Genomic DNA, 49,098 nt, shown 5'->3' with positions numbered 1-49,098 from the left:
CCACCTTGTGCAGCTCGGCAATGCCGGCCTCGGCGGTGCGCATGCGGCGCTGGCCTTCGAAGTGGAACGGCTTGGTGATCACGCCGACGGTGAGGATGCCCATGTCGCGCGCGGTCTTGGCGATGACCGGAGCAGCACCGGTGCCGGTGCCGCCGCCCATGCCGGCGGTGACGAACACCATGTTGGCGCCAGTCAGATGATCACGGATTTCGTCGATGACTTCCTGCGCGGCGGCAGCGCCGACGTCGGGCTGCGAACCGGCGCCGAGGCCCTGGGTGACCTGCGTGCCCATCTGCACGATGCGCTGGGCCTTCGACATGGTCAGCGCCTGCGCATCGGTGTTGGCGACGACGAAATCGACACCCTGCAGACCGGCGGTGATCATGTTGTTGACGGCGTTGCCGCCCGCGCCACCGACACCGAACACGGTGATCCGGGGCTTCAGCTCGCTGATATCAGGAACGTTGAGATTGATGGTCATGAGGTTGCCTCTCGATTACGCGCGCGTTGTCTGGTCATGCCGGAGGCCGGAGGCCTTGGGCGTCGAAGATAGAAATTGCATTGGCCGGAAAAATTTCATCAGAAGCCCTCTCGCAGCCATCGTCCGACCTTTCCGAAATAACCGTCACTGGTCCCTGTCTTGAGCTGCCGCGTATGCCGCGGTTCGACATGTTCAAGATGTGCGAATTGCGGATAGACCAAGAGGCCCGACGGCACCGCAAACGAAGCGCTCTTGGCTTCATTGGGCAGCCGGCCGAAGCCAAGTGGTCGTGCAATGCGAACGGACCGTCCGAGAATCTGGCTACCGAGTTCGGCAAGGCCCGTGAGCTGCGACGCGCCGCCTGACAGCACCACGCGTGCGCGCGGTTCTGCAGCAAAGGGCGAATCCGCCAACCGGTCCCTGACCATTTCAAAAATCTCCTCGGCACGCTGACGCACGATGTTCGCTATCGTGGCGCGGGATACGACCTGCGGAAAATCGCGGTCGTTATCACCAGCCGTCGGCACGTTCATCAGTTCGCGCGCATCGGAGCCACCCGTCAGCACCGTGCCATATAACGTCTTGATTCGCTCGGCATCCGCGATGCAAGCACCGAGTCCGCGCGCCAGATCCATGGTGATGTGTTGCCCGCCGACCGCAAAGCCCGACGCGTGCACGAAGCGTCCGCCGGAATAGGTCGCGATCGTTGTCGTACCTGCGCCCATCTCGACCACGGCAGCCCCCAGATCGGTCTCGTCATCGGTCAGCACCGAGAGTCCCGCGACATAGGGCGCAGCTGCCATCGCCTCGACATTGAGGTGGCAGCGCTCGACAACGAGCATCAGGTTGCGCGCGACCGTCGCATCGGCGGTGACGACATTCATGTCGACGCCGAACTGCGAGGCGACCATGCCCTTGGGATCGCGAATGCCCTTCACGCCATCGAGCGAATAGCCCACCGGCAATGCATGGAGCACCGTGCGGCCCGACGGCGTCGCGTGGCGCATGCCGGTCGAGGTGACACGTGCGATATCGGAGGCCGTGACGGCGCCGCCCTTGATATCGGCTGACGCTTCAATCAGTTGGCCCTGCAGGCGACCGGCCGACACCGACAGCAGCACGGATTCGACGCGAACCTTGGCCATACGCTCGGCCAGCGCCACCGCCTGACGAACGGCCTGCTCGGCCTCGCCCATATCGACGATCGCGCCCGACTTCACGCCGCGCGACTGGAGCTGGCTGTAGCCGATCAGCTCGACCGCATGGCTGCGGCCGCGCAGGGCCTCGCTCGGCGCACATGGCCGCAGACGCGCGATCATGCAGGCGATCTTGCTGGTGCCGACGTCCAGGGACGCCACCAGCGCGGTGCGGTTGGCCGCCATCTGACGCGTCTTCGGCGCCTGGTTGCGATCGAGACCGCTCATGCTGCGCCAGCTTTCTTCTTGGACTTGTCTTGTGCCTTGAACAGATCTTCCCGCGCTTTCGCGGCGTCTTCCGACAACCGCACGGTCAGGCGATCCGGCAGGCGCATGTCGATGGCGACGATGTCGCGCGAAAACAGGCGATCTTCCTTGTCGAGCTTGCTGAGCATGGCCAGCGCGTTGCCGACGTCGTTTTCCGGCAGCCGGATATCGAGACCATCCTTCAGGCGCAGATTCCAGCGGCGCTCGCCGACGAAGATCGCGGCCTTGGTGACCGAGCGGACCTGTGGATAGCGATCGAGCAGTGCCAGGAAATCCCTGGCGCCGCCGTCCGCGCCCTTGCCCACCACCAGCGGCAGCGACACGAAGCGGCGCGACACGTAATTTTCCAGAACGGCGCCGTCATCGGAGATCACCGAGAGACGACCGTCCTCCTGCCACAGCGCGAAAGCCGCGCGCTCGGTGACATCGATCTGCAGGCGATCGGGATACAGCTTCAGCACATTGGCGTCGGCAATCCACGGATTGGCCTTGAGCTTGTCGCGGACAGCCGCGGCATCGAGGAAAAACAGCGACGATCGACCATTGATGCCGCCGATGGCCAGGATCTCATCCTGGGTCAGCTGCTTGCGGCCATTGAGAATGACGGAGGCGATGCGGAAGCCGGCGGCATTGGCCGCGGCGTTGCGCGCATCGTTGAAAGCTTCGACCATTTCGTCGACGTGATTGCCCTTGACTACGCCGAGCGCGACGCTGCCCGTCAGCATCAGCACGGTGGCCGCAATGCCGACGCGGCGCGGCACATGGCGCTCGAGCATCGCGATGAAGCGGTTGGAGCTCTGTTCGCGGACGGCAGGCTTGGCAGCACGAAAACGGGCCCAGAAGCGGGCGAGCGGGCTCAGCTGCTCGCGCAGCAGAATGCCTGCCCCAAGGGCAGCCATTTTAAGATCAGCTTGGGGCCCCAGCGATCGCACCGACCGAGAGAGGCGTCCTCCACCATCCATACCAAGAGCTCGTCACAGGTTATGCCCGCATTGGCGCGGAACTCTGGCGCGAGTGACGTCTCGGTCATGCCGGAATGGATTCAAGCCTTTGAAACAGGCCGGTTTTCCATCGATACGCGTCGTCACGGAATCCCCGCAAAGCTCACGCCTCGGCAGCCAAGCGCAACACGCGCCGCCAGCGTTAACCTTCGGGCTTCCTGGTAAACAAAGTGTAAAGGGGATGGGCGCAGAGCGCGATTTGATGCGGCTGTGGAAGACTTTAGCCGAGGTGTGGCCGACGCGCCCGAGGGAACTGCGGCGGCTTCGTGGCGGGCATCGCCGGGTTGCGGAAATTAACGCGCACCTAAGATGGGTAGAGCGCAGGCGCGCCGCGCCGAAGAGGACCCCATCAATGCTTGTGACGGGATGATGGGTTTTGCTTCGCTCGACCCTGCCTGCGGCTTACGTCACCCGCCCACGCGCCTGATCGCCAGCTCGATCTGGCCGTTCAGGAAATCGACGAAACTGATCCCCTGGGCGTTGAGCGCCTTCGGATAGAGCGAGGCCTTGGTCAGGCCCGGAAGCGTGTTGGTCTCCAGATAGACTGGGCCTTTGGCCGACACGATGAAGTCTGACCGCGAATAGCCACGACATGACATCGCGCGATGCGCCTTGACTGCAAAATCCCCGATCTGCGCGCTGATCTCCGGCGTGAAACGCCCCGGGCAGATCTCCTGCGTCGATTTGGCGAGATACTTCGCCTCGTAATCGAAGCCGCCGTCGGCCGGAATGATCTCGATCGGCGGCAATGCGATCAGCGAGCCATCGGCCTGCTCCAGCACGGCGCAGGTTGCCTCCACACCGGCAACGAACGGCTCGATGACATAATCTTCGGTCTTCGCCGCATTGCGCACGGCAACGAGATCCTGCTTGGCATTGACGAACATCAGCCCATAGCTCGATCCATCCCGCGCGGGCTTGGCGATCAGCTTGCCGTATTCGGCGAGCGCGCTTTCCATCTCGTCCAACGCGACACCCGCCGCAATCGGCACGCCGGCGAGTGCCGCAAAACGCTTCGCCGCCACCTTGTCGAAGGACAGATTGGATGACGCCGAGCCGGACCCGGTAAACGGAATGCCGCGCATCTCGCACATCACCTGCAGCTCGCCATTCTCCGCAGCTCCCCCATGCATGCCGAGCACCAGCAGGCGGCTCTCCGCCCTCGCCTTGTCGAGCGCCTGCGTCAGCACGCCAATGCTGCTGCCACCGGGCCTGAACGGATCCTCGAACGGCCGCGCATGCGCGAGCAGCATCTGCCCGCTGGTTTCATAGACGCGGTCGTCGGCATCCCAGAACCAGAGATCCGCATCGGGCAGTGCAGAGTGCAGCGCCTGCGCGGAGGCCACCGACACCAGACGTTCCTTGTTCAGGCCACCGAACATGATGGTGATCCGCTGAGGTTTCGCCTGCTCTGTCATCGTGTCGTCTCCGAACCAATCCGCGAATCGCGCCCTGCCGACAAGGCAATAGCATCACGTCATACGAGTCATATAATGCCCTGTCAGGGGCCGTTGCGCGAGCCCGCTCCGCAGTCCAATGGAATTGATGTCCGATGATCAGAGCCTGGCTCGAACTGAACACTTTCGGCACCTTCGCGACGCTGGCGCTGCTGTATTATGGCGGGGCGGTGGTGCTCGTGGGCCTGACCTCGACACCATGGCTGGCGAGGCGACTGGGACCGTTCGACGGGATCGTCGCGCCGTTCTTCTCGTCGGTGGCGATCCTGTTCGGCCTGTTGACCGGCTTTCTCGCCAACGATGTCGGCGACCGCAACCGCCAGGCGGTGCGTGCCGTGCAGACGGAAGCCGGCGAGCTGCGTAACATCCATGCGCTCAGTATCGCGTCGGCATCGGACATGACGTCGATCCGCGTCGCGTTGAAGGCCTTCGTGACCTCCGAGGTGCAGGAGGAATGGCCGGCGATGCTGAACGGCGAGCGATCTCCGCATACCCGGGCCGCCTTTGACGACCTGCTGCGCGAGATCAGCGATCCCAAGATCACGCGCGAAGCCAGTGCGCCGGTGCATGTCGCCCTGCTCTCCGCCGCCGTGCGCGCCGGCACCGCGCGCAACGACCGGCTGAGCCTGTCCAACGATCACACCAACGATCTCAAATGGACCTCGGTGCTGCTGCTCGGACTGATCACACAGCTCGCGCTGTGCCTCGTGCATTTCGGGAAACCGCGCGCGATGCTGCTGGCGCTGTCGGTGTTCGGCAGCGGCGCGATCGTCGCGCTCGGCCTGATCGCGCTGCAGGAACATCCGTTCGAAGGCACATTCCGGGTCTCGCCGGAGCCGCTGGAACGCATTCTCACGCTGAGCGAGGTCGGGCCGAACTCGGCATTGCCCGCACCGCCGAAATAAGATCGCGCGTTACGGCGCGACACCGATCCGCTTGATCTCCCAATGCAGGTCGATGCCCGATTGCGCCAACACGCGCGCGCGCACGGTGTCGCCGAGCGTTTCGATGTCGCTCGCCGTGGCATCGCCGGTGTTGATCAGGAAATTGCAGTGCATCTCCGACACCTGCGCGCCGCCGACGCGTAGACCGCGGCAGCCGGCCGCATCGACCAGCTTCCACGCGCTGTGCCCGGGCGGGTTCTTGAAGGTCGAGCCGCCGGTCTTTTCGCGGATCGGCTGCGCGGTCTCGCGATGCGCCTGTACGTCCTCCATCCGCGCACGAATGGCTGCGGGCTCCGTGATGGCGCCGCGGAATTTCGCCGAGGTGAAGATGATCGACGGATCGACTCCGGAATTGCGATAGACGAACGCCATACCGGCATTGTCGAACACGTGTTTCGTGCCATCACGTCCGATGCCCGTGGCTTCGATCAGCACGTCCTTGGTCTCACCGCCATTGGCGCCGGCATTCATCCGCAGCGCGCCGCCGATTGAACCGGGAATGCCGAAGTAGAATTCAAGCCCACCGATATTCGCCGCCGCCGCAGCTTCCGCCACACGCTTGTCGAGCGCAGCCGTGCCCGCGCTGACGACATCACCTTCGGCGGACGCAGCACCGAAGCCGCGCGGGCTCAGGCGAATGACGACGCCTGCAATGCCACCATCGCGCACGATGAGATTGGAGCCGACGCCGACCACGGTGACCGGGATGTCGCCCGGCAGCTTCGACAGGAAGTAAGCGAGATCGTCTTCATCCGCCGGGGTGAACAGCACCTGCGCCGGACCGCCGACACGAAACCATGTCAGCGGCGCGAGGGATTCATTCGCGAGCAGGCGCCCGCGCAGATCGGGCATCGCCGATTTAAGATCGGGAGTGATGTCGGGGAAGCTGCTCACGCTCAGCCCAGCGCCTTCAATTCGCCGGGCAATGCATAAGCCCATTGCGTGATGTTGCCGGCGCCGAGGCAGACGACCGTATCACCTGATTTCGCAACACCCGCGACGAGACCCGCAAGCGCCGCGGATTCCTGCAGCGGAATCACCTCGCGATGGCCATGCGCGCGCAGGCCGAGCACGAAATTATCGCGGTCGATGCCTTCGATCGGTGCTTCGCCGGCGGGATAGACGTCGGCGACGATCACCGTGTCGGCGTCGTTGAAACAGGTGCAGAATTCCTCGAACAGCGACTGCAGGCGCGTGTAGCGATGCGGCTGCACCACGGCAATGACCTTGCCTGCGGTGCTTTCACGCGCGGCGCGCAGCACTGCGGAAATCTCCACCGGATGGTGGCCGTAGTCGTCGATGATGGTGACGCCGTTCCACTCGCCGGTCTTGGTGAAACGACGCTTGACGCCGCCGAAGCCGGCGATGGCCTTGCGGATCGCCTCGTCCGACATGCCGAGCTCATGTGCGACTGCAATCGCCGCTATCGCATTGAGCGCGTTATGGCGACCGGGCATCGGCAGCAGCAGATTGTCGATCTCATGCGCAGTGCCGGCCTTGCGATCGCGGAACGCAACCTTGAAGGACGAGCCGCCATTGGCAGGCTTCAGATCGACGAGGCGCGCATCGGCCTGCGGGTTCTGCCCGTAAGTAATGATGCGGCGGTCCTCGATCTTGCCGACGATGGTCTGTACGACGGGATGATCGATGCACATCACGGCGAAGCCGTAGAACGGCACGTTCTCGACGAAGTTGCGGAACGCGTCCTGCACGGCGTCGAAGGTCTTGAAGTGATCGAGATGTTCGGGATCGACATTGGTGACGATGGCGACATCGGCGGGCAGCTTCAGGAACGTGCCATCGCTCTCGTCGGCTTCCACCACCATCCATTCGCCGGCGCCGAGGCGCGCATTGGTGCCGTAGGCATTGATGATGCCGCCATTGATCACCGTAGGATCGAGCTCGCCGGCATCGAGCAATGCCGCGACCATCGAGGTCGTGGTGGTCTTGCCATGGGTGCCGGCGATGGCGACGCACGACTTCAGTCGCATCAGCTCGGCGAGCATCTCGGCGCGACGGACAACGGGAATGCGCTGCGCGCGCGCGGCCATCAGTTCCGGATTGTCGCGTTTGATCGCAGTGGAGACCACGAGCACATCGGCGCCCGACACGTTATCGGCCTTGTGGCCGACATGGATGGTGATGCCCTTTTCGCGCAGACGATTGACGTTGGCACTCTCGGACGCGTCGGAGCCCTGCACGGTGTAACCGAGATTGCACAGCACTTCAGCGATGCCACTCATGCCGATGCCGCCGATACCGACAAAGTGAATGGGTCCGATTTCGCGCGGCAGTCTCATGATGCGTCTCTATCTTTCGTCAGCCCAGCCTCGTGCCGGGCGTCCAAGTCGTGTTCTAGCAGATGACTCCTTCAAACAGACGCAGATGGCCGGGACAAGCCCGGCCATGACGGAAAAGACAGATATTTGGCTTGCGGATCAGGCGAATCCGCCATTTTTGCTGATGGTGCGCCTACTCCGCCGCCGCGGGAACCGGGAGCCGTGCCCGGTCACGGCTGATTGCGTAAAGCGCCACGCCAAGCGCTGCCAGCGGAGCCAATGCCGCGACCCACGGCACCGAAGCCAGGCTGCCATGATCGATGACGGCGCCGCCAAGCCAGGCGCCGATCGCATTACCGAGATTGAAGGCTGCGATGTTGAAGCTCGACGCCAGACTCTGGCCCGCGCCCTGGGCCTTCTCAAGCACCCACATCTGCAGCGGCGGCACTGTCGCGAAGGCAACGGCGCCGAGCAATGCAACGAAGATCACCACTGCGATCTGGCTATGCGTAGCGAAGGTCATCAGCGCCAGCACCACCGCGAGCGCCGCCAGACTGCCGAGCACCGTCGGGATCAGCCAGCGATCGGCAAAGCGACCGCCGACCAGATTGCCGACGACAAGACCACCGCCGAACACCAGCAGGATCGGCGACACTGCGGCATCTGAAAAGCCAGCGAGCCGCGTCAGGATAGGCGCGATGTAAGTGAACACCGCGAACACGCCGACCCAGCTCAGCACCGTCGTCAGCAGGCCCATCAGCACCTGCGGTCGTGCGAGCACTGCGAGGTCCTGCTTCAAATTAGAGGGCGCAGGCTTGTCATGATCCTTCGGCACGAAGAATGCGATGATCGCAAAAGCGAGCATGCCGACCAGCGTTACCGCGAAGAAGGTCGAGCGCCAGCCGAAGCCCTGCCCCAGCCAGGTGCCAAACGGCACGCCGAGAATGTTCGCCACCGTGAGGCCGGTGAACATCACCGCGATCGCCGAGGCCTTCTTGTTGGCAGGCACCAGCGTTGTCGCCACCACCGAACCGACACCGAAGAATGTGCCATGGGCAAAGGCGGTCAGCACGCGGGCCGCCATCAGGCTCCAGTAATCCGGTGCCACAGCACAAGCGAGATTGCCCACCGTGAAGATGCCCATCAGCACCAGCAGCACGGTCTTGCGCGGCCAGCGCCCGGTGGCGACGGTCATGATCGGCGCACCGACCACGACGCCCAGCGCATAGCCGGAGATCAGCAGCCCGGCGGCCGAGATGGAGACGCCGAGATCGCCGCCGACCTCGATCAGCAGACCCATGATGACGAATTCCGTGACGCCAATTCCGAAGGCGCCGGCGGTAAGCGCGTAAAGTGCGAGAGGCATGATCGTGTCCCGTGGGTGAAGCGGGCCAGATGCCCGACAGCGGGAGATGTGGACCTCGGGGGATTGATGAGATAGACATGCCATAGGAACAATATTTGTGAATTCAGTTCACCCAACGAAGTGAAGCGCGATGTCGCGGCTCGACGTCAATCGCTCCGGCGAAATGGAAGTGTTCACCCGGGTGGTCGAACTCGGCGGTTTCTCGACCGCCGCCCGCGCCTTCCGGATGACCCCCTCTGCCGTGAGCAAGCTGGTGGCGCGGCTGGAAGCGCGGCTCGGCGTGCGGCTCATCAACCGCTCGACCCGCAAGCTGCAACTGACGCCCGAAGGCAGCGCCTTCTATGAGCGCGCGCTGCGCATTCTCGACGAGATCAGCGCGGCCGAACGCGAAGCCGCGATTGGCGCAACACCGAGCGGGTTGCTGCGCGTCAATACCAGCGTGCCCTTCGGCCTGCGTCTCCTGCTGCCGCTGCTGCCTGATTTCGCGAAGCGCTATCCCGATATCAAGGTCGAGGTCGTTCTGACCGACCTCGTCGTGGATCTCCTTGAAGAGCGTGCCGATGTCGCCATTCGCGTCGGCTTGATGCGCGAGTCGCGCCTGCTGGCACGCAAGCTCGGCGAGAGCCGGATGGTCGTGGTGGCCGCGCCCGGCTATCTCGCAGAACGCGGGACGCCGAAGACACCGGATGATCTTGCTGGCCATAACCTGCTGCGTTTCGGCTTCGCCAAGTGGGAGAACGGCTGGCCGTTCAAGATCGACGGCGAGACGATCGCCGTGATGCCGTCAGGCAATGCGCTCGTCAGCGACGGCGAAGCAATGCAGCGCCTCACCGTGGCCGGCATGGGCCTCGCACGGCTCGCACGCTTTCACGTCGAGGCCGATATCAAGGCCGGCCGGCTGGTGCCGGTGCTCGAAGCGTTCAATCCCGGCGACATCGAGCCGATCCACGCCGTGTTCGTCGGCCATGGCGGACAATTGCCGGCACGGGTGCGCGCGTTTCTGGATTATCTGGTGGAGACGGTGAGGCTGTAGTTTGAACTAACGCCGTCATTCCGGGGCATGTCGGCACGCAAAGCGCGCCAGCGTGAACCCCGAATGACGAGTATGTGGCGAATGCTAGATCTTCGCCACCTTGGCGACGAGATCCGCCAGCCGCTCTGCCGCATCGAGCTTGCCGACCTTGCGCGCCCCTGCGGCCATGGCCGTCAATCGCGATGGCTCGCCGGCCAGCTCGGATATTTCCGCCGCCAGGCGATCCGGCGTGAAATCAGCCTGTGCGATGCGGAGCGCGCCACCGGCGTCTGCCAGCACGCCGGCATTGGCGAACTGGTCCTGATCGAGTGCGCCGGGCAATGGCACCAGGATAGACGGCCGACCGATGGCGCCGAGTTCGGCGACGGTGCCCGCACCGGAGCGCGAGATCACAAGCTGACTTGAGGCGAGACGCGCGGGAAGATCGCTGAAGAACGGCGCCAGTTCGGCCTTGATCTTGAGCCTGTCATAGACGGCACGCACGCGGCTCATGTCCTCATCGCGGACCTGCTGCGTGAGCACGAGGCGATTCCACAGCGCCGGTTCGAGACGTTCGATGGCCGGTGGCACGATATCGGCCATGACGCGCGCACCCTGGCTGCCGCCGACCACGAGCAGGCGCAGCGGCCCGGTGAGATCGGGCGCCACGTAAGGCACGGCAGCCGCCGCAAGAATCGCCGGGCGCATCGGCGTGCCTGTCGTCGTCGTCTTCTTCGACAATTCGGGATCGCGATCGAGCACCCCGGGCAGCGACGTGGCAATCGCGCTGACCTTGCCGGACAGCATGCGATTGGCGCGGCCCATCACGGCGTTTGAATCGTGGATCAGGCTGGGGATGCCGAACAGGCGCGCGGCAAACAGCGGCGGCACGGTCGGGTAACCGCCGAAGCCGATCACGGCGGCCGGCTTCAGCGTGCGCATGAGATTGAGTGCTATCGCCGTGCCCGTGGCCAGCATGATGGCCGTGCGCGCCAGCGAGATGGGATTGCGCGATCGCAGCGTCTCGCTGGGCACGACATCGATCATCTCGCGTGAAAACAGCCCGCTATATTTCAGTGCCCGCGCGTCGGTAACGAGGCGCACGCGCAGGCCGCGCTTCATCAGCGCGACGCCGAGTGCCTCCGCCGGAAACAGGTGTCCGCCGGTGCCGCCCGCCGCGAGCAATATGAGGGGCGCGGTGCTCATCACGCGTAAGTGCGCGCGACGTGGGCGTCGATCGCCTCCACTTCGGTGCGCGGGCGCATCCGGGTCAAAGCGAGCAGCATGCCGACGCTGTAGGCCAGCGAGATCATCGACGAGCCGCCATAGGAGATGAATGGCAGCGTCATGCCTTTCGCGGGGATCAGATGCAGGTTCACCGCCATGTTGATCGCCGCCTGCACGCCGAACAGGATGGCGAGACCCGACGCGGCGAAACGCGAGAACAGATCTTCGGTGGCGTAGGCGCGCGACATGGCGCGGATCACGATGAAGGCGAACAGGGCGAGCACCGCAAGGCACAGGAGAATGCCGAATTCCTCGGCGCCGACGGCGAAGACGAAGTCGGTGTGGCTGTCCGGCAGGCTGCGCTTGGCAATGCCCTCGCCCGGCCCGAGGCCGAACCAGCCGCCATTCGAGAAGGCTTCCATGGCGGTATCGACCTGGAACGTGTCGCCCGAAGCGGGATCCATGAAGCGTTTGATACGGCCGGCGACGTGCGGCACGAGGAAGTAAGCCATCAATAGCCCGCCTGCGGCGGTGGCGCCGAGGCCGAACACCCAGACCATGCGCATGCCGGCGATGAAGAACAGCGAGCCCCAGGCCATCAGGATCAGCATGGTCTGACCGAAGTCAGGCTGCATCACCAGCAGCGACACCAGCATCATCAGCAACACGATCGCCATCGAGGTCGCCGGCATCTCCGGCTTGCGGGCGGATTCCGAAAACAGCCAGGCGGCGATCACCACGAAGGCCGGCTTGGCGGATTCCGAGGCCTGGATGTTGATGCCGAGAATGGTGATCCAGCGTTTGGCGCCCTTCACCTCCGGCCCGATCAGCAAGGTGGCCAGGATCAGCACGATGGAGATCGCGAACACGACAAGGGCCGAACGGCGTATCTGCCGCGGCGTCATGAAGGACACGCCGATCAGCACGATGACGGACGGCACCAGGAACAGGATGTGGCGGTTGAAGAAGTGGAACGGATCGAGCCCGATGCGGGTCGCGACCGGCGGGGAAGCCGCCAGCGACAGGATCACCCCGGCCAGCATCAGCGCGATGATCGCTGCCAGCAGCAGGCGGTCCACGGTCCACCACCATTCGCTGAGCGGTGTGCGTTGTTCGCGAGAGATCATAAGCGCGTCCTGCGGGTCGATGAACTCCTATCGATGGGCCATCGTGGTTGCCAGACGGTTAATGGATTGTGAAAATTTGGAGGGAATGGGGCTGGCTTACCTCTCCCCCGCAATGCGGGGAGTGGTAAAGAAACTAAACCGCCTTCACCCCATCCAGCGCCAGCACCAGTTCCCGGAACCGATCCCCGCGAATCTCGAAATTCCGGAACTGGTCGAACGAGGCGCAGGCTGGCGACAGCAGCACGACGGGCTCAGCGAGCCCGGCTTCGGCCGCATCGCGCGCGGCATTGGCCACCGCGACATCCAGCGTCACGCTGATCTCGTAGGGCACCTTGCCGTCCAGTGTCTGCGCAAAATTATTGGCCGCTTCGCCGATCAGATATGCGTTACGGATGCGCGGGAAGAATTCGGTGAGCGACGTGATGCCGCCCTCCTTCTGCTTGCCGCCGGCGATCCAGAAGATGTCGTTGAAGGACGACAGCGCTTTCGCCGCAGCGTCCGCATTGGTGCCCTTGGAGTCGTTGACGAACAGCGTCGCGCCCTGGCGCCCGACCTGCTCCATGCGATGGGCGAGACCGGGGAACGAGCGCAGGCCCTTCTGCAGCACATCCGGGCTGACGCCGAGCGCCAGCGCCGCAGCCGAGGCGCAGGCGGCGTTCTGCGCATTGTGCAGGCCACGCAGCGAGCCGATACCGGCGATATCGACGATCTCGCTCTGCGCGCCGCCGGCATTGCGCACGATAGTACTGCCCTTGATCGTGAGGCCATCGGCCAGCGGATGTTCGACGGAGACGCGCACCACGCGCTTGCCGGATTGCTCGACGCGATCGGCCGCCTTGCTGCACCAGTCGTCATCGACGCCGATGATCGCCGTACCGCCGGCCTGCACGCCGGCAACGAGACGTTCCTTCACCGCGGCGTAATGCGCCAGCGTGCCGTGACGATCGATATGATCCGGCGTGACGTTCAGCAGGATGCCGACGGACGGATCGAGCGAGGGCGTCAGATCAATCTGATAGGACGACATCTCGATCACATGGACGCGGCCCGCGCGGGGCGGCTCCAGCGACAGGATCGCGGTGCCGATATTGCCGCCCATCTGCGTATCGAAACCGGCCTCGCGCATCAGATGCGCGACGAGCGCCGTCGTCGTCGATTTGCCGTTGGTGCCGGTGATGGCGACGAAGGGCGCGTCGGGCGCGCGCAGCTTGCGCTCGCGGCAGAACAGTTCGATGTCGCCGATCACTTCAACGCCCGCGGCCTGCGCTGCAACCACCGTCCAGTGCCGCGCTGGATGCGTCAGCGGCACGCCGGGCGTCAGGATCAATGCGGCAAAAGCGCCCCATGCCACGGTGCGCAGATCGGCGGTGATGAAGCCGGCCTGCGTGGCTTCAACCATGCGGTCGATGCTGTCGTCGCAGGCGATGACTTCGGCGCCGCCCGCCTGCAGCGCGTGGCAGGACGCAAGGCCCGAGCCGCCGAGGCCGAACACGGCGACGGTCTTGCCGGCGAATGAGGTGACCGGGATCACGATCTCACCGCAGCTTGAGCGTGGAGAGGCCGACCAGCGCCAGCATCACCGAGATGATCCAGAAGCGGATGACGATCTGCGGCTCGGTCCAGCCCTTCTGCTCGAAGTGGTGATGGATCGGCGCCATGCGGAACACGCGCTTGCCGGTGAGCTTGAAGGACGTGACCTGCACGATCACCGAGACCGCCTCCAGCACGAACAGGCCGCCGATCACTGCGAGCACGATCTCGTGTTTCACGGCCACGGCGATCGAACCGAGCATGCCACCCAGCGCCAGCGAGCCGGTATCGCCCATGAAGATCGATGCCGGCGGCGCGTTGAACCACAGGAAGCCGAGGCCGGCGCCGAGCACAGCGCCGCAGAGCACAGCGAGTTCGCCGGTGCCCGCGACATAATTGATCTGCAGGTAGTCGGAGAACACGGCGTTGCCGGCGAGATAGGCGATCATGCCGAAGCTCGCAGACGCGATCATGACCGGCACGATAGCGAGGCCGTCGAGGCCGTCGGTGAGGTTCACGGCATTGCCGGCGCCGACGACGATGAAGGCGCCGAACAGCACGAAGAACCAGCCGAAATTCACGATCACATCCTTGAGGAACGGGATCACCAGCGAGGAGGACAGCGGATCGCGGCCGAGCTTGACGAAGGCGAAACAGGCGGCGCCGGCGATGATGAATTCGATCATAAGGCGCGTGCGGCCGGCAAAGCCCTTGTGGCTCTGCTTGGTCACCTTGAGATAGTCGTCATAGAAACCGACGAAGCCGAAGCCGAGCGTCACCGCCAGCACGATCCAGACATAGGGATTGCGCGGATTGGCCCAGAGCAGCGTGGAGACCACGAGGCCGGACAGGATCATCAGCCCGCCCATGGTCGGCGTACCCACCTTGACCAGATGCGACTGAGGGCCGTCGGTGCGGATCGGCTGGCCCTTGCCCTGGCGCAGGCGCAGATTGTCGATGATCCAGGGACCGAACAGGAACACGAACAGTGCGCCGGTCACCACCGCGCCGCCGGTGCGGAAGGTGATGTAGCGGAACACGTTGAACACCGGCACGGTGCCCGCGAAATCGATCAGCCAGTAGAACATTCAGTCCGCCCTATACCGCAGCGTCGTCGAGCGCGGCGTTGCCGGGAAAGCGCTTTTCGAGCGCGGAGACAATCGGTTTCATCTTCGAACCGAGCGAGCCCTTGACCATCACGGCATCACCGGCGCGGATCGCGGCCAGCACCTGCGATTCGAGCGCCGCCGCATCCCCGGCATAGCCGCCCCGCTTGCCCGTGGAAAGAGCATCCCAAAGGTTGCGCATCAGGGGACCACAGCAAAATACCAGATCGATACCGTTGGACTGGACCGCCTCCAGCAGCCCGGCATGAAGTTTCGCGCCATCGGCGCCGAGTTCGAGCATGTCGCCGAGCACCGCGATGCGGCGGCCCTTCGGCCCGACTGCCGCCGCGCCGAGCACGTTGATCGCTGCCGCCATGGAGGCCGGATTGGCATTGTAGCTCTCGTCGATCAGCGTCGCCTCGCCGCCCCCGACTTCGAGCACATGGCGAACGCCACGGCCCGCGGCAGGCACAACCTGCGACAGCGTCAAGGCGGCATGGACAAGATCGGCGCCCATCAATTCGGCGGCGGCGAGTACCGCCAGCGAATTCATCGCCATGTGGCGGCCGGGCATGCCCAGCTTGTAGGTGACGTCATGACCAAGGATATTGGCGTGCACCGCCGAGCAGGTCGGGTGCAATGAGACGTCGAGCAACCGCGCGTCAGCCTTCTTGTCGGCACCGAACGAGACGATGCGCGAGACACCGGCCTTCTTGGCGCTTTTTTGCAAACGCGCGAATTGCGCATTGTCGTGATTGAGGATCGCCACGCCATCGGGTTCGAGCCCGGAGAAAATTTCAGCCTTGGCATCGGCGATGGCTTCGACACCGGCGAAGAATTCCAGATGCACCGGCTCCACGGTGGTAATGACAGCGAAATGCGGCCGCACCATTTTCACCAGCGTTTCGATCTCGCCCGCATGATTCATGCCGATCTCGAAGATCGCAAAGCGCGCATCGGCCGGGCAGCGCGCCAGCGTCAGCGGCACGCCCCAGTGATTGTTGAACGAAGCCACCGACGCATGGGTCTTGCCTTGCGCATCCAGCACACGGCGCAGCGCTTCCTTGGTCGAGGTCTTGCCAACCGAGCCGGTGATCGCAATGACCTGCGCTTTCAGGCGTGCGCGCGACGCCAGACCGAGCTCGACGAGAGCTGCGAGTACGTCATCGACCACCAGCAAACGCGCATCGGCCGGAAACTTGTCGCGCTGCGCGGCATCGACGACAGCGAGACCGGCACCGGCTTTCAGCGCGGTTTCGACAAAAGCGTGGCCATCATGCACATCGCCCTTGATCGCGAAATAGGCTTCGCCGGGCTTGATGGTCCGGGTGTCGATGGAGATGCCGGTGATGCCTTCCGGCAGCGCGCCCCGAGTGGATGCCTGCATCGCGTCGGCCATCGCGGCCAATGTCCAAAGAAACTCGCTCATGCAGTCCTCTTGGCAAGCGCCGCTGCGGCGGCCTGGTGATCGCTGAAGGGAAGCGTGCGATCACCGACGATCTGTCCGGTCTCATGTCCCTTGCCCGCGATCAACAAGGCATCGCCGGGCTGCAGGTTCTCGATCGCAAAACGAATGGCCTCGGCGCGATCGCCGATTTCGGTGGCGCCCTTCGCAGTTGTCAGGATCGCCGCGCGGATGGTTGCAGGTTCTTCGCTGCGCGGATTGTCGTCGGTGATGATCACCGTATCGGCATTCTCGGCGGCAATCTCGCCCATCAGCGGCCGCTTGCCGGCGTCGCGATCGCCGCCCGCGCCGAACACCACGACGAGCTTGCGCTTTGCATAGGGGCGCAGCGCCTGCAGCGCCTTGGCCAGCGCATCGGGCTTGTGCGCATAGTCGACGAAGACCGGCGCGCCATTGTGCGCGCCGACCTGCTCGAGACGGCCCTTGGCGCCCTGGAGATGTTCAAGCGCAGCGAATGTTGCATCGACATCCCCACCGGTGCCGATGACGAGGCCGGCCGCGACCAGCGCATTCTCGATCTGGAATTCACCGACCAGTGGCAGCGTGATCGCGCGCGTCTTGCCGCGATGCTCGAGCGTGAGTTTCTGCGCAAAGCCTTCGACAGAAGCGTCGACAAGGCGGATGCCTTCGCCTGCGCCGTCGCCCTTGCGACCAACCTTCATCAGGCGCAGATGGCGCGACTGTGCCGCATGGATCACCTGCGGCGAATGTTCGTGATCGGCCGCGATCACGGCCACGCCGCCGTCGACAACCAGATTGAGGAACAGCCGGAGCTTGGCCCCAAGATAGTGCGCGATGTCCGGATGGTAGTCCATGTGATCGCGCGACAGATTGGTGAAGCCGGCGGCAGCGACGCGCACGCCATCGAGCCTGAACTGGTCGAGGCCGTGCGACGATGCTTCCAGCGCGAGATGCGTCACGCCCTCGCCGGTAATCTCGTCGATCTGTTTGTGCAGCGAGATCGGATCGGGCGTGGTGAGCGAGCCATAGATGGTGCGCTTCGGCGATACCAGACCGATGGTACCGATGCTCGCGGAAGCATATCCAAGGCGGCCCCAGATCTCGCGCGCAAAGGACGCGACAGAGGTCTTGCCCGATGTCCCGGTGACAGCGGCAACGACGGCGGGCTGCCGCGGATAGAATCTGGCTGCGGCGAGAGCCAGTGCCAGGCGCGGGTTGCGCGTGCGCACAAAGGGCACAGACAATCCACCGGGATGATGGTCGCCCGCGATAGCGACGGCACCCGACGCCAGCGCCTGCGTGATGAAGCGCGCGCCGTCGGTCTTCGCGCCCGCCAGCGCGAAGAACAAATCGCCCGGCTTGACCGCGCGGCTGTCCACAGCGAGTCCGGTGACGGCCACGTCCCTTGCGGACTCCTCCATCACGGTATCAGGACTGAACAAATCGCGTAGTTTCATGCTGCTCCGGGCAGGCCAGATCGAGGACACATCGGGTTCCGCAACGCCACGCAAACCGCATTTTGCACCGGCTGTAAAGCGCAGATGCGGCGTTACTGAGTCACCTTGGATGTCGCAAGAATAAGGCGGTCGGACGGCGCCAGATCGAAGCGCGGCTCAAGTCCCAAAAGCGGCGCGATGCGGGCGATGACATTGCCCCCCGTCGGCACAGCATTCCAGCCCGAGGTGATGAAACCATGGGTTTCCGGCAGCGCCTTCGGCTCGTCCAGCATCACCAGAACCTGGAATTGCGGATTGTCCATCGGCAGCACGGCGGTAAAGGAATTCAGCACCTGCTTCTTGGAATAGCGGCCGTTGACGACCTTTTCGGCCGTGCCGGTCTTGCCGCCGAGATAGTAGCCCTTGGCCCTGGCTTCGGCCTGCCGCGCCGAACCGGTCTCGGCATTCAGGCGCATCATGTAACGCACCTTGTCGCTGGTCTCTTTCTTGATGACGCGCTTGCCGATCTCCCGCGCTTCCTCTTCGGTGCGCTTCAGGAAGGTCGGCGGGATCAGCAGCCCGCCATTGATCATCGCATTGACGCCCATCACCGCCTGCAGCGGCGCCACAGCCATGCCGTGACCGAACGCGATCGTGATGGTGTTCAGTTCGCCCCAGCGCTTCGGCACGATTGGCATCGCGCTCTCCGGCAGTTCGGTGCGCAGGCGATCGAGCTGGCCGACTTTCTTCAGGAAGGCCTTGTGCGCTTCGACGCCCTGCCCGAGCGCGATCTTCGCCGCGCCGACATTGGACGAGAAAGTGAAGACTTCGGCCAGCGAGATCGGACGCGGCACCGGATGGGTGTCGTGGATCTTGAACTTGCCATAGCTGAGCGGATAACGCGCGTCATACATGGTATTCAGATTGGCCTTGCCGCTATCCAGCGCCATTGCCAGCGTCAGGGTCTTGAAGGTCGAGCCCATTTCATAGACGCCGGTGGTCAGTCGGTTGATGCGATCGGGATCGTGCGCTTCCTTCGGATTGTTCGGATCGAAGTCGGGCAGCGAGACCATGGCGACGATCTCGCCGGTCTTCACATTGGACACAAGGCCCGACGCTGCCTTGGCGCTGTATTTCGCCTTGGCCTTGAGCAGTTCGTCGCGCAGCGCGTGTTCGACGCGCAGGTCGACGGCGAGTTCAACCGGCTTCTGCAGACGGTCCGAAGCAAAGCCTGCACGATGCAGATCGGCAAGGCCGTTGGTGTCGAGCCATTTCTCGATGCCGGCGATGCCCTGATTGTCGATATTGGTCAGGCCGATCAGATGCGACACCGCCGCTCCGCTCGGATAGACGCGTTTGTTCTCGCGCAGGAAGCCGATGCCGGGAATACCCAGGCGATGAATGTCGCGCTGCTGCTGCGGCGTGATCTCGCGCTTGAGCCAGGCAAAGCCCTTCTTGCTCATGATCCGCTCGCGCACTTCGGCGCTGTCGAGATCGGGCAACGCGCCGGTGAGCAATTCGACCGCTTCGTCCTTGTCGATGATGCGACGCGGCTCCGAGAACAGCGACGGCGATTTCACGTCGGTCGCAAGGATCGCACCATTGCGGTCGACGATATCCGGGCGTGCGGTCGCAATGGCGTCACGCGTGGCGCGACGTTCGGCATGGGCATCGCCGTTGACGGCGAACATGATGAGACGCACGGCGATGATGCCGTAGACGCCGCCGAATGCGATCATGGCGAGGCCAACGCGCGCACGCGCCTTCGCCGCGCGATCGACGTTGCGCCCGTAAAGCAGGCTGCGGATCAGACGCTGGCGCCAGGGCTCCGGCGGCCGGGTGACCGGTTTGTTCGGGTCGAGCGGCTGACCTGTCACTGCGGATCCTCCGGCCGATTCTCTGATGCGGGCACCGAGCCTGTCACGATGTCCGGATCGATGGTGTTGAGCATCGCGCCGATTGGATCGGGCTCGCCCGGCCTGGCGAAATTCGACGGCCGGTCCGGCAGGTTCTTCAACGTGTCGAATTGCTGTGCCGTCATCGGCTGCAGTTTGAGATGACGTTCGGCGAGGCCCTGCAACCGCATCGGCGCATCGAGCTTGGCCCATTCGGCACGCAGCGACGCAATGGCATCGCGCTGCTCGCGGATGTCGGCATGCAGGCGCAGCACCTTCTCGGTGCGCACGGTGGATTCCATCTTGATGCGATAGACATAGGCGGCGGCGAAGACGAGAACGGCAATAACGAGAAGGTGGATGATCCGCATGGTCAGCCTCCCTTCATCACGGAGGCGAGCGTCGGCCAGCCCGGCAACGGGCCGGCATCCTGTGCCGGCGCATCGGTGCGCTCGGCACCGCGCAGTTTCGCCGAGCGCGCGCGCGGATTGGCCCTGAGTTCTTCGTCGCCCGCGGTGATCGGGCGCTTGTTGACGAGCGAGAAGCGCGGCCTGGATTGGGCGATCTCCGGCAGATGCCGCGATCCGCCGCCGGTCTTGCTGCGCTCGACCATGAAATTCTTGACGATGCGGTCTTCCAGCGAATGGAACGAGACCACCGACAGCCGGCCGCCCGGCTTCAGCACGCGCTCGGCGGCAGCCAGCGCAGTATGAAGTTCATCGAGCTCTTCATTGACGAAGATGCGCAGCGCCTGGAACGTCCGCGTCGCCGGATGGATTTCGCCGGGCTTGGCCCACACGACCTTCTGCACGATATCGACGAGCTGTTTCGTCGTCTCGATCGGCGCTTCCTTGCGGGCGGCGACGATCGCACGTGCGACGGAGCGGGAGTGCCGCTCCTCGCCGAAGATATAGATGATATTGGCGAGATCGGCCTCGGAGGCCTTCGCGACAACTTCCGCCGCGGTCGGGCCGTGCTGGCTCATGCGCATGTCGAGCGGGCCGTCGAAACGGAACGAGAAGCCGCGCTCGGCCTGATCGAGCTGCATCGATGACACGCCGACATCCATCACGACGCCATCGACGAGCGGCTCGCCCTGCGCAATGCAGACATCGGCGAGATTGGAGAAGCGATCTTCGACCAGCGTGAGACGGCCATCGGACTTGTCGACCAGATCGAACCCGCCGGCGATGGCGGTCCGGTCACGATCGATGGCGATAACACGGGTTCCCTCGGTCGCAAGAATGGCGCGGGAATAGCCGCCGGCGCCGAATGTGGCATCGACATAGATGCCGCCCGCGTGCGGGTTCAGCATATCGACGGCTTCAACGCCGAGAACGGAGATATGTCGGGTATCGGGCGTGCTCATGGGCGCGGCCGCCGGAAGCGTACAGACAGCGCGTTCCGTTCCTTCGCATCGAGGCGTAAAATCAAACTGGACACCAACTGGCCCATGTCGCCTCAACTGTCGGCGCGCCGCCGGGCTTTTCCTCCTGAAAAGCCCGATCGCCGCGCGATTACGGGTTCCATTCAACGCACCACCCGCGTTTCGCGCGAGGCAGGCCGGACGTCCGCATGGATTTGTCGGGGTTGCCATGGGATTTGAACGTCAAAATGGAACTTTGGCCGCCCTTTTCAGGTCGGCTCGTCACCTCTCAGTAACGGCACTTAGCGTTAAGAAAGCGTTGATGGGCTGGAGAGCAGTCGATCAATTACAAGTGCCGGTTTCATCGTAGTGGTGATGCCTTGGGCCCACGGTGAATAAAAATGGGGCAAAACTGTCATGCGGTTGTTGCAGAGCAAGGTGTCCGTCGAGGATAGTACACGCATGCGGCGCAACCGATATGTGCTGCTGTTCTCGTGACTGATTTGAGTTTTCTGATGGCATCACCTTCGTCCGCACCCGCTGGATCCGAATCCAGGCGTCACCGCACCCTCCCGATTCCCAAGGGCGCCGCGGACATGCCGACATTCACCCCGGATTCCTCTGTGGTCTCTGACGTGATCCCGTCGCCGAATTTCGGTGAGCGCAACAAGGGCCGCGTGCCCGATATGATCGTGCTGCACTACACCGGCATGCCCGATGCGGAAGGCGCGATTACGCGCCTGTGCAGCGCGGGCACCGATGTCTCTGCACATTACATCGTGCTCGAGGATGGCCGTATCGTGCAGACGGTGCCGGAAGCCAAGCGCGCCTGGCATGCCGGCGTCGGCTTCTGGGCCGGCGAAGAGGATATCAATTCCTGCTCCATCGGCATCGAGATCATCAATCGCGGCCATGACTGGGGCTATCCGGACTTTCCGAGCCGGCAGATCGCAGCGGTGACCGCTTTGTGCCGCGGCATCATGCTGCGCCATGATCTGCAGCCGCATCGCGTGCTCGGCCATTCCGACGTCTCGCCCTCGCGCAAGAAGGATCCCGGCGAGAAATTTCCGTGGCACTCGCTGGCCAATTCCGGCGTTGGCCACTGGGTAATGCCGGCGCCGATCGTGCGCGGCGAAACCATGAAGCTCGGCACCGAGGGCGAAGACGTCCTGGCGCTGCAACATGCGCTGGCGCGCTATGGCTACGGCATCGAGACCGACGGCCAGTACAATGCCCCGACCATGGAAGTGGTCACTGCCTTCCAGCGCCATTTCCGTCCCGAACGCGTCGACGGTCTCGTGGATCACTCGACGTTGACGACCCTGCAGGCCCTGCTCGCCAGCCTGCCCAGCGAAGCGACAGCCTAGATCTCCGGATCGTTCATCTCGTCCAGTTCAGCCAGCCGGCGCGCGTAAAGCCGGCGCAGCGGCGACAGCTGTGTGGCCGCGCTGGCCCGATGATACGCATCGCGGGCGGCATCGCGCCGACCGAGACGGCGCAACAGATCGGCGCGCACCGCCAGCAGCAAATCGTAGCCGTCGAGTCCGCCCCGCGCCTGCAATGCGTCGATCAGATCCAAGGCACGCAGCGGACCATCGACCATCGCCACCGCCGCGGCATGGTTGAGTTCGATCACCGGCGATGGCCTGATCCGCAGCAGGACTTCGTAGAGCCCGGCGATCTGCGGCCAGTCGGTGGCTTGATAGCTTGGCGCCCGCGCATGCAGCGCCGCGATCGCGGCCTGCACCACATAGTCATCGGGTCGGCCGGGAGCGTGCAACGCATCCTCGACCAGCCGCAATCCCTCGGCAATCTGGTGATGATCCCACAGCGACCGATCCTGCGCTTCCAGCAGCACGATATCGCCATCCGCCGTCGCACGACCGGAGCGGCGCGCGTCGTGCAGCAGCATCAGCGCCAGCAGGCCTTTGACCTCGCGTCGCTGCGGCAACAGCGCATCCAGCAAACGAGCCAGCCGGATTGCTTCCCGCGCCAGGTCCGGCCGCATCAGATCGTCGCCAGACGTGGCAACATAGCCCTCTGTGAAAACCAGATAGATCACGGCCAATACGCCGCGCAGGCGCTGTTCGAGCGCATCCCGCCCAGGCACTTCATAGGGAATTCCGGCGATACGGATCTTCTGTTTGGCCCGGACCAGTCGTTGCGCCATGGCGTCTTCGCCGATCAGAAACGCCCGTGCCACCTGAGCGGTGCTCAATCCACAGACGGTCCGCAGCGTCAGCGCCACCTGCACCTCCTCGGCGAAGGCCGGATGGCAGCAGATGAAAATCAGCCGCAGCATGTCGTCATCGAGAACGGCGGCATCGCAGCGATCGTCATTTGCGTACGCATTCAGCAACAGCTCGTGCGTCACCTGTTCCTGCTTGCCGCGAAACGATAACTGACGCCTGACACGGTCGATCGCCTTGTTGCGGCCGACATTGACTAGCCACGCACGTGGATTTTCCGGCGGCGCCGCGGTTGGCCATTTTTCAAGCGCAACCGCGAAGGCTTCCTGCAACGCATCTTCAGCCAAATCGAAATCGCCGACGAGGCGGATCAGCGTCGCCAGCGCGCGACCCGCCTCGTTGCGAAAGATCTTGTCGATTTCGGCCGGCGTCATGACGTCAGTTATAGACCCAGATCGGCCGCACCTCGATTGAACCAATCCGCGCGCTGGGAATCCGCGCCGCAATCGCCAGTGCGGCATCGAGATCCTTCGCCTCGACCAGATAATAACCGGCGAGTTGTTCGTGCGTCTCGGCGAACGGACCATCGGTGGTGAGCGTCTTGCCGTCGCGCACCCGCACCGTGGTCGCTGTGGTCGTCGGTTGCAGCCGGTCGGCTGCCTTGAAGTTGCCGCTCTGGACGATGGACTGGGTGAACGCACCATACTCCTCAAGCATCTTCTGGTTCTCCGCGGCGTCCCGTTTCGCGTACTCGGCTTCGCTCTGGTAGATCATCAACAGATACTGCATCTTGCTCACTCCTTTTGATCGGCGCCATTCGCCGTGACTTTGGCATGATCTGGTCCGAAAGCCGGTTTCTGCATTTCGGGATCATGCCGTCAGTCGAACGAGCCGGCAGCAGAACGACATCTTCAGGATAATTTATTTTGGCAAAGACTGCGCGCGTTCCCGGCTTGACGCCACGGCCCTGAGCCTCCATGCCTGTGCCGTCAGTCGGCTGGACGGCCGCTCCCGCTATGGTCGAAAGGCTGTGGGAGAGGAAAGTCCGGGCTCCATCGACATACGGTGCCGGATAACGTCCGGCGGGGGTGACCCCAGGGAAAGTGCCACAGAGAACGAACCGCCTCGCCTCCCTCCGCAAGGAGATGGCGCGGTAAGGGTGAAAAGGTGCGGTAAGAGCGCACCGCGTATCCGGTAACGGAAACGGCATGGCAAACCACACCGGGAGCAAAACCGAATAGGGACGGCAACGCAGTCAGTTCGCTCACCTTGAGCGATAACACTGCAGGGCGATGTCAGGCTCGCTGTCCGGGTAGGTTGCTTGAGGCCATAGGCAACTATGGTCCCAGAGGAATGGCCGTCACGTATCGCCGGTGCAAATCGGCGGTGCCCTACAGAACCCGGCTTACAGGCCGGCTGATATCTTTCTGAACAACGAAGGGCCCGGCGCAAAACGCCGGGCCCTTCGCCAGTTTTGGCGCAGTCGGAGCTGTCCGATCAACCGGCCGCACTGGTGCGATCGAGATCGAGCACCTGACGCTCGAACAGGCCGCGATAGATGCCGCCCGGTCGCGCCGTGAGCGTGGCATGGGTGCCCTCCTCCGCGATGTGCCCGTGATCGAACACCAGGATGCGATCGAGGCTGCGCACGGTCGACAGGCGATGCGCGATCACGATCGAGGTGCGGCCCTGCATCAGCCGCTCCATCGCTTCCTGGATCAGCGCTTCCGACTCTGAATCGAGGCTCGATGTCGCCTCGTCCAGAATCAGCACCGGTGCGTCCGCCAGGAACGCACGGGCCAGCGCGACGCGTTGCCGCTCGCCGCCCGACAGTTTCACACCGCGCTCACCGACCAGCGTGCCGTAGCCTTTCGGCAGCCGCGCGATGAAGTCATGCGCATTGGCCAGCCGCGCCGCCTGTTCGATCGCCGCCATGCTGGCGCCGGGCCGGCCATAGGCGATGTTGTCAGCCAGCGAGCGATGGAACAGGATCGGATCCTGCTGCACGATCGCAATCCGGCTGCGCAGCGATTCCTGCGTGACCTCCGCAATGTTCTGGCCGTCGATCAGGATGCGACCGTCCGAGACATCGTAGAGCCGCTGGATCAGCTTCACGAAGGTCGTCTTGCCCGAGCCCGAACGCCCGACCAGGCCGACGCGTTCACCGGCACGGATGTCCACCGACAGCCCGTCATAGAGCGGCGTGGCATGACCGCCATAGTGGAACGTCACGTCGTCGAACAGGATACGCCCGCCGGTGATGGCAATCGGCTGGGCATCGGGTGCATCGGCAATGCCGAGCGCAACATCATGGATCGCGACAAGCTCCTCCATATCGTTCACTGAACGCTGCAGATTGTTGATGTGCATGCCGACATCGCGCAGATAGCCGTGGATGACGACATAACTCGTCAGCACATAGGTGACATCGCCCGCCGTCGCCTGCCCGTTCAGCCACAGCCACAACGCCCCGCCAATCACCGCCGTGCGCACGCAGAGCAGCACCGCGAGCTGGATCGTGCTCGTGGTGTTGTAGCGAAACCATGTCCGGGCCACGCGCACGCGCCAGCGACCGACGACCTGCCCCAGCCGCTCATCCTCGCGCCGCTCCGCGCCAAAGGATTTCACAACCGCATTGCAAGTCAGTGCGTCCGCGAGCGTGCCGCCAACCTTGGTGTCCCAGGCATTCGACACACGCGCGGCCGGCGCGATGTAACGCGTAGAGAACCACACGGTCATCGCGATATAGGCGACCGTGCCGACGGCGATCACGGCGCCCAGCGCCGGCCAATGCCAGCCGAGCAGCAGCATCGAGCCCAGCAACACCACCAGCGACGGCAACAGCGCCATCAGCAGCGTGTCGTTGAGCAGATCGACCGCCCACATGCCGCGCGTGACCTTGCGCACCGTGGAGCCAGCAAAACTGTTCGCGTGCCAATCGGTCGAGAAGCGCTGCACGCGCGCGAAAGCCTCACGCGACAGGTCGGACATGATGCGCAGCGTGAACGGAACGATGGCGTGGATGCCGAGCAGCCGGAGCAGCATCGACGTCGCACCAAGCGCCACGATGGCGCCGAACGCTGTGAACGCCGCCTGCCGCGCCGCCGGATCTGCGCCGCCTTTGGTCACGGCATCGACCAGCTGGCCGGAGAACAGCGGCATGAACAGATCGGCCACCGTCGCGCCGAGCAAACCGATGGCAACTGTCGCCGCGCGCCCGGGCTGCCGGAGCCAGTGCCGGATCACGAAAGGGATTACCACGCGGATAGCGGCAGCGCGGTCTTTGGATTTCAGAGTCATGACATCATCCGGCGACGCCCCTGCGCAGACCGGCTCCATGGTTTGACGCGCAACGGCCAGACCGAGCGCGAGCGTCCTAAAAGTACAGAAACGGGAAAGATCAGGATGGTTGGGACATCAGGCCCGACCGGCAGAGGCGGAACCGGGGCTCAATGAGCCCGCATAAATCCGCATGCGTGCACCGAACCGAGAATTCCGGAGAGCAGATCAATCGACTTCATGGAGACTCTCCCTCGGTTCGAGCAATGGATGATGTTTTATAGATGTGCCCCCGGCTTTTGGCAACAAGATGGCCAACAGCAATTGCGGATTGGCAATAGAACCGCTCCAGCCGCGCCTAGTGCCCGCCGCCGGCACTCGCGGGATTGCCGGGCTTGTTCAACAGCATCACCATGAGACTGAGACCGACATAGAACACCGACAGCGCGAAGAACGCGTCGCCGAAGCTCATCACCACGGCCTGCCGATGCACGATCTGCGACAGCTGCTTCATCGCCATCCGCGAGGCGTCGCCCATGCCCTGGAATTTCTGGGTGAACATGTTGAGCATCTCGACTGCCTGCGCGTTGCCCCATGTCACCTTGTCGTGCAGCCGCGTGATGTGGAAATCGGTGCGGTGATCGAGCACGGTGTTGATCAGCGCGAGGCCAAGCGCGCCGCCAAGATTGCGCGTCAGGTTGAACAGGCCGGACGCATTCTTCAGCATCTGCGGCGCCAGGGTGCCGAGGGCAATGTTGTTGACGGGGACCATCGCCATCATCATGCCGATGCCGCGCAGGATCTGCGGCACGAGCAATTCGTAGAAGTCGAAGTCGCGGGTAATCCAGGTCATCTGCCATGTGCCGGCAGCGAACAGCACCAATCCCGTCATGATGAGATAGCGCATGTCGATCTTCTGCATCAGACGCGCCACCAGCGGCGCCGTCAGAAACATCGCAACGCCCGAGACGAACATGGTCTCACCGATCATCAGCGCGCTGTAACCGCGGATTTCGGCGAGATAGCGCGGATAGAGATAAGTCAGACCATAGAGGCCGATGCCGACGCAGAACGAGAACAGACAGCCCAGCGCGAAGTTGCGATCGGTGAAGGCGCGGATGTCAACGATCGGTTCCTTCGCCGTCAGCACGCGCCAGAAAAACGCCACGCAGCACACAACACAGACAACGGCAAAGATCGCGATCGAGGTGTCGCCGAACCAGTCGTTGCGCGGCCCCTCTTCCAGCACATATTCCAGCGAGCCGAGGAAGCCGGCCATGAAGCCGAGGCCCCACCAGTCGAAATGATCGAGCAGTTCGAAATGCGGCTCGTCGAAATCCACCAGCGCCAGCACGCCAATGGTGATGCCGATGCCGGGGACCACGTTGATGAAGAACAGCCAGTGCCATGACAGCGCGTCGGTGATGTAGCCGCCCACCGTGGGCCCGATGGTCGGCGCCAGCGTCGCGACGAGACCGATGATCGGGCCGACGATGTGGAATTTGGAGCGCGGAAACACCGTGTAGGCCGAGGCGAAAACCGTCGGGATCATGCCGGCGCCGAGAAAGCCCTGGATCGCGCGCCACAGGATCATCTGCTCGATCGACGAGGTGAAGCCGCACATCAGGCTCGCGAAGGTGAAGCCCGCGGCGGAGATGGCGAACAACATGCGCGTGCCGAGCGCGCGCGACAGGAAGCCCGACAGCGGGATCGCGATCACTTCCGCGATCAGATAGGCCGTCTGCACCCAGGAGACTTCGCTGGATGACGCCGACAGACCAGCCTGGATCTCAGACAGCGATGCCGAGACGATCTGGATGTCCAGGATCGACATGAACATGCCGAACACCATGATCAGAAACGCGATCAGGCGTTTCGGCGCGACATGGTCCGCAGCCGGAGTGGCGGGCGGTGCGGCTGACATGGTTGTCGTCGTGGACATCTGCTTGTCCTGACCTAGCGCGCGGGTTCAGCACCCGGCTTGGTATTGACGCGGACATAGACCGACATGCCGGCGCGCAGGAGATTCTCTCTCGCGACGTCAGCCGGCACCCTGAGGCGCACAGGCACGCGCTGCACGATCTTGGTGAAGTTGCCGGTCGCATTGTCCGGCGGCAGCAGCGTGAACACCGAGCCCGCGGCCGGCGCGAGGCTTTCGACCGTGCCCTCGATGGCGCGGCTGCTATCCGCATCGAGCTCGATCGAGACCGGCTGGCCCGGCTTCAGACGGCGCAGCTGCGTCTCCTTGAAATTGGCATCGATATAGACGTCGTTGAGCGGCACGACATTGCCGAGGCGCTGCCCCATCGAAACGAAATCCCCGGTCGAGATGAGACGGTTGGAGAAGATGCCGTCCACCGGCGACTTCACGGTCGTGAAGGCGAGGTCGCGTTCGGCCTTGTCCAGCGCGCTCTGCAATTCGGCGAGCTGTGCGCGCGCCTCGTTCTGCTGCGCCTTCGTCACTTCGACGCTGCTCCTGGCGGAGTCGACGGATGCCTTCGCGGCCTTGACGGCAGCCGAGGTCTGGTCACGGTTGGACTGCGAGGTCTCATAGACCGAGCGTGAGGCAAAGCCCTGCTTGCTCAGCGTTTCCTGGCGGTCGAATTCAAGCACGGCGCGATTGGCGGCGGCATCGGCCGATGCGAGCTGGGCCTGGGCCTGTTCGACAGCGCTTTCCTGCGCACCGACCTGACGGCCGATCCGTTCGATGGTGGCCTTCTGGGTGTCGATCTTGCGCTTGGCAGCATCGACGGCGATGCGGTAGTCGCCGTCGTCGATCCTGAAGATCACCTCGCCGGCCTTCACCGCCACGTTATCACCCGGCAGGATCTGCGCGATGTGGCCGGACACGCGCGCCCCCAGCGTGGTGTTGCTGGCGCGGACATAGGCATCGTCGGTGGACACGATGAAGCGGCCGACCAGATAATAGTTCACGCCGTAATAGATGCCCGCAACGGCGAGCAGCGCGCCGACGCCGAGCAGCACTTTTTTCTTCTTGCCGGATTTTGGCGCAGCGGTCTGCGCGGTAGCGGCCCGTGCTGCTCCGGCGGGTTGTTCAGATGCGGGCGCGTCTGCAGGGCCGCGGGCCGCGGGTTCATCCGCTGCGGGCGACACGACGCGCACCGGGGTGCTGTCAGCCTCGCCTTCGGGGCGAATGATACGGGCAGCCTGGTCGCGTGGTCCGGCCATTCCGGCCTCCTGAGCATGTAAATGCGAAGACCTCCCGACAGACCGGGCTCCCGCTTGCTGCGGCAATATGTAAATTGACCGAACGGTTCGGTCAAGATAGAGTTTGGCCAGTTCATCACGATTTCGCGTTATTCTGGTTCTCTTCGGAACGATATTTTGCTGATTCATCCAACAGGCTGAACGAATGGTTGCCTCTCACCATGCCTCCCTCTCGCCCGTCGGCGAGGAAGACAGCGCCAAGCGCCGCCAAATTCTCGATGGCGCGCGCAAGGTTTTCCTGGATCTGGGCTTCGACGGCGCCAGCATGGGTGAGATCGCGCGTGCCGCCGGCGTCTCCAAGGGCACGCTCTATGTCTATTTCACCGACAAGAGCGCGCTGTTCGAAGCGATCGTCGAGCAGGAGAAGCTCGAACAGGGCAAGGCCGTCTTCAATCTCGATCCCGAGCGCGATGCGGTGACCACGCTCGGCGAATTCGGCCGTGCCTATATTGAGTTGCTGTGCCGGCCCGGCGGCGGCTCGGCGATCCGCACCGTGATGGCCATCGCGGAACGCATGCCCGATGTCGGAAAGCGCTTTTATGAAGCGGTGCTGGCACACGCGATCAGGCAGGTCGCGGCCTATCTCGATGCCCGCGTCGCTGCGCAGGAACTGGAAATCAAGGATACCGAGCTTGCCGCGGCGCAATTCATGATGTCGTGCCAGGCGACGCTGTTTCAGCCCTTCATCTTCCAGGCCAAGCCGACACCCACGCGCGCGGAGATCGACAAGGTCGTCGACAGCGCCGTGCGGATGTTCCTCGCGGCCTACCGCATCTGACAAGCCGGCCTATTCGTTCTCGTAGAAATCCTCGTCGTCAGGCGATTTGCGCGTGGACTTCTTGGCGGTGCGGCCGATCGAGCCGGTCACGCCGCCGTAGTCATTGTTATTGTTGCGGCTGGCATAGGGATTGCGGCTCTGCGCACGCGCGGCAATCTCCTCACCAGAGACAGCCGCGGGCTGGCAGATCACCGGGCGCTTGGCCCGGCGCATCAGATCCACGTGAATGTGATCGTAGTGATAGACGTTGGAGCCCGGCGCCAGCACGGTGTTGAAGACCTGGCACGCGCCACCCTGGATGTCGCGCAGGAAGCCCTGCTCTTCCGGCATACCCTTCCAGCCTGCCTTCACCGAAATGCTGCGACCATCGGCGAGCACGAAGGCGGAGATATCGAGGGCATTGCCGAACGCATGTTCGGAAATATGCGCGCGCGAATTGCCGTTCATGCCGCGGCACGAATAGGCGGAGATCTGCTTGATCTCGGCGACGCGGACGCCGAACCAGCGCATGGCCGCCGGCTGCACGGACTCCGCAAGCCACTTGTCGAGCGCGGAGACGATCGGACAGGCCAGTGTCGCCACGGGCTTCACGACGACGGGCCCGACCGAGCCCGTGACATTGCCGGCTCCCGGGCCGAGGCGCTGCGGCGCGTAATCCTGCGGCGGCTGGCTCTGCGGCACGCCTGAACTATAGCGGCCGTATGGCGCGCGCGGCTGCTCCTGCTGCGGCGGGCGCATCGTCTGCGGCGAACCTTCCGGCGGCAATTCGATTTCGTCCTCGCTGTCCGGCGGTACGCCAGGCGCGTTCAACGAGATCGGTCCGTTATTGGCTGCGCCGCCATAGGACGGCTGCTGCGACGCCGCTTGCGGATAGGAACCCGGATAGCTGTTCGCCGGACGCGTCATGACCTGCGACTGCGGCTGTGGCTGCACCGGCCAGCGCGGCTGGCTCGCACCGCCGATGCCGCCCGGCGGCCGCAAGGTTTCATCGGCAAAACCGTAGCTGCTGCTCGACTCGCCGAGCGCCGCCACCTTCAAGGGAAATTCTGCGCCGCAGACACCGGGCCCGGAAATCGGGTTGATCCGAACCAGATCAGCGCCCTCTTTCACCGCGCCTGATTTCAGACATGCGACTTCTGCCTCGGCACGCCATGGCTCACGTTCCTGGGTCTGAAACAGACCGCGGCCGCAACCTGCAAGCGATACAAGGACGACGGAGCCGACGAGATACAAACGAACTCTGCGCGTCATTCGCGCAAGGTGGTCGAAATGTTTTAAAGACTCTTCAACGCAATGAATTCACGTTTGATTCACCATGTTGCGGGCGTGGCGAAGTTCCCCGCGCAAACATGCGATGCGTTCCCGTGCCCGAAAGGAAGAGAGCGCATGCCACATGGTGAGACGTCGATCAGAGCGCCGCGTTGATGATCTGCAGCTGGGTGAATTCGGCGAGACCTTCCTCCGCGGACTCGACGCCAATGCCGGACTGCTTGGATCCGCCGAATGGAATGTGCGCCCGAACTGTTCTTCATCGACGGGCTCGAGCCTTCCGTGATGTCGCGCACGATGGTCGGCTGGCCTCGTTATATTCGTATGTATATCACGCTAATCAAATTTTGGTGCCGATGATGTTTGCGTGGTTTCGCCTGTCGGCAGCCAGGACGCAGTAGCGGCAAGGTTGCGGTGCAGCGAATTATTTGCGCGTATTTTTCCTTGTATCTCTGGAACGCCCCACCGCCCTCCGCGTTACTCCGCGCGACAACGTCATAAAGGGAGGTTCCCGTGACTATGATGGGTCAGCTGAGCGTTGTGACGGCCTATGCGGCAATCGTCTTCGTCGGCGCTATCGTGTTGGGCTTGCTGTAGACCCCCGTTCCCGTATTTTTCCCTAACTTTGGCGTCCGCTCCCACCGAGCGGGCGCTTTTTGCTGTCATGTCATGCGAATAGCCGATTGACAGCATGACGCAGGGTGGGTCCTGATACCCGTCTTTACGAGCGCTTGCGCATACCGCTGCACGGTAGATGAGCGCCGGAAATATCGAAGTCAGGAAACGTCCATGCGCAGAATTTTTGCCGCCGCTGTTGCCGTTGTTTTGTCCGCCGCCGCGCTCGCCGCCCCCGCCGCTGCGCAAACTCCGATCAAGATCATGGTCGGCGGCATCGACAAACAGATCTATCTGCCGGCGAAGCTCGCGGCGCAACTCGGCTTCTTCAAGGAACAGGGTCTCGACGTCGAACTGTTCAATTCGACATCCGGTTCGCAGGCCGCGACCGCGCTGCTCGCCCGTGAAGTCCAGGGCGTGGTCGGGTTCTACGATCACACCATCGATCTGCAGTCCAAAGGCAAGTTCATCACCTCGGTGGTGCAGTTCGCCGTCGCGCCTGGCGAAGTCGTGCTGGTGAAAGCCGCGGATGCCGACAAACTGAAGGACCCCGCCAACTGGAAGGGCCAGGCGCTCGGCGTTACCGGCCTCGGCTCCGCCACCGACTTCCTGACCCGCGCGCTCGCCGCCAAGGCAGGGCTGAAGGTGCAGGACTACACGCTCGTCCCGGTCGGCGCCGGCGATACGTTCCTGGCTTCCATGCAGCAGGGCAAGATCGTTTCCGGCATGACCACGGAGCCGACGGTGGCGCGCGCGGTCAAGAATGGCACGGCCAAAGTCGGCATCGACCTGCGCACGCCGGAGAGTACCCGCGCTGCACTTGGCGGCGATTATCCGGCCGCGTGTCTCTATATGGACCGCGCCTGGATGGAGGCGAACAAGGAGACGGCGCAGAAGGTCGTCAATGCCTTCGTGAAGACGCTGAAGTGGATGAACAGCCACTCGCCCGAGGAAATCGCGGCCCAGATGCCGAAGGACTATTATGCCGGCGAGCTCGATCTCTATGTGCAGGGTCTGCGCGAAGGCAAGCCGCAATATTCGGTCGACGGCATGATGCCGGCAGGTGCGCCGGAATCGGTGCTGAGCGTGCTGAACAGCTTCTCGCCCAACCTCAAGGGCAAGACCATCGACCTCGCCAAGACCTACACCACGGATTTCGTGGTCAAAGCCAACGCGACGAACTGAGCATGACCGCAATCGCATCGCCCTCCGCCGTCGCGCTGAAGAACGTCGCGCGCCGCTTCGTCACGCCTTCGGGTGACGTTCTCTCCGCGCTCGAGGATTTCGACCTTAGCATTGCGCCCGGCGAATTCATGGCCGTGGTCGGCCCCACCGGCTGCGGCAAATCGACGACGCTCGGGCTGATCGCCGGCCTCGCCCGCCCGCAAGGCGGCGAAGTCACATTGTTCGATGCGCCGGTGACCGGTGTCGATCGCCGCGTTGGCTTCGTGTTCCAGCAGGACGCAGTATTCCCGTGGCGCGACGTGCTCGGCAATGTCATGGCCGGACCGCTGTTTCGCGGCGTACCGAAAGACAGGGCGGAGGCCGCCGCGCGTGACTGGATCATTCGCGTCGGACTGAAGGGCTTCGAACATCATCATCCGCATCAGCTCTCAGGTGGCATGCGCAAGCGCGTGGCGCTGGCGCAGACCTTCATCAACAATCCGCAAGTGCTGCTGATGGACGAGCCATTCTCCGCGCTCGACGTGCAGACCCGCGAATTGATGCAGGAGGAATTGCTGCAACTGTGGGCGCAGGCGAAATCGGCGGTGCTGTTCGTGACGCATGATCTCGACGAAGCCATCCTGCTGGCCGACCGCGTTGCGGTGCTGACCACGCGACCGGCGCGGGTGAAGTCCGTCCACACCATCGACCTGCCGCGCCCGCGCGATGTCGCCACCTTGCGCTACGACGAACGCTTCATCGCCATCGCGCGAAAAATCTCCGACGACCTGCGCGAGGAAGTCTTGCGCGCACGGGCGGGACATTGACATGACCGAGTCAACAGTCACCGCCCCTCTCGCCACCGACGGCCGCATCGAGACCGCCGTTCAGCGCATGCGCCGCCACCAACGGCTGGTGCTGACGCTACGGCTTGCCGTTCTGGTATTCCTGATCGGCGGCTGGGAATTCGGCGTTCGCCTCGGCGTCATCGATCCGTTCTTCTTCGGCCAGCCATCCGGCATCGTCACCAAGCTGATCGACTGGACCGAGAACGGCACGTCAATCGGGCCGCTGTGGAAGCAGATCTGGGTCACGATCTACGAGGCCGGCGCCGGCTTCCTGATCGGTTCGGTCATGGGCATCCTGTGCGGCATCGCGCTGGGGCGTAACCAGCTCCTGTCGGACGTGTTCTCGATCTACATCAAGGTGGCCAACTCGATCCCGCGCGTGGTGCTCGGCTCGATCTTCATCGTCGCCCTCGGCCTCGGCGCGGCCTCGAAGATCGCGCTCGCTGTCGTCATGGTGTTCTTCGTGGTGTTCGCCAATGCCTTTCAGGGCGTGCGCGAGGCCGACAAGAACCTGATCGCCAATGCGCGCATCCTCGGCGCCAGCAACTGGCAGATGACCCGCGCCGTGGTGCTGCCCTCGGCGCTGTCGTGGATTCTCGCCAGTCTCCATGTGTCGTTCGGCTTCGCGCTGGTCGGCGCCATCGTCGGCGAATTTCTCGGCGCCCGCGAAGGCATGGGGCTGCTGATTGCCACCGCGCAAGGCTCGTTTGATTCCAACGGCGTCTTCGCCGCGATGATCGTCATTGCGATCGTGGCGCTGCTGGCCGAATGGATCTTGACCATGATCGAGAACCGGCTGCTGACCTGGCGCCCGGATACCACCGTTAACGAGTAATATCCGAAGCCCGGCGCGCTTGATTCAAACGGGCGCGCCGGCGGTCATTTCTTCTGCAACAATGTTGTCCGCTTCCCCGCGACGACACATTACTCCGCCGCGACGAAACCGTTTTGCACGATTGACGCAAATTTCCTGAAACGGCCGCTGGGTACATCTCCTGCCAACGAGACGCCGAACGGGCGCTCATTCACAGGCGCCCAAACGGAGTTTCCCATGATCACCCTCGCTTCCTTCGAACGAAAAATTCGCCGTGCCGCCATTGCCATTGGCGCGCTCATTGCCGGCGCCTTCTCCTTTGCCCATCCGGCAGCCGCAACGCCGCTGCCGCTGTTTCCGTTCTTCATGGCGCCGCCAGTACAGAGCGGGCCTTCGCCTTACATGCAGTCTCCGCAGATGGATGACGAACGCCCGGCCATCGAACAGCCCGCGCGCTTCAAACGCCAGATCGTCAGCTATCCGACCCGCGAAGCCCCCGGCACTGTCATCGTCGATACGCCGAACACCTATCTCTATTACGTGCTCGGCAATGGTCAGGCGATCCGCTACGGCATCGGTGTCGGCCGCGATGGCTTCACCTGGTCCGGTGTGCAGACCGTGACCCGCAAGGCCGAATGGCCGGCCTGGACCCCGCCCGCTGACATGATCGCGCGCCAGCCCTATCTCCCACGCCACATGGCCGGCGGCCCCGGCAACCCGCTCGGCGCCCGCGCGATGTATCTCGGCGGCACCATCTATCGCATCCACGGCACCAATATGCCGGAGACCATCGGCACGCAGGTCTCGTCGGGCTGCATCCGCCTCACCAATCAGGACGTGTCTGATCTGTATTCCCGTGTCACTGTCGGCACCAGGGTTGTCGTGCTGCCAATGGACCGCCGTGCAGACGGCGCAAGTGGCAAACGCGGCTAATCTGAGGCACGGCTCCTAACTGGCGCGGGTCGTCCCGGCATTGTAGTGTCCCCGCGTTTTCGAGCGGGGACATCATGCGTCTAAAACCAATTCTGATCGGCGCCGTGCTGGTCGCGATCTTTTTCGTGGTCGCCCTCAAGGTGATGGACTATGTGGCACCCCGCGGCGCCGGTTCGGCGCCGGTACTGGTCGCCTTGCCGCCACTGCCGGCTTCGCCTACGCGCAGCTCCAGCATCGTCGCCCCCGTCGCCATCGCACTCAGCGCGATCCGCGACGCCGCCGACCGCGGCGCGCCGCACAGCTTCAATGGCATCGCGGATAATCCCGCACAGCAACTGCTTCAGGATGCCGATATCAAATGGACGGCAGCGCGAGGGCCGATCGCAGCCACCGGCGCGCAGGACACGCTGACCATGTCGACGCCGTTGACCGGCACGCTCAATGTCTCTGGCGCGATCTCGACAAATGTCCGCGACGCCCTGGGCGGCGCCCTCGGCAACCTGCTGGGTGGCAATGTCGCCAAGCAACTCGGCAACATCAACATCAAGAACGTCAATGCCAATGCGGAAATCCGTGGCAATGTGGTGGTCTCGGCGCAGCCGCGGCTGACCCCGAACTGGCGCATCGAACCGAACCTCGCCGCGCAGGTGACGCTCGGCGACACCAGTGCATCGGTCGCGGGCGCGCGCATCAATGTGCCGGCACAGGTCAAGCCCATGATCGACAATGCGGTCAACGAGCAGATCGCCGCCGTGCAGCAGCGGCTGCGCAACGATCCGGCCTTCGAGCAAAATGCCCGGCGCGAATGGGCCAGGCTCTGCAGGTCGATTCCGCTGCAGGGAGCGAGCGCGTTGCAAAGCCTGTTCCTCGAACTGAAGCCGACGCGTGCCGTTGCTGCCCAGCCCCGCATCGATGCCAGCAATGTGACGCTGACCCTCGGCGTCGAAGCCGAAACGCGCGTGACGTCGACACAGACCCAGCCGAATTGTCCGTTCCCTGCCACGCTGGTCATCGTGCCGCCCGGCCCCGGCAAACTCAGCATCGGTGTGCCCGTGGATATGCCGTTCACTGAACTGAACAAGATCATCGAGGCGCAACTCGCCGGCAAGACGTTCCCGGAAGACAATTCCGGCGCGGTCGCAGTGACGGTGAAGAAGGCAACCGTCTCGGCCTCCGGCGACCGTCTGCTCATCTCGTTGCTGGTGAATGCGAAGGAGAAGCAGAGCTGGTTCGGCCTTGGCGGCGAAGCAACCGTCCATGTCTGGGGCAAGCCTGCGCTCGATCAGGCGGCGCAGACGCTGCGTTTCACCGATCTGGAACTCGCCGTTGAGTCTGAAGCGGCCTTCGGCCTGCTCGGCGCGGCAGCTCGTGCTGCCATGCCATTGCTGCAGAACACGCTGGCGGAACGTGCGACCATCGATCTGAAACCCTTTGCCTCGAACGCGCAAAAGAAGATCGCCGCCGCCATCGCGGACTTCCAGAAGAACGAAAATGGCATCCGCGTCGGCGCCGAGATCAGCAGCCTCCGCCTTGGCGGGATCGCCTTCGATTCCAAAACGCTCCGGGTGATCGCGGAGGCCGACGGCGCCATCAATGTGAATGTGACGGCGCTGCCAAATCTGTAAGGCCCAACGCCTCGACCGATCACGGAAAACTGCTCTGCCTCGTTCTTGCCCCTCAAAATGAACGGGCGCAGGATGCCGGCGCTAGCCAAGCTGCACAAGCAGCGAAAATCCCAGGGAGCACGCCCCATGAAGTCACTTACCGCCACAGTTGTGGCCGGCCTTGCTGTCGCATTCATGTCCTCGACAGCCCATGCTCAGATTTCCGACGACGTCGTCAAGATCGGCGTGTTGACGGATATGTCGAGCCTGTACGCGGACGCCACCGGCAAAGGGTCGGTTGTTGCGACCGAAATGGCCGTCGCCGACTATGGCGGCAAGGCCGGAGGCAAGCCGGTGCAGGTGATTTCTGCGGATCACCAGAACAAGCCTGATGTCGGTGTCAACATTGCGCGTAACTGGTACGACAATGACAAGGTCGACGCGATCTTCGACGTGCCGACATCCTCCGTCGCGCTGCCTATCTCGGCCCTGACCCGCGAGAAGAACAAGATTCACATCAATTCCGGCGGCGGCAGTTCGGATATCACCGGCGCGCAGTGTTCGCCGAACACCGTGCACTGGACCTATGACACCTATGCACTCTCGAATGTTGCCGGAAAGGCGATGGTGAAGCGCGGCGAAGACAGCTGGTTCTTCATCACGGCCGATTACGCATTCGGCGCGGCGCTGGAGCGCGATGCTGCCAATGTCGTGAAGGAGACCGGAGGCAAGGTGATCGGCGCGGTCAAGCATCCGCTCAACTCGTCGGACTTCTCCTCATTCCTGCTGCAAGCCCAGGCCTCCAAGGCCAAGGTGGTTGCGCTGGCCAATGCCGGCGGCGACACCACGAATGCGCTGAAACAGGCGGCAGAGTTCGGCATCATCAAGGGCGGCCAGAAGATGATCGCGCTGCTGCAGGAGATCACCGACACCCATGCTCTCGGGGTCAAGGAGGCGCAGGGCCTGATCGCCACCGACGCATTCTATTGGGACATGAATGACGAGACCCGCGCCTTCTCCAAGCGGTTCAACGAGAAGGTCGGGCATATGCCGACGATGATCCAGGCCGGTCTCTATTCGGCGACCATGCACTACCTGAAAGCCATCGATGCTATCGGTACCGATGAGGCGCCAAAAGTGATGGCACAGATGAAGGCTACGCCGATCCACGACTTCTTCGCCAAGAACGGCAAGATCCGCGAGGACGGCCGCATGATCCACGAGATGTATCTGTTCGAAGTGAAGAAGCCTGAAGAGTCCAAGGGTGAATGGGATCTCTATAAGCTGCTTGCAGAAGTCCCCGGCGATGAGGCGTTCCGTCCGCTCGACAAAGGCGGCTGCCCGCTGGTGAAGGGCAAGTCATAAAACAACAGTAATCGCTACTCGTGACGAAAAGGGCGCGCCCGGAAATCGGACGCGCCCTTCTTCATTTACTTAACGCCACGCTGGATCGCGTTAGGTCGAATACTTGAACTCAGGCATCGCCTTCAGCTGATCCTTGCTGGCGCCGCTCAGCACCGCATGGTCAGGGTACCAGGGATTCGACTTCGCTGGCGTTGCGGCTGCAGGAGCCGTACCCGAGGTGGCTGCACCCGTTGTCATGCCGTTCGACGTCGATGTCGACTTCATGCCCGACGAACCGCCAGTTGAAGACACTGTGGTCGCGACCGGCTCGTTCACGAATTTGACCTTGTCATAAGGCACAGCGATCAAATGTTCGCCCACGCCAAGGAAACCACCGACGCCGATCACCACGGCCTTGATATTACCTTCCTTGTCGGTCAGCAGGTCGTTGATCGAGCCGAGGCTCTCATTGGCTTCGTTATAAACATTAAGGCCTACGATCTTCGAAGTCCGCCAATTACCATTGAACGTCGAATCTGACGCCCTGACCGGCGCAGCGGCTGGCGGTGTGGTTGTCGTCGTATTCGCGCTTTGCGCAAAGGCCGCTGTTGCCAGCAGTGCCGAACCAACGATACCAGCCGTCATATATTTCTTGAACATACGTTCCTCCTGTCGTTGTGGAAGCTTAAAACCAACGCGGAGATACAGTGACTGTTCCGGTTCCACACGAAATTGGGTGTTAGAATTCGCCCCAATAGGATGCAACGCCGTAGTGGCGATGCAGCGCTTCTTCCTGCGACCGATCGCCCCAGTCGAATTCGCGTTGCTCCGTAAATGACGGCGCGCTGCGCAATTCCTCTTCACTGATATCAAGTTGATAGGCGTCAAGTTTGCAATTGAAGGTCAGCCGCGCCCAAGGCAGCGGCAGCAGATTCGAACCAAGACCGAGAAAGCCGCCGAAGCTGAGGATCGCGTAGGACACTTTACCACTGATCTTGTCGATCATCAGCCGCTCGATATGACCGATGCGTTCGCCGTTCGGACGCCGTACTGCTGTTCCCTCGATCCGGTCGCTCGCAATCAGACTATGCGGCTTCGTCATGACGTCGGGTGTCATTGTCGCCTCCATAAAATCAATTGAAGGAATAACAATGGCCAGGCGCGATTCTTGTTCCCGCAAATGGAAGGGAGCCTGCAAACACCACCTTTCCCTCGCGGGAAAGATGGTGGAGAGCCTGTTTGGTCTGCGCGTCGCGGTCGTCGTATCAGGTCTGATAGTCGATCAGCAGCGCGGTGAAGGACGTCGTGCTACTCGATGCCGTCGTGTTGGTTCCGCTGGCGCTGTAGGAACTCGAGGACGAGGCCTCCAATGATTGCTTCAGCGAGTCCAGGAACTGCTTCATGATGTCGGAGACGCTGCTCGTACTGGTCGTACCACCGGTGCTGTCGCTGCTATCGGCGCTGTTCGACGGCGGAGGGCCGCCATGACCGCCGCCGGGATGTGGGCCGCCGGCGCCGTGATGGCCACCCGCTTCACCTGGTCCGCCATTGGCGAAGGCCGACTGGAACACGCCCTGCAATTCGGTGGCCTGGTCCGAGGTCAGCTTGCCGCTGGAAACCTGGGCACTGATCAGGTCGTCGATCTTCGATTTCATATCATCGGGCGATGGCCGGGTCCCGCTGCTCTGGCCCGAACGGTCGGCCTGCAACGACGTGTCGATATCGGTCAAAGCAGACGACAGCGCATCCTGATCGCCGCTGCTGATTTTCCCCGACGTAAGTTCAGACTGCAGCTCCTGCTGCAATTTCTGAAGGGGGGACTGGTAGGAACTGCTGGACGCAGCCGAGATAGAGGTCATGATCTGCTCCAAGATGCTTGCCGAGTGCTCGCAACTTGCAGTTAACCTTCTTAACGAGGTCTTGTTCTCGCCTTGCCGACATGTTGCGAGTTGTTACACCCAGCACACCAGCAATAGTCTGAAACAAAAAACTTCTGCAGCCCGAGCCGATCCCGGCCAAAAGAGTTCGCATGGCAAACGTACCGAACATCCTGGTCGTGGAAGACGACCGCGAAACCCGTACGCTGATCGCAAAGTATCTGCGTACCAATTCCTGCAACGTCACCACCGCTGCCGACGGGCGCGAGATGGAAAAGGTGATGGCCGACACCCGCGTCGACCTGTTGATCCTCGACGTCATGCTGCCCGGCGAAGACGGCCTCAGCCTGTGCCGCAAGGTCCGCGCGGAGTCGCAACTGCCGATCATCATGTTGACCGCTCGCGGCGAGGACGTGGACCGTATCCTTGGCCTGGAGATGGGCGCAGACGATTACCTGCCGAAGCCGTTCAATCCGCGCGAATTGCTGGCGCGCATCAATGCGGTGCTGCGCCGACAGGCCACGGCGCTCAATGCAAGCGCCACGCCGAACGCCACGGCGCTGTCATTCGCCGGTTGGCAGATCGACCTGCGCCTGCGCGAATTGCGTAATCCCGAAGGCGCGCGCGTCGCCATGACCTCGGCCGAATTCGATCTGCTGCGCGCATTTGTCGAGCGCTCCGGTCGCGTGCTGTCGCGCGACAGCCTGCTCGATCTCACGCAAGGCCGCAGCGCCGGCTCGTTCGAGCGCAGTATCGACGTGCTGGTCAGCCGTATCCGTCGCAAGATCGAGATCGATCCGCAGGACGCACAGATGATCAAGACGGTGCGATCCGGCGGTTACATGTTCACGCCCACCGTGGAAGCGGTTGCGACAGCAACTCCCAACTAGCGGACAGGGATGTTCAGCGTCCTCAATTTACGCCGGATCAGCGGCCAGATTACCGCTCTGGTGGTGATATCGATCGTTGCGATCCACGTCGTCCTTTCGATTCTGTTCACGCTGATGCGGCCGGATCAGAACGATCCGCAGCGGGATCGCGGCCACGGCGAGTTGATTGCGATTGTCCGCCTGTTGAGTGCGACGCCGGCGGCTGACCGCCCCGCCTTGCTGGTGAACCTGAAGAACGCCTTCCCCCATTTCGACATCCAACCGGTCGCGCCGGGAGCGGCGGTGACCACCGACGATGGTTCCGACTATACGCGTCGCGGCCTGCGCCGAGGGCTCGGCCCGGGCGTGCGGTTGCTGGCGATCACCGGCGAGCCGGACAGGCTCGGGATTGCACTGCCGGGCGGCGAAATATTCTCGTTCAGCAGCCGGCCGGAGCGACGGCCAGGCTTCTTTCTGGGCGGTCCGTGGGTTCTGACATTTCTGTTCGTGGTGATCAGCCTGACGCTGCTGGGCCTGTGGGCGGCGCGCATGCTGGCGGCTCCGCTCTCGGCCTTTGCGAAAGCGGCCGAAGAATTCAGCCTCAGCGGCTCGGCCGAGCCTCTCCCGGAACGCGGTCCCGAAGAAATCCGCTCGGTGGCTCGCGCCCTGAACCGGATGCGCGAACGTATCGGCACGCTGATCGACGACCGCACCAAGATGCTCGCCGCCATCAGCCACGACCTGCGCACGCCGATTACCCGCTTGCGTCTTCGCTCGGAATTCATCGAGGATGACGGCCATCGCAGTCATATGCTGCGTGATCTCGATCAGATGCGCTCGATGCTGGAAGCCGTGCTGTCATTCCTGCGCAACGACCGCCGCCTCGAGGCGATGACACTCACCGATATCGCAACCACATTGCAGCTGATCGCCGATCAGTTTGCTGATATCGGCCACACGGTCACCTATCTGGGGCCGTCCCATGCCATGGCCATGGCCCGACCCGACGATCTGCATCGCGCGGTGACCAACCTTGTCGAGAACGCCGTAAAATTCGGCTCCGAGGCGACAATCTCCCTGACCATGTCAGAGGGTGGCGCCATCATCGACGTTGCCGATGACGGTCCCGGCATTTCCGATGCACAGAAGAACGCGATGCTGCAGCCCTTCGTGCGCGGCGATGATGCCCGCAATATGGACCATGAAGCCGCGGGCTTCGGGCTCGGCCTGTCGATTGCCCGCGCCGTGACGCTGGCCCATGGCGGCGAGCTGACATTGCTGAATCGTCAGCCGCGCGGCCTGATCGTGCGCATTACGCTGCCAGCACGGGATACGAATACAGCCGCGGCATAAGGCTCAGTTCGCTTTCACCGCAGGCGCGACGCTGTGAAGCGCGCCCGGCTTGCGCAGATGGATCGTGGCGATGTCATCGCTATAGATCTTCTCCCAGCCATCGACGCGATCGAGCAATTTGGTCGCTGCGCTTTGGGTACGTAGCAAGGTTGCCTCGATTTCGTAGTCCTTCAGTAGCCGGAACAGATTGTCCGGCTCCATCAGACCGCTGGCATTGTTGTGATCGACCATCAGCTTTGTGCCGAACAATTCGGTCCGGCCATCGATGAAAGTGGGCACGCCGCGCGCAATCAGATAGCCGCCGAAATCGTAGTCGTTGAACACGCGGCTGAGATTGAGCTTCTTGAGCTCGGTCACCGCCGCGGCCGGCGCTCCTGTTGCGACCGGTGCGTAACGCTGCACGGAGCCAAGAACAAACGTAATTGCGATCAGACAGAGCGCGAGGCCGGCGAACAGCCAACCACGCGGCGACGATGGCGCGGGCGCGGCTGGTTGATCAGGGAAGCCGATCCGCTCACCCAGCGGCCTGGCGAGGACCAGCGGCGCCAGAAGCGCCAGCACCTCCGCATTGCGGACATGACTGAGGGCCATGAACACGAAGCCCATCACGAGCACGACGCGCATCGGCGGCAGCGCGATGCCGCGCCAGAGCGCCAGCGCGAACGCGACCAGCACGGTCAGCTCCAGAGGCCCGGCATGATCGAAATTCGCAGGCCGCCATTCGCCGATCAGCGCCAGCGCTTCACCGAGATTGAGGATACGGCGCGATGCCAGCAGCGAGTCCCAGCCATAGGGTGTCACGCAACTTGCAGCGAGCGCGGCGATGCCGAACAGCGCCCAGCGCAGCAACATCTTGCGCTGCGCGGAGGCCGGCGTGTGCCAGATGGCATCGATACCGATCGGCCCGATCAACATCAAACCCAGGACGAAGCCACCATGCAGATTGGCCCACAAGACCATCAGCGGCAGCAGCCAGAATGACGGCGCCGTCTTGCGATCCATCGCGGTCACGAGACCCGCCACCCAGGCCACCATCACCGGCATTGCCAGCACATGCGGCCGCGCCATCAGATGCGGCGTCATCAGCGCCAGCGCCGTCGCAACGAAGATGATCGTCGCGGTGGCCGGCAGGCGCCTATCCAGAAAGCGCGTCAACACAGCCATCGTTACAGCCAGTGCGGCGACAGCGAGCACCACCACCCCGGTCCAGCCCGCGCCGGCATAGGCAATCGCATAAAGCACCTGAGCCAGCCACTGGGTCGAGATCCATGGCTGGCCGTACATCGTGAAGGAATAGATGTCGGTCGTCGGCACCGTGTGATGATCGAGAATCCACCGCCCGACAGCGATCTGCCAATACGGATCGGGATCTCTCAGGAGGGCGTTGCCTGCCGCGAACCACAGCGCATAGACCACAACCCCGCCCCACAGCGGCAGCAGCCCTTGCAGTGGCCTGCGCGCCTCGGCGGAATGGGTGGCGGACATCGTCATGCTCGGCATGCCCCTAGAAAGTCGCAGGAAAAGCGCTGGAATACCGCAGCAAACCACAGCTGGGCATAATTTGGGGTAAATACCGGGCGGAACTCGTGAATCTGGTCTAGAGAAAGACTCAATTCGAGCCCTAATCCCGGATAATTGAATCAGATGGTTTAGGCCGTCTGAAAGGCCCGCTCCGCTACTGGCGGAGAACGAAGCTTCGAGATCATTCATGAAACGTATTTCACTGTTCCTGGCGGCAATGTCTGCGGTTGCCGCCCTGCCCCAGACGGCTTCGGCCCAGCAGCGCTCCGACTACGATGCCATGGTCGCCATGCATGCCCAGGCCAATGGCGTGCCTGAGGCGCTGGTACATCGCGTCATCGTGCGCGAAAGCAAATATCACCCCAACCTGATCGGCCGCGGCGGCACTATCGGGCTGATGCAGATCAAGCTCGCGACTGCGCGCGGCGTTGGCTACACCGGCACCGCCGAAGGCCTCCGCGATCCCGACACCAATCTCACTTATGCGGTGAAATACCTCGCCGGCGCCTATCGCGCTGCGAACGGCAATCACAATCGCGCGGTGTCGTACTATGCCGGCGGTTACTACTATGCTGCGAAGCGCCAGCGCCGCGAGGTTTCCGCGCCGCCGCACCAGCCGATCTTTGCCAAGGATGCCGAGCGCCAGCGTCTGCAGGAGACGGCCAATGTCAATGCACAGGTTCCGAAGCCGTAACTGTGCGTGATTCGGTGGAATCCCAAGGGATTCCCTGGGCGCGTTGACACGCCCACCCATAGGTTTACATTAGAGTCGTTCCGAGGGGGGCTCCGACGAGGAGCTGAGATACCGCAAGCTCGCACTTTTCCTGTTCCGGAAAAGAGGCGCGAGACCGCGGTGACCCTTTGAACCTGATCCGGGTCATGCCGGCGAAGGGACAGGGATGTTTCAGACGACGCAATCTCCGCGCGGGGACTCTCCCGTAGCGGGTCAATCGATATCAGTTGTTGGTGCTGGCATTGCCGGCGCTTGGCAGGCGTTGATGCTTGCCAAGGCGGGGCACGCCGTGACGCTGCATGAGCGCAGCGACGCGGGCATGCATGACGCCACCAGCCACTGGGCCGGCGGCATGCTGGCGCCTTGGTGCGAAGCGGAAGTCTCCGAACCCGTGGTCTCCCGCCTCGGCCTGCGCGCGCTGGACCTGTGGCGCGAGGAACTCCCCGACACGCCGTTCAATGGCTCGCTGGTCGTCGCGCATGCGCGTGACCGCGCCGATTATGAGCGCTTCGCCCGGATGACATCTGGCCATACACGGCTGGATGCGACGAAGCTCGCCGAGCTTGAGCCATCGCTGCAGGGGCAGTTTCGCGATGCGCTGTTCTATCCCGGCGAAGGCCATGTCGAGCCGCGCCGCGTGTTGCCGCAACTCCATGCACGGATCACCGCCGCCGGCGGCATTATCAAATACAACAGCGAACAGCAGCCAAAAGATCTCGACGGACTGGTGATCGACTGCCGCGGCCTTGCTGCGCGCGACGATGCCGGCGCGCCGAAGCTGCGCGGCGTCAAGGGCGAGATCATCATCGTCGAGACGGACGAAGTGCAGCTGTCGCGCCCGGTACGCCTGATGCATCCACGCTGGCCGCTTTATGTGATCCCGCGCGCGGACAATCGCTTCATGCTCGGCGCAACGTCGATCGAGAGCGAGGATCGCGGTGTCAGCGTGCGCTCTGCGCTTGAACTGCTCGGCGCTGCCTATGCCGTGCATCCGGCCTTTGCCGAAGCGCGCATTCTCGAATTCGGCTCGGGCCTGCGTCCGGCTTTCCCCGACAACCTGCCGCGCATCGCGATCGACAAGAATACGATCACGGTGAACGGCCTCTATCGCCATGGCTTCCTGCTGGCGCCTGCGCTGGCGGAGCTGACGCTCAATTATGTGCAGCGTGGCGAGATCGACAATGAGGTGATGCAATGCAAGTGATCGTCAATGGCGAGCACCGCGAGATCGAGGCGTCGCATGTCGGCGCGCTGCTTCAGGAGCTGGACTACGAAGGCACGCATTGTGCGATTGCTCTGAATTTCGACGTGGTGCCGCGCAGCCAGTGGGCGCAGACGCCGCTGAAAGCCGGCGACGAGATCGAGATCATCACGCCGCGGCAGGGAGGCTGATTGCTGATGGTGAGTTTCTACGGCAAGGAATTCAAATCCCGCCTGCTGATCGGCAGCGCGCTCTATCCGTCGCCCGCGATCATGCAGGACGCGATCCGCGCGTCCGGCGCCGGCATCGTCACCGTGTCGCTGCGTCGCGAATCCGCGGGCGGCAAGACCGGCGATGCATTCTGGTCGCTGATCCGCGAGCTCGATGTCACCGTGCTGCCCAACACCGCGGGCTGCCGCAGCGTGCGCGAGGCAGTCACCACCGCAAAGCTCGCGCGCGAATTGTTCGGCACGCCCTGGATCAAGCTGGAAGTCATCGCCGACAACGATACGCTGCAGCCCGATGTGGTTGGCCTCGTCGAAGCCGCCGATATCCTGATCAAGGACGGCTTCGAAGTCTTCCCCTATTGCACCGAGGACCTCAGCGTCGCGATGCGTCTGGTGGATGCCGGCTGCAAGGTGGTGATGCCATGGGCGGCGCCGATCGGCAGCGCGCGCGGCATCATCAATGCCGATGCCTTGAGGCTGCTGCGCGACCGCCTGCCCGATATCACGCTGGTGGTCGATGCCGGCCTGGGCGCACCGTCGCACGCCGCCGAAGCGCTCGAACTCGGCTATGATGCCGTGCTGCTCAACACCGCCATCGCCAAGGCCGCCGATCCCGTGGCCATGGCCAATGCGTTCCGTCTCGCCGTCGATGCAGGTCGCCTCGGCTATGAAGCCGGCCTGATGGGCGCGCGCGATTTCGCCTCCCCTTCCACTCCAGTCATCGGGACACCGTTCTGGCATGCCGTATCCTGACCGTTTCTATCCCGTCGTCGACACCGTAGCCTGGGTCAAGCGCCTGACCGCGCTCGGCGTCGGTACCGTCCAGCTCCGCGCCAAGGATCTCGACGACGCCGCGGCGACAACGCTGTTTCGCGAGGCGCTGGCCGTCACCCATGGCACCAAGACGAAGCTGGTGGTGAACGACTACTGGCGCGTCGCCATCGAGCTCAAGGCGCAGCATCTGCATCTCGGCCAGGAAGACCTCGCCGAAGCGGACGTTGCCGCGATCCGCAAGGCCGGCATCACGCTGGGCCTCTCCACCCATGACGAGGACGAACTCGAAACCGCATTGCGCGCCAATCCGGATTACGTCGCGCTCGGGCCGATCTTCTTCACGACGTTGAAGTCCATGCGCTTCGCGCCGCAGGGCATTCCGAAAATCTCGGTATGGAAGAAGCGCATCGGCACCCTGCCATTGGTCGCGATCGGCGGCATCAAGTTCGAACAGGCCGAAGAGATCTTTGCCGCCGGCGCGGATTCCATCGCCGTCGTCAGCGACGTCACGCAACACGCAGACCCGGACGCCCGCGTCCATCAATGGCTTGGCGCATCCGCCAAAGCAGCCTGACATTTCAAGAACGACAACGGAGGATTAGTCCATGAACATCCGCTCCAATCCCGACACCACCCTGCCCGCCGTCACCACCGGCAACCTGCCCTCGTCGCGCAAGATCTACGCGATCCCGGAGAGCGCCCCCGACCTGCGCGTGCCGCTGCGCGAGATCATCCTCTCCGAAGGCGCCGGCGAGCCGAACCTGCCGGTCTATGACACGTCGGGTCCCTATACCGATCCGGACGTGCTGATCGACGTCAATAACGGTCTGTCCCGCGCGCGCCTCGAATGGGTCAAGGAGCGCGGCGGCGTCGAGGAATATCAGGGCCGCGAGATCAAGCCGGAAGACAACGGCAATGTCGGCGCGGCGCATGCTGCGAAGTCCTTCAAGGCCTATCACAAGCCGCTGCGTGGCGTCGGCGATGCCATGATCACGCAATATGAATTCGCCCGGGCCGGCATCATCACCAAGGAAATGATCTACGTCGCGGAGCGCGAAAATCTCGGCCGCAAGCAGCAGCTCGAGCGCGCCGAGGCCGCGCGCGCCGACGGCGAAAGCTTCGGCGCCGAAGTGCCGCTGTTTGTCACGCCGGAATTCGTGCGCTCGGAAATCGCGCGCGGCCGCGCCATCATCCCCTGCAACATCAACCACGCCGAACTCGAGCCGATGATCATTGGCCGCAACTTCCTGACCAAGATCAACGCCAATATCGGCAACTCCGCTGTCACGTCGTCCGTCGAAGAAGAAGTCGACAAGATGGTGTGGGCGATCCGCTGGGGCGCCGACACCGTGATGGACCTCT

Annotated in this window: 44 protein-coding genes, 1 other RNA gene, 1 pseudogene and 1 riboswitch; of the genes and pseudogenes, 19 read left to right on the top strand and 27 right to left on the bottom strand. The window is 63.3% G+C overall.

The window, feature by feature from the left end; all coding sequences use genetic code 11:
- The 4 genes and pseudogenes from ACEK02_RS22455 to ACEK02_RS22440 form a co-directional block, all read right to left on the bottom strand.
- Positions 1 to 481 (bottom strand): annotated as a pseudogene (locus ACEK02_RS22455) (cell division protein FtsZ); the annotation flags it as partial.
- Positions 482 to 579: 98 nt separating this feature from the next.
- On the bottom strand, positions 580 to 1,905 hold the full coding sequence (gene ftsA, locus ACEK02_RS22450; RefSeq protein ID WP_371423757.1) for a cell division protein FtsA: 1,326 nt from the start codon (positions 1,903 to 1,905) through the stop codon (positions 580 to 582).
- On the bottom strand, positions 1,902 to 2,906 hold the full coding sequence (locus tag ACEK02_RS22445) for a cell division protein FtsQ/DivIB (protein ID WP_371423756.1): 1,005 nt from the start codon (positions 2,904 to 2,906) through the stop codon (positions 1,902 to 1,904). Before ACEK02_RS22445 ends, ftsA begins: the two co-directional genes overlap by 4 nt.
- Positions 2,907 to 3,352: 446 nt before the next feature.
- On the bottom strand, positions 3,353 to 4,363 hold the full coding sequence (locus ACEK02_RS22440; protein WP_371423755.1) for a D-alanine--D-alanine ligase: 1,011 nt from the start codon (positions 4,361 to 4,363) through the stop codon (positions 3,353 to 3,355).
- A 134-nt stretch (positions 4,364 to 4,497) separates the two neighbouring features.
- Between ACEK02_RS22440 and ACEK02_RS22435 the strand changes: the two genes are divergently transcribed.
- Positions 4,498 to 5,307 (top strand): hypothetical protein, encoded by an 810-nt coding sequence (locus tag ACEK02_RS22435; RefSeq protein ID WP_371423754.1) that lies wholly within the window; start codon positions 4,498 to 4,500, stop codon positions 5,305 to 5,307.
- 9 nt (positions 5,308 to 5,316) lie between these two features.
- Here ACEK02_RS22435 and murB read toward each other — a convergent pair whose 3' ends face one another.
- The 3 genes from murB to ACEK02_RS22420 form a co-directional block, all read right to left on the bottom strand.
- Positions 5,317 to 6,285 carry a UDP-N-acetylmuramate dehydrogenase gene (gene murB / locus ACEK02_RS22430; RefSeq protein ID WP_371423753.1) on the bottom strand — a complete coding sequence of 323 codons (969 nt, stop codon included), beginning with the start codon at positions 6,283 to 6,285 and terminating at the stop codon, positions 5,317 to 5,319.
- Positions 6,243 to 7,646 (bottom strand): UDP-N-acetylmuramate--L-alanine ligase, encoded by a 1,404-nt coding sequence (gene murC, locus ACEK02_RS22425; protein WP_371423752.1) that lies wholly within the window; start codon positions 7,644 to 7,646, stop codon positions 6,243 to 6,245. The genes murB and murC overlap by 43 nt, the downstream gene beginning before the upstream one ends.
- A gap of 172 nt (positions 7,647 to 7,818) precedes the next feature.
- Positions 7,819 to 8,991 (bottom strand): MFS transporter, encoded by a 1,173-nt coding sequence (locus ACEK02_RS22420; RefSeq protein WP_371423751.1) that lies wholly within the window; start codon positions 8,989 to 8,991, stop codon positions 7,819 to 7,821.
- 130 nt (positions 8,992 to 9,121) lie between these two features.
- Here ACEK02_RS22420 and ACEK02_RS22415 point away from each other — a divergent pair, with 130 nt between their 5' ends.
- Positions 9,122 to 10,024: a LysR family transcriptional regulator gene (locus ACEK02_RS22415; RefSeq protein ID WP_371423750.1), complete on the top strand. Its 903-nt coding sequence runs from the start codon at positions 9,122 to 9,124 to the stop codon at positions 10,022 to 10,024.
- A gap of 84 nt (positions 10,025 to 10,108) precedes the next feature.
- Here the strand turns inward: ACEK02_RS22415 and murG are convergent, their stop codons facing one another.
- The 9 genes from murG to rsmH form a co-directional block, all read right to left on the bottom strand.
- The gene (murG, locus tag ACEK02_RS22410; RefSeq protein ID WP_371423749.1) at positions 10,109 to 11,212 is read right to left on the bottom strand and encodes an undecaprenyldiphospho-muramoylpentapeptide beta-N-acetylglucosaminyltransferase; all 1,104 of its coding nucleotides are present in this window, start codon (positions 11,210 to 11,212) and stop codon (positions 10,109 to 10,111) included.
- Positions 11,209 to 12,357, bottom strand: coding sequence for a putative lipid II flippase FtsW (ftsW, locus tag ACEK02_RS22405; protein ID WP_371423748.1), 1,149 nt, complete (start codon positions 12,355 to 12,357; stop codon positions 11,209 to 11,211). The genes murG and ftsW overlap by 4 nt, the downstream gene beginning before the upstream one ends.
- Before the next feature lie 133 nt (positions 12,358 to 12,490).
- On the bottom strand, positions 12,491 to 13,888 hold the full coding sequence (gene murD, locus ACEK02_RS22400; RefSeq protein ID WP_371423747.1) for a UDP-N-acetylmuramoyl-L-alanine--D-glutamate ligase: 1,398 nt from the start codon (positions 13,886 to 13,888) through the stop codon (positions 12,491 to 12,493).
- Positions 13,889 to 13,892: 4 nt separating this feature from the next.
- Positions 13,893 to 14,975 carry a phospho-N-acetylmuramoyl-pentapeptide-transferase gene (gene mraY, locus ACEK02_RS22395; RefSeq protein ID WP_093760528.1) on the bottom strand — a complete coding sequence of 361 codons (1,083 nt, stop codon included), beginning with the start codon at positions 14,973 to 14,975 and terminating at the stop codon, positions 13,893 to 13,895.
- A gap of 10 nt (positions 14,976 to 14,985) precedes the next feature.
- Positions 14,986 to 16,422 carry a UDP-N-acetylmuramoylalanyl-D-glutamyl-2,6-diaminopimelate--D-alanyl-D-alanine ligase gene (locus tag ACEK02_RS22390; protein ID WP_371423746.1) on the bottom strand — a complete coding sequence of 479 codons (1,437 nt, stop codon included), beginning with the start codon at positions 16,420 to 16,422 and terminating at the stop codon, positions 14,986 to 14,988.
- Positions 16,419 to 17,876 carry a UDP-N-acetylmuramoyl-L-alanyl-D-glutamate--2,6-diaminopimelate ligase gene (locus tag ACEK02_RS22385; protein ID WP_371423745.1) on the bottom strand — a complete coding sequence of 486 codons (1,458 nt, stop codon included), beginning with the start codon at positions 17,874 to 17,876 and terminating at the stop codon, positions 16,419 to 16,421. Before ACEK02_RS22385 ends, ACEK02_RS22390 begins: the two co-directional genes overlap by 4 nt.
- Before the next feature lie 92 nt (positions 17,877 to 17,968).
- Complete coding sequence (locus tag ACEK02_RS22380) at positions 17,969 to 19,732, bottom strand: peptidoglycan D,D-transpeptidase FtsI family protein (protein WP_371423744.1); 1,764 nt, start codon at positions 19,730 to 19,732, stop codon at positions 17,969 to 17,971.
- Positions 19,729 to 20,121, bottom strand: coding sequence for a hypothetical protein (locus tag ACEK02_RS22375; RefSeq protein WP_371423743.1), 393 nt, complete (start codon positions 20,119 to 20,121; stop codon positions 19,729 to 19,731). The genes ACEK02_RS22380 and ACEK02_RS22375 overlap by 4 nt, the downstream gene beginning before the upstream one ends.
- Positions 20,122 to 20,123: 2 nt before the next feature.
- Positions 20,124 to 21,119, bottom strand: coding sequence for a 16S rRNA (cytosine(1402)-N(4))-methyltransferase RsmH (rsmH, locus tag ACEK02_RS22370; RefSeq protein WP_371423742.1), 996 nt, complete (start codon positions 21,117 to 21,119; stop codon positions 20,124 to 20,126).
- A gap of 512 nt (positions 21,120 to 21,631) precedes the next feature.
- On the opposite strand from rsmH, the gene ACEK02_RS22365 reads away from it, so the two are divergent.
- A complete protein-coding gene (locus ACEK02_RS22365; protein WP_371423741.1) occupies positions 21,632 to 22,483 on the top strand; it encodes an N-acetylmuramoyl-L-alanine amidase in 852 nt (283 codons plus the stop codon).
- Here ACEK02_RS22365 and ACEK02_RS22360 read toward each other — a convergent pair.
- Positions 22,480 to 23,739 carry an RNA polymerase sigma factor gene (locus ACEK02_RS22360; protein ID WP_371423740.1) on the bottom strand — a complete coding sequence of 420 codons (1,260 nt, stop codon included), beginning with the start codon at positions 23,737 to 23,739 and terminating at the stop codon, positions 22,480 to 22,482. The two genes, ACEK02_RS22365 and ACEK02_RS22360, sit on opposite strands and share 4 nt — an antisense overlap.
- Before the next feature lie 4 nt (positions 23,740 to 23,743).
- Positions 23,744 to 24,094 carry a YciI family protein gene (locus ACEK02_RS22355; protein ID WP_371423739.1) on the bottom strand — a complete coding sequence of 117 codons (351 nt, stop codon included), beginning with the start codon at positions 24,092 to 24,094 and terminating at the stop codon, positions 23,744 to 23,746.
- A gap of 200 nt (positions 24,095 to 24,294) precedes the next feature.
- On the opposite strand from ACEK02_RS22355, the gene rnpB reads away from it, so the two are divergent.
- Positions 24,295 to 24,729: RNase P RNA component class A (gene rnpB / locus ACEK02_RS22350), an RNA gene on the top strand.
- A gap of 73 nt (positions 24,730 to 24,802) precedes the next feature.
- Here rnpB and ACEK02_RS22345 read toward each other — a convergent pair.
- From ACEK02_RS22345 to ACEK02_RS22335, 3 genes are all read right to left on the bottom strand, one after another.
- Positions 24,803 to 26,605, bottom strand: a complete 1,803-nt coding sequence (locus ACEK02_RS22345) for an ABC transporter ATP-binding protein (protein WP_371423738.1) — start codon at positions 26,603 to 26,605, stop codon at positions 24,803 to 24,805.
- Between the two features lie 337 nt (positions 26,606 to 26,942).
- Entirely contained in the window at positions 26,943 to 28,526 is a 1,584-nt protein-coding gene (locus ACEK02_RS22340) for a DHA2 family efflux MFS transporter permease subunit (RefSeq protein ID WP_371423737.1), read from the bottom strand.
- Positions 28,527 to 28,540: 14 nt separating this feature from the next.
- The gene (locus tag ACEK02_RS22335) at positions 28,541 to 29,773 is read right to left on the bottom strand and encodes an HlyD family secretion protein (RefSeq protein WP_371423736.1); all 1,233 of its coding nucleotides are present in this window, start codon (positions 29,771 to 29,773) and stop codon (positions 28,541 to 28,543) included.
- 184 nt (positions 29,774 to 29,957) lie between these two features.
- Between ACEK02_RS22335 and ACEK02_RS22330 the strand changes: the two genes are divergently transcribed.
- A complete protein-coding gene (locus tag ACEK02_RS22330; protein WP_371423735.1) occupies positions 29,958 to 30,590 on the top strand; it encodes a TetR/AcrR family transcriptional regulator in 633 nt (210 codons plus the stop codon).
- A 9-nt stretch (positions 30,591 to 30,599) separates the two neighbouring features.
- On the opposite strand, the gene ACEK02_RS22325 is transcribed toward ACEK02_RS22330, so the two are convergent.
- Positions 30,600 to 31,841, bottom strand: coding sequence for an extensin family protein (locus ACEK02_RS22325; protein WP_371423734.1), 1,242 nt, complete (start codon positions 31,839 to 31,841; stop codon positions 30,600 to 30,602).
- 157 nt (positions 31,842 to 31,998) lie between these two features.
- Entirely contained in the window at positions 31,999 to 32,100 is a 102-nt protein-coding gene (locus tag ACEK02_RS22320; RefSeq protein ID WP_371423759.1) for an aldehyde dehydrogenase family protein, read from the bottom strand.
- A 548-nt stretch (positions 32,101 to 32,648) separates the two neighbouring features.
- Between ACEK02_RS22320 and ACEK02_RS22315 the strand changes: the two genes are divergently transcribed.
- The 6 genes from ACEK02_RS22315 to ACEK02_RS22290 all read left to right on the top strand — a co-directional run bounded on the left by ACEK02_RS22315 (position 32,649) and on the right by ACEK02_RS22290 (position 39,202).
- Positions 32,649 to 33,659, top strand: coding sequence for an ABC transporter substrate-binding protein (locus tag ACEK02_RS22315; RefSeq protein ID WP_371423733.1), 1,011 nt, complete (start codon positions 32,649 to 32,651; stop codon positions 33,657 to 33,659).
- A gap of 2 nt (positions 33,660 to 33,661) precedes the next feature.
- A complete protein-coding gene (locus ACEK02_RS22310) occupies positions 33,662 to 34,465 on the top strand; it encodes an ABC transporter ATP-binding protein (protein WP_371423732.1) in 804 nt (267 codons plus the stop codon).
- Between the two features lies 1 nt (position 34,466).
- Positions 34,467 to 35,321: an ABC transporter permease gene (locus ACEK02_RS22305; protein ID WP_371423731.1), complete on the top strand. Its 855-nt coding sequence runs from the start codon at positions 34,467 to 34,469 to the stop codon at positions 35,319 to 35,321.
- 216 nt (positions 35,322 to 35,537) lie between these two features.
- On the top strand, positions 35,538 to 36,233 hold the full coding sequence (locus ACEK02_RS22300; protein ID WP_371423730.1) for a L,D-transpeptidase: 696 nt from the start codon (positions 35,538 to 35,540) through the stop codon (positions 36,231 to 36,233).
- A 74-nt stretch (positions 36,234 to 36,307) separates the two neighbouring features.
- Positions 36,308 to 37,858 (top strand): DUF4403 family protein, encoded by a 1,551-nt coding sequence (locus tag ACEK02_RS22295; RefSeq protein WP_371423729.1) that lies wholly within the window; start codon positions 36,308 to 36,310, stop codon positions 37,856 to 37,858.
- A gap of 126 nt (positions 37,859 to 37,984) precedes the next feature.
- Positions 37,985 to 39,202, top strand: a complete 1,218-nt coding sequence (locus ACEK02_RS22290; protein WP_371423728.1) for an ABC transporter substrate-binding protein — start codon at positions 37,985 to 37,987, stop codon at positions 39,200 to 39,202.
- Between the two features lie 90 nt (positions 39,203 to 39,292).
- Here the strand turns inward: ACEK02_RS22290 and ACEK02_RS22285 are convergent, their stop codons facing one another.
- The 3 genes from ACEK02_RS22285 to ACEK02_RS22275 form a co-directional block, all read right to left on the bottom strand.
- Positions 39,293 to 39,841 carry a PRC-barrel domain-containing protein gene (locus ACEK02_RS22285; protein WP_371423727.1) on the bottom strand — a complete coding sequence of 183 codons (549 nt, stop codon included), beginning with the start codon at positions 39,839 to 39,841 and terminating at the stop codon, positions 39,293 to 39,295.
- Between the two features lie 79 nt (positions 39,842 to 39,920).
- Positions 39,921 to 40,379, bottom strand: coding sequence for a PRC-barrel domain-containing protein (locus ACEK02_RS22280; RefSeq protein ID WP_371423726.1), 459 nt, complete (start codon positions 40,377 to 40,379; stop codon positions 39,921 to 39,923).
- A 67-nt stretch (positions 40,380 to 40,446) separates the two neighbouring features.
- The gene (locus ACEK02_RS22275) at positions 40,447 to 41,040 is read right to left on the bottom strand and encodes a hypothetical protein (RefSeq protein WP_371423725.1); all 594 of its coding nucleotides are present in this window, start codon (positions 41,038 to 41,040) and stop codon (positions 40,447 to 40,449) included.
- A gap of 170 nt (positions 41,041 to 41,210) precedes the next feature.
- Between ACEK02_RS22275 and ACEK02_RS22270 the strand changes: the two genes are divergently transcribed.
- Complete coding sequence (locus ACEK02_RS22270) at positions 41,211 to 41,948, top strand: response regulator (protein WP_371423724.1); 738 nt, start codon at positions 41,211 to 41,213, stop codon at positions 41,946 to 41,948.
- Positions 41,949 to 41,957: 9 nt separating this feature from the next.
- On the top strand, positions 41,958 to 43,280 hold the full coding sequence (locus tag ACEK02_RS22265; RefSeq protein ID WP_371423723.1) for an ATP-binding protein: 1,323 nt from the start codon (positions 41,958 to 41,960) through the stop codon (positions 43,278 to 43,280).
- Between the two features lie 3 nt (positions 43,281 to 43,283).
- On the opposite strand, the gene ACEK02_RS22260 is transcribed toward ACEK02_RS22265, so the two are convergent.
- Positions 43,284 to 44,771 (bottom strand): hypothetical protein, encoded by a 1,488-nt coding sequence (locus ACEK02_RS22260; protein ID WP_371423722.1) that lies wholly within the window; start codon positions 44,769 to 44,771, stop codon positions 43,284 to 43,286.
- A 217-nt stretch (positions 44,772 to 44,988) separates the two neighbouring features.
- Between ACEK02_RS22260 and ACEK02_RS22255 the strand changes: the two genes are divergently transcribed.
- From ACEK02_RS22255 to ACEK02_RS22230, 6 genes are all read left to right on the top strand, one after another.
- Positions 44,989 to 45,495: a transglycosylase SLT domain-containing protein gene (locus ACEK02_RS22255; RefSeq protein ID WP_371423721.1), complete on the top strand. Its 507-nt coding sequence runs from the start codon at positions 44,989 to 44,991 to the stop codon at positions 45,493 to 45,495.
- Between the two features lie 73 nt (positions 45,496 to 45,568).
- Positions 45,569 to 45,713, top strand: a riboswitch (TPP riboswitch).
- Positions 45,701 to 46,738, top strand: coding sequence for an FAD-dependent oxidoreductase (locus tag ACEK02_RS22250; RefSeq protein ID WP_371423720.1), 1,038 nt, complete (start codon positions 45,701 to 45,703; stop codon positions 46,736 to 46,738). Its footprint overlaps the riboswitch before it by 13 nt.
- Positions 46,729 to 46,926 carry a sulfur carrier protein ThiS gene (thiS, locus tag ACEK02_RS22245; protein WP_371423719.1) on the top strand — a complete coding sequence of 66 codons (198 nt, stop codon included), beginning with the start codon at positions 46,729 to 46,731 and terminating at the stop codon, positions 46,924 to 46,926. The genes ACEK02_RS22250 and thiS overlap by 10 nt, the downstream gene beginning before the upstream one ends.
- Before the next feature lie 6 nt (positions 46,927 to 46,932).
- Positions 46,933 to 47,715, top strand: coding sequence for a thiazole synthase (locus ACEK02_RS22240; protein WP_371423758.1), 783 nt, complete (start codon positions 46,933 to 46,935; stop codon positions 47,713 to 47,715).
- Positions 47,702 to 48,310 carry a thiamine phosphate synthase gene (locus ACEK02_RS22235; protein WP_371423718.1) on the top strand — a complete coding sequence of 203 codons (609 nt, stop codon included), beginning with the start codon at positions 47,702 to 47,704 and terminating at the stop codon, positions 48,308 to 48,310. Before ACEK02_RS22240 ends, ACEK02_RS22235 begins: the two co-directional genes overlap by 14 nt.
- Before the next feature lie 31 nt (positions 48,311 to 48,341).
- A partial coding sequence (locus ACEK02_RS22230) for a phosphomethylpyrimidine synthase ThiC (protein ID WP_371423717.1) occupies positions 48,342 to 49,098 on the top strand: 757 nt, incomplete at its 3' end.

The sequence above is a fragment of the Tardiphaga sp. genome (assembly GCF_041424195.1).
GTDB lineage: Bacteria > Pseudomonadota > Alphaproteobacteria > Rhizobiales > Xanthobacteraceae > Tardiphaga.
The sequence above is the reverse complement of the archived record's forward strand: the minus strand, read 5'-3'. Positions and strand labels throughout refer to the sequence as shown.

Excerpts from the sequence above, each read along its gene's own strand:
- ftsA (WP_371423757.1), bottom strand. The coding sequence starts at position 1,905 with ATGAGCGGTCTCGATCGCAACCAGGCGCCGAAGACGCGTCAGATGGCG.
- ACEK02_RS22445 (WP_371423756.1), bottom strand. The coding sequence starts at position 2,906 with ATGGATGGTGGAGGACGCCTCTCTCGGTCGGTGCGATCGCTGGGGCCC.
- ACEK02_RS22440 (WP_371423755.1), bottom strand. The coding sequence starts at position 4,363 with ATGACAGAGCAGGCGAAACCTCAGCGGATCACCATCATGTTCGGTGGC.
- ACEK02_RS22435 (WP_371423754.1), top strand. The coding sequence starts at position 4,498 with ATGATCAGAGCCTGGCTCGAACTGAACACTTTCGGCACCTTCGCGACG.
- murB (WP_371423753.1), bottom strand. The coding sequence starts at position 6,285 with ATGGGCTTATGCATTGCCCGGCGAATTGAAGGCGCTGGGCTGAGCGTG.
- murC (WP_371423752.1), bottom strand. The coding sequence starts at position 7,646 with ATGAGACTGCCGCGCGAAATCGGACCCATTCACTTTGTCGGTATCGGC.
- ACEK02_RS22420 (WP_371423751.1), bottom strand. The coding sequence starts at position 8,991 with ATGCCTCTCGCACTTTACGCGCTTACCGCCGGCGCCTTCGGAATTGGC.
- ACEK02_RS22415 (WP_371423750.1), top strand. The coding sequence starts at position 9,122 with ATGTCGCGGCTCGACGTCAATCGCTCCGGCGAAATGGAAGTGTTCACC.
- ftsW (WP_371423748.1), bottom strand. The coding sequence starts at position 12,357 with ATGATCTCTCGCGAACAACGCACACCGCTCAGCGAATGGTGGTGGACC.
- mraY (WP_093760528.1), bottom strand. The coding sequence starts at position 14,975 with ATGTTCTACTGGCTGATCGATTTCGCGGGCACCGTGCCGGTGTTCAAC.
- ACEK02_RS22390 (WP_371423746.1), bottom strand. The coding sequence starts at position 16,422 with ATGAGCGAGTTTCTTTGGACATTGGCCGCGATGGCCGACGCGATGCAG.
- ACEK02_RS22385 (WP_371423745.1), bottom strand. The coding sequence starts at position 17,876 with ATGAAACTACGCGATTTGTTCAGTCCTGATACCGTGATGGAGGAGTCC.
- ACEK02_RS22375 (WP_371423743.1), bottom strand. The coding sequence starts at position 20,121 with ATGCGGATCATCCACCTTCTCGTTATTGCCGTTCTCGTCTTCGCCGCC.
- rsmH (WP_371423742.1), bottom strand. The coding sequence starts at position 21,119 with ATGAGCACGCCCGATACCCGACATATCTCCGTTCTCGGCGTTGAAGCC.
- ACEK02_RS22365 (WP_371423741.1), top strand. The coding sequence starts at position 21,632 with ATGGCATCACCTTCGTCCGCACCCGCTGGATCCGAATCCAGGCGTCAC.
- ACEK02_RS22360 (WP_371423740.1), bottom strand. The coding sequence starts at position 23,739 with ATGACGCCGGCCGAAATCGACAAGATCTTTCGCAACGAGGCGGGTCGC.
- ACEK02_RS22355 (WP_371423739.1), bottom strand. The coding sequence starts at position 24,094 with ATGCAGTATCTGTTGATGATCTACCAGAGCGAAGCCGAGTACGCGAAA.
- ACEK02_RS22345 (WP_371423738.1), bottom strand. The coding sequence starts at position 26,605 with ATGACTCTGAAATCCAAAGACCGCGCTGCCGCTATCCGCGTGGTAATC.
- ACEK02_RS22340 (WP_371423737.1), bottom strand. The coding sequence starts at position 28,526 with ATGTCCACGACGACAACCATGTCAGCCGCACCGCCCGCCACTCCGGCT.
- ACEK02_RS22335 (WP_371423736.1), bottom strand. The coding sequence starts at position 29,773 with ATGGCCGGACCACGCGACCAGGCTGCCCGTATCATTCGCCCCGAAGGC.
- ACEK02_RS22330 (WP_371423735.1), top strand. The coding sequence starts at position 29,958 with ATGGTTGCCTCTCACCATGCCTCCCTCTCGCCCGTCGGCGAGGAAGAC.
- ACEK02_RS22325 (WP_371423734.1), bottom strand. The coding sequence starts at position 31,841 with ATGACGCGCAGAGTTCGTTTGTATCTCGTCGGCTCCGTCGTCCTTGTA.
- ACEK02_RS22315 (WP_371423733.1), top strand. The coding sequence starts at position 32,649 with ATGCGCAGAATTTTTGCCGCCGCTGTTGCCGTTGTTTTGTCCGCCGCC.
- ACEK02_RS22310 (WP_371423732.1), top strand. The coding sequence starts at position 33,662 with ATGACCGCAATCGCATCGCCCTCCGCCGTCGCGCTGAAGAACGTCGCG.
- ACEK02_RS22305 (WP_371423731.1), top strand. The coding sequence starts at position 34,467 with ATGACCGAGTCAACAGTCACCGCCCCTCTCGCCACCGACGGCCGCATC.
- ACEK02_RS22300 (WP_371423730.1), top strand. The coding sequence starts at position 35,538 with ATGATCACCCTCGCTTCCTTCGAACGAAAAATTCGCCGTGCCGCCATT.
- ACEK02_RS22295 (WP_371423729.1), top strand. The coding sequence starts at position 36,308 with ATGCGTCTAAAACCAATTCTGATCGGCGCCGTGCTGGTCGCGATCTTT.
- ACEK02_RS22290 (WP_371423728.1), top strand. The coding sequence starts at position 37,985 with ATGAAGTCACTTACCGCCACAGTTGTGGCCGGCCTTGCTGTCGCATTC.
- ACEK02_RS22285 (WP_371423727.1), bottom strand. The coding sequence starts at position 39,841 with ATGTTCAAGAAATATATGACGGCTGGTATCGTTGGTTCGGCACTGCTG.
- ACEK02_RS22275 (WP_371423725.1), bottom strand. The coding sequence starts at position 41,040 with ATGACCTCTATCTCGGCTGCGTCCAGCAGTTCCTACCAGTCCCCCCTT.
- ACEK02_RS22270 (WP_371423724.1), top strand. The coding sequence starts at position 41,211 with ATGGCAAACGTACCGAACATCCTGGTCGTGGAAGACGACCGCGAAACC.
- ACEK02_RS22265 (WP_371423723.1), top strand. The coding sequence starts at position 41,958 with ATGTTCAGCGTCCTCAATTTACGCCGGATCAGCGGCCAGATTACCGCT.
- ACEK02_RS22260 (WP_371423722.1), bottom strand. The coding sequence starts at position 44,771 with ATGACGATGTCCGCCACCCATTCCGCCGAGGCGCGCAGGCCACTGCAA.
- ACEK02_RS22255 (WP_371423721.1), top strand. The coding sequence starts at position 44,989 with ATGAAACGTATTTCACTGTTCCTGGCGGCAATGTCTGCGGTTGCCGCC.
- ACEK02_RS22250 (WP_371423720.1), top strand. The coding sequence starts at position 45,701 with ATGTTTCAGACGACGCAATCTCCGCGCGGGGACTCTCCCGTAGCGGGT.
- thiS (WP_371423719.1), top strand. The coding sequence starts at position 46,729 with ATGCAAGTGATCGTCAATGGCGAGCACCGCGAGATCGAGGCGTCGCAT.
- ACEK02_RS22240 (WP_371423758.1), top strand. The coding sequence starts at position 46,933 with ATGGTGAGTTTCTACGGCAAGGAATTCAAATCCCGCCTGCTGATCGGC.
- ACEK02_RS22235 (WP_371423718.1), top strand. The coding sequence starts at position 47,702 with ATGCCGTATCCTGACCGTTTCTATCCCGTCGTCGACACCGTAGCCTGG.